At 57.2% G+C, this 56,873-nt stretch carries 50 protein-coding genes, 4 tRNA genes and 1 pseudogene; 39 read left to right on the top strand and 16 right to left on the bottom strand.

What is annotated here, in order from left to right; all coding sequences use genetic code 11:
* Window positions 1–9: 9 nt before the first annotated feature.
* The 10 genes from hutH to AUC61_RS23240 form a co-directional block, all read right to left on the bottom strand.
* Complete coding sequence (gene hutH / locus AUC61_RS23285; protein ID WP_243248524.1) at window positions 10–1,539, bottom strand: histidine ammonia-lyase; 1,530 nt, start codon at window positions 1,537–1,539, stop codon at window positions 10–12.
* A gap of 389 nt (window positions 1,540–1,928) precedes the next feature.
* Complete coding sequence (locus tag AUC61_RS23280; RefSeq protein ID WP_243248523.1) at window positions 1,929–2,840, bottom strand: metal ABC transporter substrate-binding protein; 912 nt, start codon at window positions 2,838–2,840, stop codon at window positions 1,929–1,931.
* Window positions 2,840–3,739, bottom strand: a complete 900-nt coding sequence (locus AUC61_RS23275; protein ID WP_243248522.1) for a metal ABC transporter permease — start codon at window positions 3,737–3,739, stop codon at window positions 2,840–2,842. Before AUC61_RS23275 ends, AUC61_RS23280 begins: the two co-directional genes overlap by 1 nt.
* Window positions 3,739–4,518 (bottom strand): metal ABC transporter ATP-binding protein, encoded by a 780-nt coding sequence (locus AUC61_RS23270; protein WP_243248521.1) that lies wholly within the window; start codon window positions 4,516–4,518, stop codon window positions 3,739–3,741. Before AUC61_RS23270 ends, AUC61_RS23275 begins: the two co-directional genes overlap by 1 nt.
* Window positions 4,515–5,441 carry a metal ABC transporter substrate-binding protein gene (locus AUC61_RS23265; protein WP_243248520.1) on the bottom strand — a complete coding sequence of 309 codons (927 nt, stop codon included), beginning with the start codon at window positions 5,439–5,441 and terminating at the stop codon, window positions 4,515–4,517. The genes AUC61_RS23270 and AUC61_RS23265 overlap by 4 nt, the downstream gene beginning before the upstream one ends.
* Before the next feature lie 35 nt (window positions 5,442–5,476).
* Window positions 5,477–6,064: a DUF6162 family protein gene (locus tag AUC61_RS23260; protein ID WP_243248519.1), complete on the bottom strand. Its 588-nt coding sequence runs from the start codon at window positions 6,062–6,064 to the stop codon at window positions 5,477–5,479.
* Window positions 6,061–6,408 (bottom strand): hypothetical protein, encoded by a 348-nt coding sequence (locus AUC61_RS23255; RefSeq protein ID WP_243248518.1) that lies wholly within the window; start codon window positions 6,406–6,408, stop codon window positions 6,061–6,063. Before AUC61_RS23255 ends, AUC61_RS23260 begins: the two co-directional genes overlap by 4 nt.
* A complete protein-coding gene (locus AUC61_RS23250; RefSeq protein ID WP_243248517.1) occupies window positions 6,405–6,947 on the bottom strand; it encodes a thiamine pyrophosphate-binding protein in 543 nt (180 codons plus the stop codon). The genes AUC61_RS23255 and AUC61_RS23250 overlap by 4 nt, the downstream gene beginning before the upstream one ends.
* Window positions 6,944–8,158 carry a PepSY-associated TM helix domain-containing protein gene (locus tag AUC61_RS23245; RefSeq protein WP_243248516.1) on the bottom strand — a complete coding sequence of 405 codons (1,215 nt, stop codon included), beginning with the start codon at window positions 8,156–8,158 and terminating at the stop codon, window positions 6,944–6,946. Before AUC61_RS23245 ends, AUC61_RS23250 begins: the two co-directional genes overlap by 4 nt.
* Window positions 8,159–8,490: 332 nt before the next feature.
* The gene (locus AUC61_RS23240) at window positions 8,491–9,687 is read right to left on the bottom strand and encodes an amino acid aminotransferase (protein ID WP_243248515.1); all 1,197 of its coding nucleotides are present in this window, start codon (window positions 9,685–9,687) and stop codon (window positions 8,491–8,493) included.
* 406 nt (window positions 9,688–10,093) lie between these two features.
* On the opposite strand from AUC61_RS23240, the gene uvrB reads away from it, so the two are divergent.
* The 10 genes from uvrB to AUC61_RS23190 all read left to right on the top strand — a co-directional run bounded on the left by uvrB (window position 10,094) and on the right by AUC61_RS23190 (window position 17,351).
* Complete coding sequence (uvrB, locus tag AUC61_RS23235; protein ID WP_243248514.1) at window positions 10,094–12,109, top strand: excinuclease ABC subunit UvrB; 2,016 nt, start codon at window positions 10,094–10,096, stop codon at window positions 12,107–12,109.
* Window positions 12,110–12,291: 182 nt separating this feature from the next.
* Window positions 12,292–13,773: a glutamate--tRNA ligase gene (gene gltX, locus AUC61_RS23230; protein WP_243248513.1), complete on the top strand. Its 1,482-nt coding sequence runs from the start codon at window positions 12,292–12,294 to the stop codon at window positions 13,771–13,773.
* Between the two features lie 146 nt (window positions 13,774–13,919).
* A tRNA-Ala gene (locus AUC61_RS23225) sits at window positions 13,920–13,995 on the top strand.
* 89 nt (window positions 13,996–14,084) lie between these two features.
* A tRNA-Glu gene (locus tag AUC61_RS23220) sits at window positions 14,085–14,160 on the top strand.
* 50 nt (window positions 14,161–14,210) lie between these two features.
* Window positions 14,211–14,286, top strand: a tRNA-Ala gene (locus AUC61_RS23215).
* Between the two features lie 46 nt (window positions 14,287–14,332).
* Window positions 14,333–14,408, top strand: a tRNA-Glu gene (locus AUC61_RS23210).
* A gap of 201 nt (window positions 14,409–14,609) precedes the next feature.
* Complete coding sequence (locus AUC61_RS23205; protein ID WP_243248512.1) at window positions 14,610–15,149, top strand: TetR/AcrR family transcriptional regulator; 540 nt, start codon at window positions 14,610–14,612, stop codon at window positions 15,147–15,149.
* A gap of 195 nt (window positions 15,150–15,344) precedes the next feature.
* On the top strand, window positions 15,345–15,806 hold the full coding sequence (locus AUC61_RS23200; protein WP_243248511.1) for an acyl-CoA thioesterase: 462 nt from the start codon (window positions 15,345–15,347) through the stop codon (window positions 15,804–15,806).
* Between the two features lie 29 nt (window positions 15,807–15,835).
* Complete coding sequence (locus AUC61_RS23195) at window positions 15,836–16,795, top strand: tRNA dihydrouridine synthase (RefSeq protein WP_243248510.1); 960 nt, start codon at window positions 15,836–15,838, stop codon at window positions 16,793–16,795.
* Between the two features lie 112 nt (window positions 16,796–16,907).
* Entirely contained in the window at window positions 16,908–17,351 is a 444-nt protein-coding gene (locus AUC61_RS23190) for an Hsp20 family protein (protein WP_243248509.1), read from the top strand.
* 44 nt (window positions 17,352–17,395) lie between these two features.
* Here the strand turns inward: AUC61_RS23190 and AUC61_RS23185 are convergent.
* Both AUC61_RS23185 and AUC61_RS23180 read right to left on the bottom strand, forming a co-directional pair.
* Window positions 17,396–19,498 (bottom strand): annotated as a pseudogene (locus AUC61_RS23185) (putative bifunctional diguanylate cyclase/phosphodiesterase); the annotation flags it as partial.
* Window positions 19,499–19,614: 116 nt separating this feature from the next.
* Entirely contained in the window at window positions 19,615–20,493 is an 879-nt protein-coding gene (locus AUC61_RS23180) for a LysR family transcriptional regulator (protein ID WP_243248508.1), read from the bottom strand.
* Between the two features lie 149 nt (window positions 20,494–20,642).
* On the opposite strand from AUC61_RS23180, the gene leuC reads away from it, so the two are divergent.
* The 10 genes from leuC (at window position 20,643) to AUC61_RS23130 (ending at window position 31,447) form a co-directional block, all read left to right on the top strand.
* Window positions 20,643–22,067 (top strand): 3-isopropylmalate dehydratase large subunit, encoded by a 1,425-nt coding sequence (leuC, locus tag AUC61_RS23175; RefSeq protein WP_243248507.1) that lies wholly within the window; start codon window positions 20,643–20,645, stop codon window positions 22,065–22,067.
* Between the two features lie 10 nt (window positions 22,068–22,077).
* Complete coding sequence (leuD, locus tag AUC61_RS23170; protein WP_243248506.1) at window positions 22,078–22,719, top strand: 3-isopropylmalate dehydratase small subunit; 642 nt, start codon at window positions 22,078–22,080, stop codon at window positions 22,717–22,719.
* A gap of 171 nt (window positions 22,720–22,890) precedes the next feature.
* Window positions 22,891–23,655 carry a class I SAM-dependent methyltransferase gene (locus AUC61_RS23165; protein ID WP_243248505.1) on the top strand — a complete coding sequence of 255 codons (765 nt, stop codon included), beginning with the start codon at window positions 22,891–22,893 and terminating at the stop codon, window positions 23,653–23,655.
* A 65-nt stretch (window positions 23,656–23,720) separates the two neighbouring features.
* A complete protein-coding gene (gene leuB, locus AUC61_RS23160) occupies window positions 23,721–24,803 on the top strand; it encodes a 3-isopropylmalate dehydrogenase (RefSeq protein ID WP_122666519.1) in 1,083 nt (360 codons plus the stop codon).
* A 68-nt stretch (window positions 24,804–24,871) separates the two neighbouring features.
* A complete protein-coding gene (gene asd, locus AUC61_RS23155) occupies window positions 24,872–25,984 on the top strand; it encodes an aspartate-semialdehyde dehydrogenase (RefSeq protein ID WP_027900872.1) in 1,113 nt (370 codons plus the stop codon).
* 293 nt (window positions 25,985–26,277) lie between these two features.
* Complete coding sequence (locus AUC61_RS23150) at window positions 26,278–27,270, top strand: 2-dehydro-3-deoxygalactonokinase (RefSeq protein ID WP_243248504.1); 993 nt, start codon at window positions 26,278–26,280, stop codon at window positions 27,268–27,270.
* A 1-nt stretch (window position 27,271) separates the two neighbouring features.
* On the top strand, window positions 27,272–27,901 hold the full coding sequence (locus AUC61_RS23145; protein ID WP_243248503.1) for a 2-dehydro-3-deoxy-6-phosphogalactonate aldolase: 630 nt from the start codon (window positions 27,272–27,274) through the stop codon (window positions 27,899–27,901).
* A 48-nt stretch (window positions 27,902–27,949) separates the two neighbouring features.
* Window positions 27,950–29,098, top strand: a complete 1,149-nt coding sequence (gene dgoD, locus AUC61_RS23140) for a galactonate dehydratase (RefSeq protein ID WP_027900875.1) — start codon at window positions 27,950–27,952, stop codon at window positions 29,096–29,098.
* A gap of 151 nt (window positions 29,099–29,249) precedes the next feature.
* Complete coding sequence (locus AUC61_RS23135; protein ID WP_243248502.1) at window positions 29,250–30,560, top strand: MFS transporter; 1,311 nt, start codon at window positions 29,250–29,252, stop codon at window positions 30,558–30,560.
* A 77-nt stretch (window positions 30,561–30,637) separates the two neighbouring features.
* On the top strand, window positions 30,638–31,447 hold the full coding sequence (locus AUC61_RS23130; RefSeq protein ID WP_243248501.1) for an IclR family transcriptional regulator: 810 nt from the start codon (window positions 30,638–30,640) through the stop codon (window positions 31,445–31,447).
* A gap of 114 nt (window positions 31,448–31,561) precedes the next feature.
* On the opposite strand, the gene AUC61_RS23125 is transcribed toward AUC61_RS23130, so the two are convergent.
* Complete coding sequence (locus AUC61_RS23125) at window positions 31,562–32,614, bottom strand: NAD(P)-dependent alcohol dehydrogenase (RefSeq protein ID WP_243248500.1); 1,053 nt, start codon at window positions 32,612–32,614, stop codon at window positions 31,562–31,564.
* Window positions 32,615–32,791: 177 nt separating this feature from the next.
* On the opposite strand from AUC61_RS23125, the gene AUC61_RS23120 reads away from it, so the two are divergent.
* Window positions 32,792–33,697: an AraC family transcriptional regulator gene (locus AUC61_RS23120; RefSeq protein ID WP_243248499.1), complete on the top strand. Its 906-nt coding sequence runs from the start codon at window positions 32,792–32,794 to the stop codon at window positions 33,695–33,697.
* 72 nt (window positions 33,698–33,769) lie between these two features.
* On the opposite strand, the gene AUC61_RS23115 is transcribed toward AUC61_RS23120, so the two are convergent.
* Window positions 33,770–35,425: an electron transfer flavoprotein-ubiquinone oxidoreductase gene (locus tag AUC61_RS23115; protein WP_243248498.1), complete on the bottom strand. Its 1,656-nt coding sequence runs from the start codon at window positions 35,423–35,425 to the stop codon at window positions 33,770–33,772.
* Window positions 35,426–35,964: 539 nt separating this feature from the next.
* On the opposite strand from AUC61_RS23115, the gene AUC61_RS23110 reads away from it, so the two are divergent.
* The 9 genes from AUC61_RS23110 to AUC61_RS23070 all read left to right on the top strand — a co-directional run bounded on the left by AUC61_RS23110 (window position 35,965) and on the right by AUC61_RS23070 (window position 43,259).
* Window positions 35,965–36,714 carry an electron transfer flavoprotein subunit beta/FixA family protein gene (locus AUC61_RS23110; RefSeq protein ID WP_243248497.1) on the top strand — a complete coding sequence of 250 codons (750 nt, stop codon included), beginning with the start codon at window positions 35,965–35,967 and terminating at the stop codon, window positions 36,712–36,714.
* Between the two features lie 2 nt (window positions 36,715–36,716).
* A complete protein-coding gene (locus AUC61_RS23105; RefSeq protein WP_243248496.1) occupies window positions 36,717–37,646 on the top strand; it encodes an electron transfer flavoprotein subunit alpha/FixB family protein in 930 nt (309 codons plus the stop codon).
* 184 nt (window positions 37,647–37,830) lie between these two features.
* Window positions 37,831–38,655: a substrate-binding periplasmic protein gene (locus AUC61_RS23100; protein ID WP_243248495.1), complete on the top strand. Its 825-nt coding sequence runs from the start codon at window positions 37,831–37,833 to the stop codon at window positions 38,653–38,655.
* Between the two features lie 74 nt (window positions 38,656–38,729).
* A complete protein-coding gene (locus AUC61_RS23095) occupies window positions 38,730–39,056 on the top strand; it encodes a DUF4398 domain-containing protein (protein ID WP_243248535.1) in 327 nt (108 codons plus the stop codon).
* Entirely contained in the window at window positions 39,053–39,868 is an 816-nt protein-coding gene (locus AUC61_RS23090; RefSeq protein ID WP_243248494.1) for an OmpA family protein, read from the top strand. Before AUC61_RS23095 ends, AUC61_RS23090 begins: the two co-directional genes overlap by 4 nt.
* A 214-nt stretch (window positions 39,869–40,082) precedes the next feature.
* Window positions 40,083–41,522, top strand: a complete 1,440-nt coding sequence (locus tag AUC61_RS23085) for an aminotransferase-like domain-containing protein (RefSeq protein WP_122666531.1) — start codon at window positions 40,083–40,085, stop codon at window positions 41,520–41,522.
* Between the two features lie 114 nt (window positions 41,523–41,636).
* A complete protein-coding gene (locus AUC61_RS23080) occupies window positions 41,637–42,266 on the top strand; it encodes a translation initiation factor 2 (protein WP_243248493.1) in 630 nt (209 codons plus the stop codon).
* A gap of 72 nt (window positions 42,267–42,338) precedes the next feature.
* The gene (locus tag AUC61_RS23075; RefSeq protein ID WP_243248492.1) at window positions 42,339–42,596 is read left to right on the top strand and encodes a YkgJ family cysteine cluster protein; all 258 of its coding nucleotides are present in this window, start codon (window positions 42,339–42,341) and stop codon (window positions 42,594–42,596) included.
* A gap of 57 nt (window positions 42,597–42,653) precedes the next feature.
* Window positions 42,654–43,259, top strand: coding sequence for an START domain-containing protein (locus tag AUC61_RS23070; protein WP_243248491.1), 606 nt, complete (start codon window positions 42,654–42,656; stop codon window positions 43,257–43,259).
* 276 nt (window positions 43,260–43,535) lie between these two features.
* Here AUC61_RS23070 and gltA read toward each other — a convergent pair whose 3' ends face one another.
* Complete coding sequence (gene gltA, locus AUC61_RS23065; RefSeq protein ID WP_032629178.1) at window positions 43,536–44,825, bottom strand: citrate synthase; 1,290 nt, start codon at window positions 44,823–44,825, stop codon at window positions 43,536–43,538.
* Between the two features lie 361 nt (window positions 44,826–45,186).
* Between gltA and sdhC the strand changes: the two genes are divergently transcribed.
* The 9 genes from sdhC (at window position 45,187) to sucD (ending at window position 56,633) form a co-directional block, all read left to right on the top strand.
* The gene (sdhC, locus tag AUC61_RS23060; protein ID WP_122666536.1) at window positions 45,187–45,561 is read left to right on the top strand and encodes a succinate dehydrogenase, cytochrome b556 subunit; all 375 of its coding nucleotides are present in this window, start codon (window positions 45,187–45,189) and stop codon (window positions 45,559–45,561) included.
* Window positions 45,555–45,923, top strand: coding sequence for a succinate dehydrogenase, hydrophobic membrane anchor protein (gene sdhD / locus AUC61_RS23055; RefSeq protein ID WP_027900893.1), 369 nt, complete (start codon window positions 45,555–45,557; stop codon window positions 45,921–45,923). The genes sdhC and sdhD overlap by 7 nt, the downstream gene beginning before the upstream one ends.
* 3 nt (window positions 45,924–45,926) lie before the next feature.
* Window positions 45,927–47,699, top strand: coding sequence for a succinate dehydrogenase flavoprotein subunit (sdhA, locus tag AUC61_RS23050; RefSeq protein ID WP_122666537.1), 1,773 nt, complete (start codon window positions 45,927–45,929; stop codon window positions 47,697–47,699).
* 11 nt (window positions 47,700–47,710) lie between these two features.
* The gene (locus AUC61_RS23045; protein WP_122666538.1) at window positions 47,711–48,415 is read left to right on the top strand and encodes a succinate dehydrogenase iron-sulfur subunit; all 705 of its coding nucleotides are present in this window, start codon (window positions 47,711–47,713) and stop codon (window positions 48,413–48,415) included.
* 260 nt (window positions 48,416–48,675) lie between these two features.
* Window positions 48,676–51,507, top strand: coding sequence for a 2-oxoglutarate dehydrogenase E1 component (locus AUC61_RS23040; protein ID WP_122666539.1), 2,832 nt, complete (start codon window positions 48,676–48,678; stop codon window positions 51,505–51,507).
* A 41-nt stretch (window positions 51,508–51,548) separates the two neighbouring features.
* Window positions 51,549–52,784: a 2-oxoglutarate dehydrogenase complex dihydrolipoyllysine-residue succinyltransferase gene (odhB, locus tag AUC61_RS23035; RefSeq protein WP_122666540.1), complete on the top strand. Its 1,236-nt coding sequence runs from the start codon at window positions 51,549–51,551 to the stop codon at window positions 52,782–52,784.
* A 173-nt stretch (window positions 52,785–52,957) separates the two neighbouring features.
* Entirely contained in the window at window positions 52,958–54,394 is a 1,437-nt protein-coding gene (lpdA, locus tag AUC61_RS23030) for a dihydrolipoyl dehydrogenase (protein WP_087274181.1), read from the top strand.
* Between the two features lie 188 nt (window positions 54,395–54,582).
* Window positions 54,583–55,749, top strand: coding sequence for an ADP-forming succinate--CoA ligase subunit beta (sucC, locus tag AUC61_RS23025; protein ID WP_032629164.1), 1,167 nt, complete (start codon window positions 54,583–54,585; stop codon window positions 55,747–55,749).
* Window positions 55,749–56,633: a succinate--CoA ligase subunit alpha gene (gene sucD / locus AUC61_RS23020; RefSeq protein ID WP_027900900.1), complete on the top strand. Its 885-nt coding sequence runs from the start codon at window positions 55,749–55,751 to the stop codon at window positions 56,631–56,633. Before sucC ends, sucD begins: the two co-directional genes overlap by 1 nt.
* On the opposite strand, the gene AUC61_RS23015 is transcribed toward sucD, so the two are convergent.
* The coding region (locus tag AUC61_RS23015; protein ID WP_243248490.1) for a hypothetical protein at window positions 56,623–56,873 on the bottom strand (251 nt) is incomplete at its 5' end. The genes sucD and AUC61_RS23015 overlap by 11 nt on opposite strands.

Genomic DNA, 56,873 nt, shown 5'->3' with positions numbered 1-56,873 from the left:
GGGTCTGGATCAGCCGTAGAGCCGCTCAAACGGCAGCCAGCGGGCGAATGCTCCCCCTTCAACCCAGGCGCGTGCCGCAGCAATATCCGGAGCGAAGTAGCGGTCTTCGTCGTAATGGGCGACTTCACTGCGAATCATCGCCAACACTTCGCTGAGTTTCTCGGAGGTGTGCAGCGGCGCGTGCAGGTCGACACCTTGCGCGGCGCCAAGCAACTCGATAGCCACCACTGCGCTGCTGTTGCCCGCCATATCGAGTAGCCGACGCGCAGCGAAGGTCGCCATGGAGACGTGGTCTTCCTGATTGGCAGAGGTCGGCAGGCTGTCGATCGACGCAGGGTGGGCCAGGGTCTTGTTCTCCGACGCGAGTGCTGCTGCCGTAACCTGAGCAATCATGAAGCCCGAATTCAAACCGCCTTCCTTGACCAGAAATGCTGGCAGGCCTGACAGCGCCGGGTCTACCAGCTGTGCAATACGGCGCTCTGAGAGTGCACCGATTTCCGAGATCGCCAAGGCCAGCACATCCGATGCCATGGCGACCGGTTCTGCGTGGAAATTACCACCGGACAACACGTCGCCATCGGCACTGAACACCAGCGGGTTGTCGGATACTGCGTTGGCTTCACGCAGGAAAACACCCGCAGCGAAACGCATATGGTCCAGGCATGCGCCCATGACTTGTGGCTGGCAACGCAGGGAATACGGATCCTGTACACGACCGCAATCAACATGCGATTCACGGATCTCGCTTTCGGCCAACAGCTCGCGGTACAGCGCCGCAACGTCAATCTGTCCTGGCTGGCCGCGAACCGCCTGAATACGTGGATCGAACGGCACATCGGAGCCCTTGAGTGCTTCAACGCTGAGGCTGCCGGCAACCACCGCGGCAGTGAACAGCTTCTCTGTGGCAAACAACCCGCGCAGGGCCAGGGCGGTGGAGACCTGCGTGCCATTGATCAATGCCAAGCCTTCTTTCGGCCCCAGTATCATCGGTTCCAGCCCCGCCAGTGCCAGTCCTTCGACGGCATCCATTTCTCGCCCCTGATGGCGCACACGGCCAACACCGATCAGGACTGCCGACATGTGTGCCAAAGGTGCCAGGTCGCCTGACGCCCCAACCGAACCTTGCGATGGGATGCACGGATAAACCCTGGCAGCGTACAACGTGCTCAATGCCTGGATGACTTCCCAGCGGATCCCGGAAAAACCCCGGGCGAGCGAGCCGACTTTGAGGGCCATGATCAGTGCCACGCTGGCGTCGTCCAGCAAGGGACCAGTGCCGGTGCAATGCGACAGCAGCAGGTTGCGCTGCAATTTGGCCAGGGACTCGGTGGGGATCGACGTGCGAGCGAGCAGACCGAAACCGGTGTTGATGCCATAGATGGTGCGCTGGTTTGCAATGATTTCGTTAACGGTTTGAGTGCTGGCATCGACCACTTCACGGGCTGCTGGATCAAGCTCGAAGGGGCTTTGCTGCTGATAGATGGCGCGCAATTGGTCGAGGTTGAATTGGCCTGGGGTGAGAAGAAGTGTTGCTGGCATGGTGCGCGTTCCTGCTTGAGTTTTAGTTATGCCGACCGGTTCGGGAATTTTCCGCCGTCGCGTACTGGGTTATATCATCCTGTATATACAAGATAAGGCAAAAGCCGGGCCAAGCAAATATGTTCGCGGTTTTGCTGGGCTGCAACAGACTTTTGTTGGTGGGCGGGGGAAGGGCTGTCACCGAAAGTGGCATCGTCCGGTGAACGATGCGCGGCTTTGGGGCGGCTGGAAACGTTCGCGTAGTTGCTGGAACGTGGATCTGTAGGAGCTGCCGAAGGCTGCGATCGCAGTACGTCAGGATTAATGCTTCGCAGCCTCTGGCAGCTCCTACAGAAAATGCATTTCAACTCCTGAAAATTGCATATTGTCGGGTCGGGAATATCGAGCCGTTATTTTTTCCCGGCCAGTGCCTGTGTCACCTGTCCGATATTGCCCTGCAACTCGGCCAGTGGATCCTCGCCATCAACCGCCAACACCAGCAACTGGCTGCCTGCCGCAGTAATTGCAGCCTTGACCGGTTCTGGCGGTTGGCGATGGTCCAGGACCACCGCGATGTCGTTATTTTTGAGCGTGTCCGTCAGCTTTTGCAGAGCTTCAGGCGTCCATTGGTCGTCTGCCAGTATTTGCGTATCCGCCAGTTCCAGATTCAGCCCGCTGATCAAGTAGCTCAGGTGATCGGAAAGGCTGACCACGCTGAGGTTATCGGCGCTGGCCAGGCTCGCTTCGCTGTCGGCAGTCAGTTTGAGCAGTTGTTGTTTCAGCGTCGCTAGGTTGGCTTCGATGCGGGGTTTAGCGGCAGGGGCGAGGCGCACCAGATCGGCGGCCATGACATCCGCCATGCGCCCCATATTGTTGCTGGAAAGCCATGGCTGGCTGTTAAGCCCGTCGACACCCGGACGCGGTTGCACGGCAATGCCGGGCAAGGCGCCATCCACCGGCCGTGCTGCATCAATCTCGACAATTCGGATGTTACTGCGCCGTGCGTTGGGATACAGCGGATCATCAGGCCAGATCGAGCGCAGGCCGATCACGGCGTCGGCGTCGGTGGATAATTTACGCAGCGCCTCTACACCCCGACCTGTGAAATATGCCGTCTGGCGAGAACCCGGCAGATTGGCCGCAGCGGCGCGCTCCAGTACTACGCCGCTGTCTTTGAGCAGGATTTGCCCAAGACCATAGGTGATCGGCAGGCTGGCCAGTACTTTGACGGGGGCCGGGTTATTGGCCGCAGCAGGAGCAGCATGAGAGGTGGCACAGAGCAGGCCGCTGATGGCCAGTGCCAGGGTCAATTTACGCAACATTATCCAATATTCCCTTTGAGGCTCGGTACGGTGCCGCGAGCGATGGCGGCCAGAGCGAATGCCATGCCAGCGACGAGAATGATCGCCGCGCCGGACGGTACAGGCAGGTCAAAAACGATCGGCAACAGGATGCCGCACAAGGTGCTGACGGTAGCGATGCCTACTGATATCCAGAAAAAGCCTTTCAGCGACTGGCTGAGCAGGCGTGCTGCAGCCGCCGGGATAACCAGCAGGGCGCCGACCAGAATCGCGCCGATGACTTTTACTGCGGCCACGGTAATCAGGGTCACCAGAATCACGAACAGGTAATCCAGCGCCTTGACTGCAACGCCGCGCACGGCGGCAAGCTGCGGGTTGAAACTGGCCAGCATGATGCGGTTGTAGAGCGGCAAACTCAGACCCATGACCAGCGAACCGACCACCGCGAGCACCAACAGATCATTGCCGTTGACGGTCAACACTGAACCGAACAGCACGTTCTCAAGGATGTGGATGTTGATCTTGCCTGCCAGTATCAGCAGCAGGCTTGCACCAAAGGCCAGGGATACCGAAAGGAAGACGCCGATCAGTGTGTCCGGCGCCAGGCCAGTACGATTGCGCAGGTAGTTGAGGACAATACCGAACAGCAGGCAGTAGCCAAACAGCGAACCGTACGGGCTGGTGTAGGGTTCACCGAGCAGGATGCCAACGGCTACCCCTGTCAGCGCCGCATGACCCACGGCTTCGGAGAAAAATGCGAAGCGCTTGACCACCACCAGTGTTCCCAGCCCGCCCAGGACCGGACCGATCAGCAGCCCGGCCAGCAACGCGTTGACCACGAAGCCGTAGGCCAATGCTTCAGGCAGGTAGCCGGATGACGCCAGCCCTTGAATGAAAAGACGAAACTGCTCGTAATCCATCAGGCAGCGCTCCCTTTTGTTGCGTTCACAGCTTTATCGTCTACAGCCCGAGGGTGGGCCGAGAACAGCGTCAATAGACGTTCAGGCGTCAGCGCCGTGGCTGCCGCTTCATCGAACAACACCCTGCGATTCAGGCCGGTGACGTTATCAGCGAGGCGTTTTACGGCTTCAAGGTCGTGCTCGATCCACAGCACGGTGATACCTGCTTTGCGCCAGTCCGCCAGCAGCCGCTCAAAGACTTGAATACCTGCTTCGTCCAGCGCCGACATGGGTTCATCAAGCACCAACAGCTGTGGTGTCGGGATCAAGCCCTGAGCCAGCAGCACGCGCTGGCGTTCGCCACCGGACAGCGCACCCATGCGACGTTTGCGTTTGTCCTGCATGCCGACGCGCTCAAGCGCCTCGCCGATTGCTGCGGCGTAATGCTTTGACAGACCGAGAAACGCCGGACGACGCTGACACATCGCGGCCATGAAGTCGTCCACGGTGATCGGCAGGCCGCGATCGAATTCCAGCGCTTGCGGCACGTAGCCAATCAGCCCAGGCGAGCCGGGCCATTGCAGGCTCAGTTGGCCTTGATGGGGCATTTGGCCAAGCATGGTCTTGATCAGCGAACTCTTGCCGCCGCCGTTGGGACCGACCAGTGCATGAATGCTGCCTGCTCGAACCTTGAAACTGACGCGATCAAGGATTGCGGTGCGACCGAGGGTCAGGCTGACATTCGCGAATTCAATGCCCGGTCCGTTGCCGGGAATTGCGATTTTCTCAGCAGCGGTCATGCGCCCGACTCCTGAATGGCGCGGACTACGGTGTCCAGGTTGCCTGCCATTTCTTTCTCATATTTGTCGGCGGTGTATTCGCCGTAGGAAATATGCGAGAGCGGATAGAGCTTGACCCCGGATTCGCGCTGAATGGTTTCGACGTAGGTGGAGGGGAAATCCATCTCCGAGAAAATCACTTTCACGTCCAGTTCGCGCAGTTGGTCGATGGTTTTCTTCAGCTGACTGGGGCTTGGCTCGATACCGTGTGCGGGCTCGACTACTGCCGTTACTTCCAGGCCAAATTCGCGCAGCAGGTAATCATAGGCTGCGTGTACGGTTGCAACCCGCAAGTCCGGGTTGGGCGCTTTGGTCAGTTTGGCCAGGGCATCGGCACGCATCTGACGCAGACGTTTGCCATAGGCCCGCGCGTTGGCGGTGTAGGTTTTCGCGTTGTCCGGATCAAGCTTGCCCAGCTCGCGGGCAATGTTGTTGACCTGGGCAATGGAGGCACTGATCGACAAGAAAGTATGAGGGTTGACCACTTTGCCTGCGCCCCTGGCTGCCACGCCGGTGGCGGCGAGCAGTGGTACGTCGGCGTTGGCTTCGATCACCGGGATGTCCGGCTTTTCGCTGGCAGCAATCATGCGGTCGGCGAAGTCATCGTGACCTACGCCGTTAAGAACCACGACGTCCAGCGACCCAATGCGTTTGATGTCATCGGCACGCGGTTCATAAGCGTGTGGGTTGAAGCCGGCTGGAATCAGCGGCACGACTTCGGCCTTGTCGCCGACGATGTTGGCGACATAGCTGTAATACGGGTGCAACGTGATGCCAATGCGCAGGCGCTTGGCGTCGGCATGAGCCAGAGGGGCGAGCAGGGTGGCCAGCAGGCCGACCAGTACTGCGCGCAGCAACGGTCGGCGTTTCAGAGAAATAGGCATGGGCTAGCAGTCTTCTTTCAAATGAGTGCGTGGGATCAGTGCTTGTGCTGGCGAGTCACACCGGCATCGAACTGTGCGACAACCTGTTGCCAGCCCGAAGCGATCAGGGCTTTGTCACTGACGTCGGTGATGGCGAGCTTGCTGCCGGAGGTCAGCGAGGGGCTGCGGTTGATCCATATATCGGCCTGCGTGTCATCGGTTGCGCCAACCCGCAGCAGAAATGATCCGGCTACGGTCGGGGCCTGACTCAGCCCAAGGTACGATTTGTCGACCATCTGCCAGGCATGACCGCCACGGCTGACCGAACTTGCGTCTTCGACAAATGGCGCAAGGCCTTCATCACTCAGCTGTTGCGGTGTCACCGGAGTGGCTTGCTCGGGTGCAAGCAAACGAATTTCGTCCAGGGTGACGCGCAGGTCGGCGTAGATACCTTGCTCTGAAGCCGTCAGGTCGCGACGAGCATCCAGTTCATGGGCGGCGACTTTCTGCACCTCCTGGCTTTCGCCGTGCCAGCCAATGACGGTTCCGGCAACCAACAGGATCAGCAGACACAACGCCAGTACATAAGCCGTTTCGTGACCGGCACCCGCCGGACGGACTACTTGATGGGTTGGCGTACTCATGGGGCCTCAATATCTGCTTGGTCGATCTCGACCACGTGACCTGGGCCTGCATCGAACAGGACATAGAACTCGGAAGCCGGTTTCTTGAAGGTCACTGTCGAGTCTTCGCCCAGCTTGCCGGGCACCAGAATGGTTTCGTCATAGCCAATGACATCAAGGGTCACGCCTGGCGCGCCGCTGCCATCGGAAAACCCGCCTGTGCAGCGGATCTGTTCATTGTCGATCTGTTTGCACTCGCACATCGGGTTGTGCGCCATGGCCTGAGTGCTCAGGCCAAGCAGGCCAGCGGTAAGCAAGGGCAACGCACTGGCACGCAGCCAGCGCAGATAAGGTCTGCCGATCATGGTTTGACTCCTTGTTTTTTCAGCCAGGCAACGGTTGCAGGTGATGCCTTGGAGAGCGGAATGGAAGCCTGATGCATTGAGCCATCCCAGCCTTCCATGGTGATCCACAGTTCGGCATCGGGGTCGGTGCGTTCAGGAATCTGCATGAAGGCGCTCATGCGATAAGGAGAGCCGAAGAAGATAACCCCGGCTGCGCGCAGGCTGCGTGGCTTGCCGATGCGCAGGTAAGTGGCCTTGACGCGGTCGGCACATTCGGCGCACAGCGCAGCATTGAAGGTCTTGGTGTAGCCGGATGCGCCCTCAAGGCGGGGGGCTTCAGCAAAAAACTCCGCCATGCGGATGCTCCACGGCCCGACCTGAACCTCGCCGATCTCGCGCTGGCCAAGGCCGCTGTCACCGCGGAAAAGAGCCACTTCAGTGAAGTATTTGGGCATGAAGCCTAACGGGATCAGCACCAGCAGAATGTTGATATGAAAGCGCCATTTATGCCAGAAACGGCTCAGGGACGATGGCGGCGTTGCGGTGGCTGCCTTGCTCACAGGGTGTTCTCCGGGATCTCGGTGGCCATGGGCGATAGCGTTTTTTGTCTGGCGCTGGCGCGTTCGGTTTTTTCATTGCGCTTGAGCGCGTTGAGGGTTGCCTGAGCGGTGCGCTTGGTCCAGATCAGCAAGCCGCTGAGTACCATCATGCTCAGGATCAGGGCGAAGAAGGTCCAGATCAGCTTGATCCATATCCCCCCAAAGTCCCCGGTGTGCAGGGGGCGCATCGATTCGGTTACAAACTCCAGCGCGGAGCGGTCCGACAACAGGTGCGATGTGGCGATTTCCCCGCTGTACGGATTGATTTCAGCGGTCTGGAACATCAACGGATACCAGCTGCGGCCCGCGACGCTGATATTGCTGTATGCATTGAGCGGCATGCTGACGGAGCTGGGCTCCAGGCCGGGAATCTTCTCGCGGGTGATTTCAACGGCTTTGTCGAGGCTGATCATCGGTGCCGGGGTGCCATCTGCCGTCAACGGAACACTGGCATGGGGGATCACCGAGGCAATCGGCGACTGGCTGGAAATACTGATCTGGTTATCAAACAGGATGGCCTGGATCAAAAACCACATGCCGGTGATTGAAATCACGGCGATGAACCAGATCGACCAGATCCCGCTCAAGCGATGGAAGTCACCCCAGAAAATCCGCGCGCCATGGCGGATGCGCAAGGTGGGCTTGAGGAAGCCTTTCCAGAACTTCTTGTAGACCACCAGTCCTGTCACCAGCGAGGCGAGCAGGGGAATGCTCAACAGCGACACCATGTACCAGCCCCATGAGAAGCCGTTGGTGAATGGCACCAGCCACCAGCCATGCAGTGCGCGGGTGAAGGCAGGGAAGTCGAATGATGGCGCGAAACCCTGAACGACCCCGGTGTAGGGGTTGGCGTAAGCGACGACGGAGCGTCCGCCAGGGTAGGTAGCACGTACATTCAAGGCAAAATAGTCGCCGTCAGGCTCGGAAATTCTGCCGACCTTCAATTGCGGGTCATTACGCTGGATGGTCGCCTTTACCTCTTCAAAGCTCAGGCGTGGGGCGTCAGCGGAAGGCTGGTTGGCGCGCATTTCCGGATTGACCAGCCACATGATCTCTTTGCTCACCACCGCCAGCGTCCCGGTGAAGCATACGATCAGGACGAAGAACCAGATGGGCAGGGCCAGCCAGCTGTGGACGAGAAACCAGATTTTTGAACGGGACTTCTTAGACATGGAGTAACGGTCTCGATTCACGGTGTGGAGCAGCCCGATGGTCGCCCGGGCTTACAGTGTCCATAAAAAGCGGTCGTGGCTTTTGCCGACGCGACTGCTGCATATTACTAGGACGGATGAGAATCAAATACCCGCAGTGTTAATTCTCATTACATATTTAAAAGATGTTTCTGGATGTGTTTTTCTGGGCGGTTCTTGGCTGCGCTGGCGCTCGGCAAACGAGTGACCCGTAGGAGCCAACTTGTTGGCGAAGCGTCAGACCCTCATAGCCAGATGCAAAAAAGGGAAGCCAGACTCGCGTCTGCTTCCCCTTTTTTTATTACCGTGACCGCTTAGATCACCTGGATAATCGCTTTGCAGACGGTATCAATGTTGCTCTGGTTCAGCGCGGCCACGCAGATGCGGCCGGTATCGAGGGCATAAATGCCGAACTCGTTACGCAGACGGTGCACCTGCTCAGTGGTCAGGCCCGAGTAGGAGAACATGCCGCTTTGGCGACCCACAAAGCTAAAGTCCTGACCTGCGGGGTTGTTGGCGAGACGCTCGACCATGGCTTGGCGCATGCCTTTGATGCGAACACGCATTTCTGCCAGCTCTTCTTCCCACTGCGCGCGCAGCTCAGGGCTGTTCAGTACGGCAGCCACAATCGTCGCGCCGTGAGTCGGCGGGTTGGAATAGTTGGTGCGAATTACACGTTTGACCTGAGACAGGACACGGGTGGTCTCTTCCTTTGACTCAGTAATGATCGACAGTGCGCCGACACGCTCACCGTAGAGCGAGAAGGATTTGGAGAACGAGCTGGAGGCGAAGAACGTCAGGCCTGACTCGGCAAACAGACGAACGGCAACAGCGTCTTCATCAATGCCTGCACCAAAACCCTGATACGCCATGTCCAGGAATGGCACGTGGCCTTTGCTCTTGACCACTTCCAGGACTTTTTTCCAGTCCTCCAGAGTCAGGTCAACGCCGGTGGGGTTGTGGCAGCACGCGTGCAGCACGACGATCGAACCAGATGGCAGGTTCTGCAGGTCTTCCAGCATGCCGGAACGGTTCACGTCGTGGCTGGTCGCATCATAGTAACGATAGTTCTGCACCGGGAAACCGGCTGTTTCAAACAGGGCGCGATGGTTTTCCCAGCTTGGGTCACTGATGGCCACAACGGCATCAGGACGCAATTGCTTGAGGAAGTCAGCACCGATTTTCAGCGCGCCTGTGCCACCGACGGCCTGAGTGGTCAGCACGCGGCCGGCGGCGATGAGGGGCGAATCGGCGCCAAACAGCAGCTTTTGTACTGCCAGATCGTAGGCAACGATGCCGTCGATCGGCAGATAGCCACGAGGAGCGTGTTGAGCCACGCGAATGGTCTCTGCTTCGGCAACGGCGCGCAGAAGGGGAATGCGACCTTCTTCGTTGCAGTAGACGCCCACGCCAAGATTGACCTTGGTGGTGCGGGTATCGGCGTTGAATGCTTCGTTGAGGCCCAGGATAGGATCGCGTGGTGCCATTTCGACAGCGGAGAACAGGCTCATTTTTGTGGCGGCTCTGTGTGAGAAGTGAGGGGAAACCCGCTCTGACCCGAATGCGCCAGAGCGGTGCACAAACGGGGAGTCAGTATAGAGGCCATCTCTGGCCGGGGCGACAGCCGGGGGCAGATTTTTTCCGGGTTTTTGCGGTTATTTGTCTGCCTTTAGTCATATTGCGGCCTGCCTCCTTTAATAGCCGCCTGTTTGAAGGGTTGAAAGCTGGTGATAGCGGCTCCATCTGTAGTTCCATCACTTCATATTCTGTACGACTGGTCCGCTAGCCGGGTCAGACGCGTGCATTTCTCTGGTTTTAGCCCTGCGCCTTGCCTGAGTGCAAGCCCGCAAGCCAATATCCCGCAGGCCTGCGCACGTCATTAATCAGAACCTGCGCACGCTATTAAAGAGGTACGTTATGTCCGAGTTTCAGCTCGTAACCCGTTTCGAGCCTGCCGGTGATCAGCCGGAGGCCATTCGCCAGTTGGTCGAGGGCATCGATGCCGGGCTGGCGCATCAGACCCTGCTTGGCGTAACCGGCTCGGGCAAGACGTTCAGCATCGCCAACGTGATCTCTCAGGTGCAGCGCCCTACGTTGGTGCTCGCGCCCAACAAGACCCTGGCGGCGCAATTGTATGGGGAGTTCAAGGCGTTTTTCCCGAATAACGCCGTGGAGTATTTCGTTTCCTACTACGACTACTACCAGCCTGAAGCCTATGTGCCGTCATCGGACACCTTCATCGAGAAGGATGCTTCGATCAACGACCACATCGAACAGATGCGGCTCTCCGCGACCAAAGCGTTGCTGGAGCGCAAGGACGCCATCATCGTTACTACGGTTTCGTGTATCTACGGCCTGGGTAGCCCTGAAACCTATTTGCGGATGGTGCTGCACGTCGACCGGGGCGACAAACTCGACCAGCGTGCCTTGCTGAGGCGTCTGGCTGATTTGCAATACACCCGTAACGACATGGACTTTGCTCGTGCGACGTTCCGCGTGCGCGGCGATGTGATCGACATCTATCCTGCTGAATCTGACCTGGAAGCGATTCGCATCGAGCTGTTCGATGATGAAGTGGAGAGCATTTCAGCGTTCGATCCGCTCACTGGCGAGGTCATCCGCAAGCTGCCACGCTTCACGTTTTATCCCAAGAGCCACTACGTGACACCGCGGGAAACCCTGGTTGAAGCGATGGAAGGCATCAAAGTCGAATTGCAGGAACGCCTGGAATATCTGCGCACTAACAACAAACTGGTCGAGGCTCAACGCCTTGAGCAGCGGACCCGGTTCGATCTGGAAATGATCCTGGAGCTGGGCTATTGCAACGGTATCGAAAACTACTCGCGCTATCTGTCGGGTCGTCCGTCCGGCGCGCCGCCGCCAACGCTCTACGATTACCTGCCGCCCGACGCACTGTTGGTCATCGACGAATCCCACGTCAGCGTGCCGCAGGTGGGTGCCATGTATAAAGGCGACCGCTCTCGCAAAGAGACGCTGGTGGAATACGGCTTCCGGTTGCCATCGGCCCTGGATAACCGGCCGATGCGCTTTGATGAGTGGGAGGCAGTCAGCCCTCAGACGATCTTTGTCTCCGCGACACCGGGTAATTACGAGGCGGAGCACGCAGGTCGTATCGTCGAGCAGGTGGTGCGGCCAACAGGGCTGGTGGATCCTCAGATCGAGATTCGTCCGGCACTGACCCAGGTCGACGATTTGCTCTCGGAAATCACCAAGCGTGTGGCGCTCGAAGAGCGGGTGCTGGTCACCACGTTGACCAAACGCATGTCCGAAGACCTCACGGATTACCTCGCCGACCACGGCGTGCGGGTGCGTTATTTGCACTCGGACATCGACACGGTGGAGCGGGTGGAGATTATTCGCGACCTGCGGCTCGGGACCTTCGACGTGCTGGTGGGGATCAACCTGTTGCGCGAAGGTCTGGATATGCCGGAAGTCTCCCTGGTGGCGATTCTCGACGCTGACAAAGAAGGTTTCCTGCGTTCCGAGCGCTCGCTGATCCAGACCATTGGTCGTGCGGCCCGTAACCTCAATGGACGGGCCATCCTCTATGCGGATCGCATTACCGGTTCCATGGAGCGCGCGATTGGCGAAACCGAGCGCCGTCGCGACAAGCAGATTGCCTTCAACCTTGCTAACGGGATTACCCCCAAAGGCGTATTCAAGGATGTCGCGGACATCATGGAAGGCGCGACGGTGCCTGGCTCGCGCAGCAAGAAACGTAAAGGCATGGCCAAAGCCGCAGAAGAAAGTGCCAAGTACGAAAACGAATTGCGTTCACCCAGCGAGATCACCAAGCGCATTCGCCAGTTGGAAGAGAAGATGTACCAGTTGGCCCGCGACCTGGAGTTCGAGGCTGCGGCACAGATGCGCGACGAGATCGGCAAACTGCGTGAGCGGTTGTTGACCGTATAGCGGTTTGAGAGTTTGAACCAATCCTGCGGGAGCCGGGTTTGGTCTGGGCGGCATTCCGACGATAAGCTGGACGCGTTTCACTTTAGAATCGCTGTGCCCTCATCGCGAGCAAGCTCAGCTCCCACAGTATCCTCGGCGCCTGTTAAGATTCACGGCTTGTTTGACCTATTTCGGGATTTTTCATGACCACCGTTCGTACCCGCATCGCGCCTTCGCCTACTGGCGACCCTCACGTTGGCACGGCTTATATCGCGCTCTTCAACTACTGCTTTGCCAAGCAGCATGGCGGTGAGTTCATCCTGCGCATCGAGGATACCGATCAACTGCGTTCGACCCGCGAGTCGGAGCAGCAGATTTTCGATGCGCTGCGCTGGCTGGGTATCGAGTGGAGTGAAGGTCCGGACGTGGGTGGCCCGCACGGTCCTTACCGGCAGAGCGAGCGCGGCGACATTTATCAGAAGTACGCTCAGCAACTGGTTGAACTGGGCCATGCTTTCCCGTGTTTCTGCACCGCTGAAGAGCTGGATCAGATGCGCGCCGAGCAGATGGCCAAGGGCGAAACTCCGCGCTATGACGGCCGTGCCTTGCTGCTTTCCAAAGAAGAAGTTGCACGTCGCCTGGCGGCCGGTGAACCTCACGTTATCCGCATGAAAGTGCCGAGCGAGGGTGTTTGCGTGGTGCCAGACATGTTGCGTGGTGAAGTGGAGATCCCATGGGATCGCATGGACATGCAAGTGTTGATGAAGACCGACGGTCTGCCGACTTACTTCCTGGCCAACGTTGTCGATGACCATTTGATGGGCATCACTCACGTACTGCGTGGCGAGGAGTGGCTGCCATCGGCTCCCAAGCTGATTCTGCTCTACGAATACTTCGGCTGGGACAAGCCTCAGCTGTGCTACATGCCGCTGCTGCGTAACCCGGACAAGAGCAAGCTGTCCAAGCGCAAGAACCCGACCTCGGTCACGTTCTACGAGCGCATGGGTTTCATGCCTGAAGCCATGCTCAACTACCTGGGGCGCATGGGCTGGTCGATGCCGGACGAGCGCGAGAAGTTCTCTCTGGAAGAAATGGTCGAGCATTTTGATCTTTCGCGGGTTTCCCTGGGCGGGCCGATCTTCGATATCGAGAAACTCTCCTGGCTCAACGGCCAGTGGTTACGTGAGTTGCCAGTCGAAGAGTTCGCTGCCCGACTGCAGCACTGGGCGCTGAACCCTGAATACATGATGAAGATCGCGCCGCATGTGCAGGGCAGGGTGGAGACATTCAGCCAGGTCGCGCCATTGGCCGGTTTCTTCTTCGCCGGTGGCGTGACGCCGGATGTGAAGCTGTTCGAGCACAAGAAACTGTCCCCTGAGCAGGTGCGTCAGGTCATGCAGTTGATCCTGTGGAAGCTGGAGTCGCTGCGTCAGTGGGAAAAGGAACGGATCATGGGCTGCATTCAGGCTGTTGTTGAGCATCTGGAGCTCAAGCTACGTGATGCCATGCCGCTGATGTTTGCTGCCATCACCGGGCAGGCCAACTCAGTGTCGGTGACTGATGCGATGGAAATCCTCGGCCCTGATCTGACTCGCTTCCGCTTGCGACAGGCGCTTGATCTGCTGGGCGGTGTCTCCAAGAAAGAAAACAAGGAATGGGAAAAGCTTCTGGGTGCCATCGCCTGAGGCAATGCTTGTGCCTGTCAGCCCCCCGGTTTTCCGGGGGCTGAATGGTAAGTGGTTGTATTACCGACAAAAAACTTTAGAAATTGTTAAAAATAAATTTGACAGCCCAGCGACTCACGCTTAACATGCGCCCCGTCCACTGATGTGGGGCTTTAGCTCAGCTGGGAGAGCGCCTGCATGGCATGCAGGAGGTCAGCGGTTCGATCCCGCTAAGCTCCACCAAATTTAGAGTTTCAAAGCTCGGCTACAATGCTTTGAAACGGTGCAAGATGATCGGATCCAGCGTCGATCATCAGCATCAAGAAGGTTTAGTCCCCTTCGTCTAGTGGCCTAGGACACCGCCCTTTCACGGCGGTAACAGGGGTTCGAGTCCCCTAGGGGACGCCATTTTAAAGTGCATCATTTGAAAGTGATGTGAGCCGCGAGGCGATAAATCCGGGGCTTTAGCTCAGCTGGGAGAGCGCCTGCATGGCATGCAGGAGGTCAGCGGTTCGATCCCGCTAAGCTCCACCAATTTTGCCAGGGTTTGCTATCAAGCGAATCTGCTCGAAGGTTTTGCGTCCCCTTCGTCTAGTGGCCTAGGACACCGCCCTTTCACGGCGGTAACAGGGGTTCGAGTCCCCTAGGGGACGCCACGATTTCTCGCTCTGCGAGACCAAGGGTCATTCGATTATTGAATGGCCCTTTTGTTTTTCTGGCGGTTTAATTTCTGCCATTTCTGCATGACTCCCTCAAATATCATCCTTGCGCCATTCTGTCTGCGACAGGCGGGGTGCCTTGTGCTTGTCATTTCAGATTATGCGAATAATATTATCTGCGTAATCTGGAGGTTCCGAATGACAGATAAAAAAGCACAAACCCGTGAACGTATCCTGAGCGCAGCCAGCACCGCGTTGATCACGCGTGGCCCCGAACAACCCAGCGTCAGCGAAATCATGGCAGCAGCAGGGCTGACAGTGGGTGGGTTTTACGCGCATTTCGATAGCAAAGAAGCGCTGATGCTCGAAGCGTTCGATCATTTGCTGAGTCAGCGCCGTGCCTCGGTGGCGCAAATCGACGATCAGCTTCCCGGCCAGGAGCGGCGTGCGCTGCTGGCGGCGTTCTATTTGTCGCGTAAACATCGGGATGCCACTGAGCTGGCTTGCCCGCTGCCATCAACGGTTGGCGAAATGTCACGATTGCCGAAGCTTTTTCAGGCGATGCTCGCCGAGCATCTGGAACTGATGGTCGCGCAACTGGCGGCGGCGCCTGAAGAGGCTGACAAGGTGTTGGCCGATGTTGCGTTGATGGTGGGCGGCTTGGCTCTGGCCAGAGCGCTGGGTAGTGGTGACCTGTCGGATAGAGTCCTGCGCGCGGCCAAATCGGCAGTGGTTTGAGGGGCGTATAGCTAACTGTTTTTTCTGTAGGAGTGAGCAAGCTCACTCCTACAGGCCGGAAGAGGCCTTTCCGAACGACGCATCTTTGGTGTTAGTAATAAAGTCTTCCCGGATAAATCCGGTCCCACAGGTCAACGTTGCTGTGTGTTTGGTTACACTCACCTGCCAACACAAAACACCAACGCAGGAGCAACTATGGTCTGGGATCTGACAACGCCTTTTGTGATCGACCTTAATGTATCCGCCGATGACATTGACGGGCTGGGGCATGCCAATAACGCGGTATACGTGACATGGCTGGAGCGTTGTGCCTGGCGGCATTCACAGCAGTTGGGGCTGGACCTGAGCGAGTATCGTCGACTGGACCGTGCCATGGCGGTCGTCAGGCATGAGATTGATTATCTCGCCAGTGCTTATCAAGACGATGAACTGCAGTTGGCAACCTGGATTGTTGATTGGGACAAGCGCTTGAAAATGACTCGACGTTTTCAGCTTCGGCGCCCCGGCGATGGCGTGACGCTGTTACGTGCGCAGACCACCTTTGTCTGCATCGAACTGTCCAGCGGCAAGCCCAAGCGCATGCCGGCAGAGTTCATCGACGGCTATGGTGTCGCCATGTCAAATCCTCTGGTTTCCAATCACGCCAGCGCGCCGTAAACTGCCGGACTTTTTTTCGAGTATGACCCATGCAAATTGCTCTGGCGCCCATGGAGGGACTGGTTGACGACATCCTGCGCGATGCCCTGACAAAAGTCGGTGGTATCGATTGGTGCGTGACCGAATTCATCCGGGTGTCCGAGCGTCTCATGCCGGCCCATTACTTCTACAAATACGCCTCCGAGTTTCACAACGGCGCGAAGACCGAGGCCGGCACTCCGCTGCGTCTCCAGCTATTGGGTTCCGATCCGGTTTGTCTGGCGGAAAACGCTGCATTCGCCTGTGAGTTGGGTGCGCCGGTGCTGGATCTGAATTTTGGCTGTCCGGCCAAAACCGTCAATCGCTCTCGCGGCGGTGCGATTTTGCTCAAAGAGCCCGAGCTGCTGCATTCCATTCTGAGTCAGGTACGTAGCGCGGTGCCAAAGCACATCCCGGTCACGGCCAAGATGCGCCTGGGCTATGAGAATACCGACGGCGCGCTGGATTGCGCCCGGGCTCTGGCTGACGGTGGAGCGGAGCAGATCGTTGTTCACGCCCGGACCAAGGTAGACGGCTACAAACCGCCTGCACATTGGGAGTGGATCGCGCGTATTCAGGAAGTGGTCAAGGTGCCGGTCGTCGCCAATGGCGAAATCTGGACCGTGGATGACTGGCGTCGCTGCCGGGAAATCTGTGGTGCTCGCGACATCATGATCGGTCGCGGGCTGGTGGCTCGCCCTGATCTGGCGCGGCAGATTGCTGCAGCGCAAAAAGGCGAGGAGGTCATGCCGATGACCTGGGCCGAGCTGCAGCCCATGCTACGAACCTTCTGGTTGCAATGTCTGGACAAGATGACCCTGATTCAAGCGCCTGGCCGCCTCAAGCAATGGCTGGTGCTGTTGACCAAAAGCTATCCGGAGGCAACGCAGATGTTCGATGCATTGCGTCGGGAAACCGACTGCCAGCGAATCAGTGTTTTGCTAGGCGTCAGTGCCGACGAACGGTCATAAAAAAAATGAAAATAAACTCTTGAAAAGCTTTTGGTCGACCCTAGCTTAGGGATTACGCGATGCCGAATTCGGGTCGCGGATTAAACAACTCGCTGTTTACAGGAGATTTATCATGACTACTGCATTTTCCCTGGCTCCACTGTTCCGTAGCTCTGTTGGCTTTGATCGTTTCAATGACCTTTTTGAGGCTGCCGCACGCAATGAAACCGCTGGCGGCTACCCTCCTTACAACGTCGAGAAACATGCGGATGATCAATACCGCATCGTGATCGCAGCTGCAGGCTTTGTTGAAGAAGATCTGGAGCTTCAGGTAGAGAAGGGCGTGTTGACCGTTTCCGGTGGCAAGCGCGAAAACACTACCGAAAACGTGACTTACCTGCATCAGGGCATCGCTCAGCGAGCCTTCAAGTTGTCGTTCCGGCTGGCCGACCACATTGAAGTGCAAAACGCGGGTCTGTCGAATGGCTTGCTGAATATTGATCTGTTGCGTCTGGTGCCTGAAGAAGCCAAGGCCAAGCGTATCCCGATCAATGCACAGAAAGTCCTGAATAGCTGATTGTTTATTTATCAGCAAAAGAAGGCGCCTTAGGGCGCCTTCTTTCATCCCAGCAGATTTAGCTGACTGCCCTCAAACAGACTTTCAGGCTGCCTCAAGCGATTTTCGAATGCACTCAAGGTCAGTGGCTCGCTGAATAAATAGCCCTGATACAAGCTGCACCCCAACTGCTCAAGAAATTCCAGTTGCAGCTTTTGTTCCACGCCCTCTGCTATCACCGTCAGGTTAAGGCTTTGCGCCATGGCTACGATGGCCCGGATGATTTCTGCGTCATTGGGATCAGTCGTCGCGTCACGGATGAACGACTGGTCAATTTTCAACGCGTCGACCGGCAGCCGTTTGAGGTAGGTCAGCGATGAATAGCCCGTGCCGAAGTCATCCATGGCGAAACTGACGCCGAGCTTTTTCAGTTCGTGCATCTTGGCGATGGTGTCATCCAGATTCTGAATAACGATGCCTTCGGTGATTTCCAGCTTGAGCAGATTGCTGGGCAAGCCATTGACGTGCAGACAGCGTTTGACCCGTTCAACGAAGTCGTTCTGGCGGAATTGGCGAGGGCTGATGTTTACGCACAGGCTGAAATGTTGCACATCGATCAAGTCGTCATGCAGCAATTTACTTGCAGTCCTGCAGGCTTCTTCGAGGATCCAGGCCCCAACCTCCATGATCATCCCGCTTTCTTCAAGGATCTGAATAAACTGGTTGGGCGGCAGATTGCCGCTTTCCGGATGTTCCCAGCGCAGCAACGCTTCTGCGCCGATGATGCGATTGATCCGGGTATCCACCTGGGGTTGGTAGCACAGGCTGAACTCACCGCGGGGCAGAGCCATGCGCAGGTCATTTTCCATGCGCAAGCGTTCGCTCGCCGCTTTTTGCATGGACTCCTGAAACAGCTGTGTGGCGTTACGGCCAGAGTCTTTGGCGCGATACAAGGCAATATCCGCACGCTTGAGCAAGTCGGCGCTGGTCAGGCCGTGGTCGGGGATCAGTGCGATACCAATGCTCGGCGTGATTTGCAGTCGCTGATTGTCGAGAAACATCGGCTGGGCGAGCAGGGCGCGAAGCATATCGGCCAGCTCCAGCACCTGATCGGTGACATCGTCACGGCTACCTTCCAGGCCGCTGATCAACACCACGAACTCGTCTCCGCCCAGGCGTGCGACGGTGTCCTCCAGGCGCACGCTCGCTTCGAGTCGGGCGGTGACGATCTTCAGCACGCTGTCGCCCACCGGATGGCCCAGTGAGTCATTGATGTGTTTGAAGTGATCCAGATCCATGAAAAGCAAGGCGCCGCGTAGATTGTGGCGCTGTAACAGGATTATCTGCTGGCTGAGACGATCCATGAGCAACGCCCGGTTGGGCAGATTGGTCAGGGAGTCGTGATAGGCCAGGTGCTGAACCTGCTCCTGTGCACTCTTCAGCTCGCTGATGTCCCGGGCGTTCATCAGCAAGCATTCGACATCATTGAGGGTAATGGCTTCAACCGACACTTCAGCGGTAACGTGGGAGCCGTTCTTGTGACAGCCGGTCATCTCCCGGTGATGCACCCGGCCATTCTCTTCAAGGTCCAGGATTAACTGTTCGCGTTGGTTAATGTCCGACCAGATCCCCAGTTCAGTGACGGTGCGACCGATCACCTCTTCCGGGATAAACCCCAGTAAACGGCAAAATCCGCCGTTTACTTCCAGATAACGGCCGCTTGCACGTTCCGTGATGGTGATAGCGTCAGGACTGGCATGGAACGCTTTGGCAAACTTCTCTTCGCTGGCTTTCAGGGCACGCTCGGCGCGCAGGTGGGCGCTGTTGTCCATAAACGTACTGAGTAAGAACAGTTGCTGGTCCAGTTCGATTTTCAGTGCGCTGAAGGTGCCTTCGACCAGCCCGCCATCCCGTGCCCGTAATTGCACATCCAGCCGGACGGGGTCATCTTGCATGATGACCTTCTTGACCAGATTTTTGCGCTGCTCGCTGTCGTCCCATAACCCCAGGTCGATTCCCGTCTTGCCAATGGCTTCGGCAGCGGGCCAGCCCAGCAGGGTTTCGAACTGGCGATTGACCTCGCAGATAATCCCGCTGTCGATGCGGGACAGGATCACGACATTGGGACTGAGGTTATATAGCGTCGCAAAACGCTTTTCCGATTCACTCGGCGTCGCTGCGGCGTCGGGTGGTTGAAAGGTAATGCTGTCTGCAGGTATTGGCATATGATCACGCGCCTGTAAGTAATAAAGGCAGTAATACGATCTTCAGCGGTAACAACCTTTCAGGATTGGATAGCCTGTGCATCGAGTAACGCCATGAATGCCCGTGCCGCATTCGACAACGTGCGCTCCGTATGAAGAATGTAGCCTAGCTGACGACTGAGCTGTATGCCCGGTAAAGGGATGCGCGCTACTTGTTCATCCAGCATAGTTCGCGGCAGAACACTCCACGCGAGCCCGATGGAGACCATCATTTTGATGGTTTCCAGATAATTGGTACTCATCGCGATGTCGGGCTTGAGTCCCTGGGCCTCACACAAACCGCTGACGATGTGGTGAGTGAACGTATTGTTGCCCGGGAAAACTGCCGGGTAGCGAACCACGTCCTGCAGGCTCACTGGACCGCTATTAGCCAGTGGGTGTTCGGGGGCGGCGACAAAGTCCAGCGGGTCGTCCCAGACCGGCATGGCTTTGACCAGCGTGTGTGGGGTTGGCGCAAGGGTGATGACCGCCAGTTCTGCCCGGCCATGAAGAATCTCTTCGTAGGCCACTTCCGAGTCCAGAAACTGGATGTCCAGCGCCACGTCCGGAAAGCGTCGGGTGAACTCCCGGAGCAGGGGCGGCAGACGGTGCAGGCCGATGTGATGGCTGGTCGCCAAGGTCAAACGGCCGGTGACTTCCCCGGTCAGGTTAGTCAGCGCCCGGCGCGTATCGTCCAGCACGTTCAGAATCTGATAAGCCCTGGGCAGCAAAGCCCTGCCAGCCTCGGTCAGGCTGACTTCACGGCCCAGCCGGTCAAACAGCCGAACGTTCAGCTGTTGCTCGAGCCCGGCGATGCGTTTGCTGATGGCAGGTTGGGTCAGGTGCAGGCGTTCACCTGCTCCGGAAAAGCTGCCGGTCTCGGCGATGGCTATAAAGGCGTTAAGGTTAGCCAGATCCATTTCAGATTCCAGTTGGTTATCCAAAGCATAAAAATTATGAATTTGAGTTATTTAAGCATATTCCATAGCATTGCCTCACAAGCCAAAGGGTCATCAGTTGATTGCCCAGGGCATAGAAAGATAGAAATACGCTGATGAGGAACCATCCGATGGCCGGCAAAACGTTGTACGACAAGCTCTGGGATTCGCACGAAGTAAAAAAGCGCGATGATGGCTCGTCGCTGATTTACATCGACCGCCACATCATCCACGAAGTGACCTCGCCGCAAGCCTTTGAAGGGCTGCGTCTGGCGGGTCGAAAGCCATGGCGCATTGACGCCAACATCGCTACTCCAGACCACAACGTGCCGACTACACCGGAACGTAAGGGTGGCATTGAAGCCATTGCCGATCAGGTGTCGCGTCTTCAGGTGCAAACCCTTGATGACAACTGCGACGAATACGGCATCACCGAATTCAAGATGAATGACGTGCGTCAGGGCATCGTCCATGTGATCAGCCCGGAGCAGGGCGCTACCTTGCCGGGAATGACGGTTGTCTGTGGCGACTCGCACACCTCTACTCATGGCGCATTTGGCGCGTTGGCCCACGGCATTGGTACCTCTGAGGTTGAGCATGTGCTCGCCACTCAATGCCTGGTCGCCAAGAAAATGAAGAACATGCTGGTTTCCGTTGAAGGCCAGCTGCCTGTCGGCGTGACGGCCAAGGACATCGTTCTGGCGGTCATCGGCAAGATCGGCACGGCCGGTGGCAATGGTCACGCCATGGAGTTCGCGGGCAGTGCGATTCGTGATCTGTCGGTCGAAGGCCGTATGACCATCTGCAACATGTCCATCGAGGCGGGTGCTCGTGTCGGTCTGGTAGCGACTGACGAAAAGACCGTTGCCTACGTGAAGGGCCGTCCTTTCGCACCGAAAGGCGAGCAGTGGGACTTGGCAGTTGAAGCCTGGAAGGATCTGGTCTCCGATCCTGATGCGCACTTCGACACCGTGGTCAAACTCGACGCTGCGCAGATCAAACCGCAGGTCAGTTGGGGTACTTCTCCGGAAATGGTGTTGGCCGTCGACCAGAACGTACCCGATCCGGCTCAGGAAGCTGATCTGGTCAAGCGTGGTTCGATCGAGCGTGCCTTGAAATACATGGGCCTCAAAGCCAATCAAGCCATCACCGACATTCAGCTGGATCGCGTATTTATTGGTTCCTGTACCAACTCGCGTATCGAAGATTTGCGTGCCGCGGCTGAAATCGCCAAAGGCCGCAAGGTTGCCTCCACGATCAAGCAGGCGATTGTTGTGCCGGGCTCTGGCTTGGTCAAAGCTCAAGCCGAAAGCGAAGGTCTGGACAAGATCTTCCTGGAAGCCGGTTTCGAATGGCGCGAGCCAGGTTGCTCGATGTGTCTGGCGATGAACCCGGACCGCCTGGAAAGTGGCGAGCATTGCGCGTCCACCTCCAACCGTAACTTTGAGGGGCGTCAGGGGGCCGGTGGTCGTACTCACCTGGTCAGTCCTGCGATGGCCGCAGCGGCGGCAGTCAACGGTCGTTTCATCGATGTTCGCGAACTGATTCAGCACTAAGGAGCCCAGCATGAAAGCCTTTACTCAGCACACCGGCCTTGTCGCTCCTCTGGATCGTGCCAACGTCGATACCGATCAGATCATTCCCAAGCAGTTTCTGAAGTCGATCAAGCGCACCGGCTTTGGCCCGAACCTGTTCGACGAGTGGCGTTACCTTGATGTCGGGCAACCATATCAAGACAACTCCAAGCGGCCTTTGAACCCTGATTTCGTGCTAAACGATGCTCGCTATCAAGGTGCTAGCGTATTGCTGGCCCGGGAAAACTTCGGCTGCGGCTCAAGCCGTGAGCACGCGCCGTGGGCACTGGACGAGTACGGTTTCTGCGCGATCATCGCCCCCAGCTATGCCGACATTTTCTTCAACAACAGCTTCAAGAACGGCTTGCTGCCGATCATCCTCAACGAGGCTGAAGTTGATGAACTGTTCAAGCAGGTTGAAGCCAACGAAGGTTACCAGTTGACCATTGACCTGGCGGCCCAGACGGTGACTCGTCCAGACGGCAAGGTATACAGCTTTGAAGTCGATGCGTTCCGCAAGCATTGCCTGCTGGAAGGTCTGGATGACATCGGCCTGACGCTGGTTGACGGCGAGGCCATTGCCAGTTTTGAAGCGAAGCATCGCGCCAGCCAGCCGTGGTTGTTCCGCGGTTGAGATAGAAGTCTTGGAATGCATTCCCATGTGGGAGCTGGGCTTGCCCGCGATAGGGTCCATGCGATCTAAAGTGAACCGCGTCCAGCCTTATCGTCGGAATGCCGCCCAGACCAAGCCCAGCTCCCACAGGGGACCGCATTTTTCAGTTAGATTTTCATCAGGAAGAATCCCATGACCAACTCCGCCCACACTCAAGTCGTACAACGTCAATTTGGTGAGCAGGCTGCGGCCTATCTGAGCAGTGCCGTGCACGCCCAAGGCACCGAGTTTGCGCTGCTACAGGCCGAAGTGGCGGGGCGTAGCGATGCGCGGGTGCTGGATCTAGGATGTGGCGCGGGGCATGTGAGCTTTAATGTCGCGTCGGCGGTCGGCGAAGTGGTCGCGTACGACCTTTCTCAGCAGATGCTCGATGTGGTGAGTGCCGCAGCGCAAGAGCGCGGGTTGAGCAACGTCAGTACGGTTTGTGGCGCGGCTGAACGCCTGCCGTTTGAGGATGGCGAGTTCGACTTTGTGTTCAGTCGTTATTCGGCTCACCACTGGAGCGATCTGGCGGTGGCATTGCGGGAAGTGCGCCGGGTATTGAAGCCGGGCGGTGTCGCCGCGTTCATTGACGTTATGTCGCCGGGCAGTCCGTTGCTGGATACCTACCTGCAAAGCGTGGAAGTGCTGCGTGACACCAGTCATGTGCGTGATTATTCGGCCGCCGAGTGGCTGCGGCAGGTCAGCGAGGCCGGTCTGTTTACCCGCAGCCACAGCCGTCAGCGCCTGCATCTGGAATACGGCTCATGGGTTGAGCGGATGCGCACCCCGCAAGCCATGCGGGTGGCGATTCGTGAGTTGCAGCAAGCAATGGGCGCTGAAGTGCGCGAGTATTTCGAGATTACCGCTGATGGCTCGTTCAGCACCGATGTGCTGGTGTTATGGGCCGAACGCTAGTTTTTTCCGTTCAGTAGACGAAGAGGCGCTGACCGACAGTGCCGATACAAAAAATTGAGGATGTTATGAGCAAGCAGATTCTGATTCTCCCAGGTGATGGTATCGGTCCGGAAATCATGACCGAGGCGGTCAAGGTTCTTGAGCTGGCCAACGAGAAGTATCAACTGGGCTTCGAACTCAGCCACGACGTGATCGGCGGCGCAGCCATCGACAAACATGGCGTGCCACTGGCCGACGAAACGCTGGACCGTGCCCGCGCTGCCGACGCGGTATTGCTCGGCGCTGTGGGTGGCCCTAAATGGGACACCATCGCGCGCGATATCCGTCCAGAGCGTGGTCTGCTGAAAATCCGTGCGCAACTGGGCCTGTTCGGCAACCTGCGTCCGGCCATCCTGTATCCGCAACTGGCTGATGCCTCAAGCCTCAAGCCTGAAATCGTTGCCGGTCTGGACATCCTCATCGTTCGCGAACTGACCGGCGGGATCTACTTCGGTGCGCCGCGTGGCACTCAGACCCTGGAAAACGGTGAGCGTCAGGCCTACGACACGCTGCCGTACAGCGAAAGCGAAATTCGTCGTATCGCCCGAGTCGGTTTCGACATGGCGCGTGTGCGTGGCAAGAAGCTGTGCTCGGTGGACAAGGCCAACGTTCTGGCCTCCAGCCAGCTGTGGCGTGAAGTGGTCGAAGAAGTGGCCAAGGATTACCCGGACGTCGAACTGAGTCACATGTACGTCGACAATGCTGCCATGCAACTGGTGCGTGCCCCGAAGCAATTCGACGTGATCGTCACCGACAACCTGTTCGGCGACATCCTGTCCGACGAAGCGTCGATGCTCACCGGTTCCATCGGCATGCTGCCGTCGGCCTCGCTGGATGCCAATAACAAGGGCATGTATGAGCCTTGCCATGGCTCGGCACCTGACATCGCGGGCAAAGGCATTGCCAACCCGCTGGCGACGATCCTTTCGGTCTCGATGATGCTGCGTTACAGCTTCAATCTGACCGACGCAGCCGACGCCATTGAAAAGGCAGTCAGCCTGGTTCTGGATCAAGGCTTGCGCACCGGTGACATCTGGTCGGCGGGCAATGCGAAAGTCGGTACGCAGGAAATGGGCGACGCTGTAGTCGCCGCGCTGCGCAATCTGTAATATCTCGGGCCCGTCGCGAATTCGAACCCGGATACGACGGCCCACTTTTTAAACAAGGTGTAGTTGCGATGAAACGTGTAGGTCTGATCGGTTGGCGTGGAATGGTCGGTTCCGTGCTCATGCAGCGGATGCTGGAAGAGCAGGATTTTGATCTGATCGAGCCGGTGTTTTTCACTACCTCCAACGTAGGCGGCCAAGGCCCCTCCGTGGGCAAGGACGTGGCTCCGCTCAAAGATGCTTACAGCATTGACGAGCTGAAAACCCTCGACGTGATTCTGACCTGCCAGGGCGGCGACTACACCAATGAGGTGTTCCCGAAGCTGCGTGAAGCCGGTTGGCAAGGTTACTGGATCGATGCCGCTTCCAGCCTGCGTATGCAGGATGATGCGGTCATCGTTCTGGACCCGGTTAACCGCAAGGTCATCGACCAGCAGCTCGACGCGGGTACCAAAAACTACATCGGCGGTAACTGCACGGTCAGCTTGATGCTGATGGGCCTGGGCGGTCTGTTTGAAGCCGGTCTGGTGGAGTGGATGAATGCCATGACCTACCAGGCAGCCTCTGGAGCAGGCGCGCAGAACATGCGTGAGCTGATCAAGCAGATGGGCGCGACTCACGCGGCTGTTGCTGATGATCTGGCCAACCCTGCCAGTGCGATTCTGGACATCGACCGCAAGGTCGCTGAAGCCATGCGCAGCGATGCCTACCCAACGGAAAACTTCGGTGTGCCATTGGCTGGCAGCCTGATCCCGTGGATCGACAAGGAACTGCCGAACGGCCAGAGCCGTGAAGAGTGGAAAGGCCAGGCCGAGACCAACAAGATTCTCGGTCGCTTCAAGAGCCCGATTCCGGTCGATGGCATCTGCGTACGAATCGGCTCGATGCGTTGCCACAGCCAGGCATTGACCATCAAGCTCAATAAGGATGTGCCAATCGCCGACATCGAAGGTTTGATCAGCCAGCACAACCCTTGGGTGAAGCTGGTGCCAAACCATCGTGAAGCGAGCATTCAGGAGCTGAGCCCGACCTCCGTGACCGGCACCATGAGCATCCCGGTGGGACGTTTGCGCAAACTGAATATGGGTTCCCAGTACCTGGGTGCTTTCACCGTAGGCGACCAATTGCTGTGGGGCGCGGCCGAACCGCTGCGTCGCATGCTGCGGATCCTGCTGGAGCGTTGATCGTCTGGTTGTAGCTGACATAAAAAACCGCCTTTCGGGGCGGTTTTTTTATGGATGAAGATTTTGGTTGGAATGCATTCCCTTGTGGGAGCTGAGCTTGCTCGCGATAAGGACACCGCGCATTGCAGTTCGAGCTCGTCCAGGCTTATCGCGAGCAAGCTCAGCTCCCACAGAATTCTGCAGGAGCTAAAAAATCCCAAAATATGGGATTCAAATTTACATATTGAGATATTCGCCGTTTCAGGTTTATAGTCCTCCTCGCACTCACTGCTCAAAAAATAATAGGTGAAGCGATGCAAGCGCATTTGATCGCGCTCGATTGGGGGACAACCTCACTTCGTGCTTATCGACTCGGCGACCATGGCCGGGTTCTGGAACAGCGCTCGCTGAGCGCAGGCATCATGCAACTACCGGGTACGCCGCGCATGATCGCCGGCGAACTTTGCAGCGACGGTTTTGAACTGGCGTTCGACGAAGCGTGCGGCGACTGGCTAGACGCCGAGCCTGATCTGCCGGTCATTGCCTGTGGCATGGTCGGTAGCGCCCAAGGCTGGCGGGAAGCGGTCTACCGGGAAACCCCGGCCAGCGTTTCCGGCCTCAGTTCCGCTCTGCAAACCGTACGCAGCCTGCGTGGCGTCGATGTCCACATCATCCCGGGTGTACTTCAGCGTTCGGTGCTGCCCAACGTCATGCGGGGCGAAGAAACCCAGGTGCTGGGTGTACTCGCCGGTTTATCCGCGACCGAAACCCTCAAACCTCTGTTGATCGGTTTGCCCGGCAGCCACTCCAAATGGGTGCAGGCTGTCGACGGTTGCATCCTGCACTTCGATACCTTCATGACCGGCGAAGTGTTTGCCGCGCTAAGCAACCACACGATTCTCGGGCGCACCATGCAACGCAGCGATGCTTTCGATCAGGCGGCGTTCGATCTTGGCGTGGCGGTGGCGTTGTCGCCTGATGGTGCCGTAGGACCGCTGTCGACCATCTTCAGTTGCCGCACCCTTGGGCTAACCGGCCAGCTCAGCGCTGATGCCCAGCCGGACTACTTGTCCGGTCTGCTGATCGGTCATGAGCTGGCAACCCTCGCCACTCTGCAGCGTGCCGATCATTGCGAATTGCCTCCCGTCATTCTTCTGGGTGGCGAGCAGCTGTGTCTGCGTTATGGGCGAGCGTTGCAAGCCTGCGGTTTTCTTCACGTGACGGTGGCAGAACAGGCCACTGAGCGCGGTCTCTGGCAAGTGGCGCTCAAAGCCGGCTTGCTCGCTTCTCATCCATTAGAGGTCTGACATGCTCAAGCAAGCACTGCTCGAAAACGGCTTGATCGCCATTCTGCGCGGCCTGCGCCCGGCCGAAGCTCCCGCCATCGGTGATGTCTTGTACCAGGCAGGTTTCCGGGTCATCGAAGTGCCACTCAACTCGCCGCAGCCCTACGACAGTATCCGTCTGTTACGTCAGAGCCTGCCTGCCGATTGCCTGATCGGAGCGGGCACCGTGATGACCCCTGAACAGGTCAATCTGGTCAAGGAAGCGGGCGGGCAGGTCATTGTTATGCCGCACAGTGATGCGAAGGTGCTGCGCGCAGCCAAAGAAGCAGGATTGTTCCTGTCGCCTGGCGTGGCCACGCCCAACGAAGCCTTCGCTGCGCTGGCTGAAGGTGCTGATGTGCTGAAGCTGTTTCCAGCCGAGCAAATGAGCCCGGCCGTCGTGAAAGCCTGGCTGGCGGTTTTACCTATGGGGACTGCGCTGGTTCCGGTGGGTGGCATTACGCCGGACAACATGAAGGTGTTTCTGGATGCAGGCGTCAAAGGTTTCGGCCTCGGGTCGGGCTTGTTCAAGCCCGGCATGAGCGTGGCTGATGTGGGCGAGCGTGCTCATGCCTATGTCGCAGCCTGGAAACAGCTTACCGAACGTTTCTGAGTTAACCAGAGCGCTAAAGGCGCCACTTCAAATAAGAGAATCGCACACATGAAAATCACCAAACTCACGACTTTTATTGTCCCGCCGCGCTGGTGTTTCCTCAAGGTTGAAACCGACCAGGGTATTACTGGCTGGGGCGAACCGGTGGTTGAGGGCCGCGCCCACACGGTTGCAGCGGCTGTTGAGGAGCTGTCTGATTACCTGATCGGTAAAGACCCGCGCAACATCGAAGACATATGGACGGTGCTTTACCGTGGTGGCTTCTATCGCGGCGGTGCGGTGCACATGAGTGCTTTGGCCGGTATTGATCAGGCGTTGTGGGATATCAAGGGCAAGCACTTGGGTGTGTCGGTCAGCGATTTGCTCGGCGGCCAGGTGCGCGACAAGATCCGTGTTTATTCATGGATCGGCGGCGACCGCCCGGCGGACACCGCCCGTGCCGCCAAAGAAGCGGTGGAGCGGGGCTTCACCGCAGTGAAGATGAACGGTACCGAAGAGCTGCAATTTCTCGATACCTTCGATAAGGTCGACCTCGCGCTGGCCAATGTCGCAGCGGTGCGTGATGCGGTCGGGCCTAATGTCGGGATTGGCGTCGATTTCCATGGCCGGGTGCACAAGCCCATGGCCAAGGTTTTGATGAAAGAGCTGGATCCGTACAAGCTGATGTTCATCGAAGAGCCGGTACTCAGCGAGAACTACGAAGCGCTGAAAGAACTGGCGCCGCTGACCAGCACGCCGATCGCGCTGGGTGAGCGACTGTTCTCGCGCTGGGATTTCAAGCGCGTGCTGAGCGAAGGCTACGTCGACATTATTCAGCCTGATGCTTCCCACGCCGGTGGTATTACCGAAACCCGCAAAATCGCCAACATGGCAGAAGCCTACGACGTTGCCCTCGCACTGCATTGCCCGCTGGGACCGATTGCCCTGGCTGCGTGCCTGCAACTGGATGCGGTCTGCTACAACGCATTCATTCAGGAGCAGAGCCTGGGTATTCACTACAACGAGAGCAATGACCTGCTCGATTACATCAAGAACCCTGAAGTATTCGACTACGACAAAGGCATGGTCAAAATCCCCAACGGGCCGGGCCTGGGCATCGAGATCAACGAGGAGTACGTCAAAGAACGCGCGGCCATCGGCCATCGCTGGCGCAACCCGATCTGGCGTCATGCCGACGGCAGTTTTGCGGAGTGGTGATTTCTCAGGCTGACGCCTGACCCTTGTAGGAGCTGCCGAAGGCCGCGAAAGCGATCTGCCTGAATCACCGCGATTCGCAGCCTTCGGCAGCTCCTACAGGCGTTCACCCAGTTCATAGCGACCTCAATAAAGACAAAAAGAGGCACCTCACATGCAAACCCGCACACTCGAAGGGGCGGCGTCATTAGTCACGCCTACCCGCAAACGTTATTTCATCATGGTCCTGTTGTTCATCACGGTCGTGATCAACTATCTGGACCGCAGTAACCTGTCCATCGCTGCGCCAGCCTTGACCAGCGAGCTGGGTATCGACCCGGTGCATGTCGGGTTGATTTTCTCTGCATTCGGCTGGACTTACGCCGCCATGCAATTGCCCGGTGGCTGGCTGGTTGACCGTGTACCGCCGCGGATTCTGTACACCGCCGCGCTGGCGCTATGGTCCATCGCGACCATCATGCTCGGATTTGCTGCCAGCTTCATCGCGCTGTTCGTATTGCGTATGGCAGTGGGTGCGCTGGAAGCCCCGGCGTATCCCATCAACAGCCGCGTTGTCACAACCTGGTTCCCCGAGCGTGAGCGGGCTACGGCCATTGGTTTTTACACCTCAGGACAGTTCGTCGGTCTGGCATTTCTGACACCAGTGCTGGCCTGGCTGCAAGCGCACTACGGCTGGCACATGGTGTTCGTCAGCACGGGTGCAGTGGGCGTGCTCTGGGCGGTGATCTGGTACATGGTGTACCGCGAGCCTCGTGATTTCAAAGGCGTGAACGACGCGGAGATTCAACTGATCCGTGAAGGTGGCGGACTGGTGGATATCCAGGCTGACACGGCCAAAGAAAAACGTCCGTTCAGTTGGGCGGATCTGGGCATCGTGCTCACCAAGCGCAAGCTTTGGGGGATCTATCTGGGCCAGTTCTGCCTGAACTCGACGCTGTGGTTCTTTCTGACCTGGTTCCCGACCTACCTGGTGAAATATCGCGGCATGGATTTCATCAAGTCTGGCCTGCTGGCGTCGCTGCCATTCCTCGCAGCATTCGTCGGTGTGCTGTGTTCGGGGTTCTTCTCCGACTGGTTGATCCGTCGTGGTTACACCGTTGGCTTTGCGCGCAAATTACCGATCATTGCCGGTCTGCTGATTTCTACCTCGATCATTGGCGCCAACTTCGTTGACTCGACGCCACTGGTCATCGCGTTCCTGGCGCTGGCGTTCTTCGGTAACGGTCTGGCTTCAATCACCTGGTCGCTGGTCTCGACCCTGGCTCCGGCGCGTCTGCTGGGCTTGACCGGCGGGACCTTCAACTTCATCGGCAATCTCTCGGCCATTGCCACACCGATCGTGATTGGCTTCCTGGTCTCCGGTGATTCTTTTGCGCCTGCCATCACCTACATTGCAGTGCTGGCGCTGATTGGCGCGCTGTCCTACATCCTGTTGGTGGGCAAGGTCGAGCGTATCGAGCTTTAACCGTCGGCATCGCGGTTGGCACAGATACAGGCTGGCGGCGATAATGCCGCCAGCTTTTTGATGGGATCAGGTCTGATATGTCGCAAGCGTTCGACGACACAGCAAGCAGCACCTCCAGGGATTCTGCACCGACCGGCACACAAACGCTGCTGCGTGGGCTGGGCGTGGTCCAGGCCGTCGCTAGCGGTGCTCGGGATCTCAAGGAAATCGCCCGGCGCATTGGAACCACGCGCAGCACGACCCACCGGCTGGTGAGCTGTCTGGTAGAGGAGCGCTATCTGCGAGTTTTACCGCAGGTCGGTTATCTATTGGGGCCGAAGTTGATCGAGCTGGGTTTCCAGGCGCGTGAAGAGGTGCCTTTGGCCATGCTCGCCCGGCCGTACCTGGATGAGCTTTCGCAGTTGACTGGCGACACCGTCCACCTCGCTATTCGCGATGGCGACGAAGTGCTTTACCTGCACAAGAACCCAGGCCGTAACGGTCCGGAGATGCGTTCGCGGGTCGGGCATCGCATGCCCTTGGCGCGCACCGGGATTGGCAAGGCATTGTTGCTGGACAGTCCTGAAAGTGAATGGCAGCGTCTGTATCAGGTCAGTCTGCCGCAGATGGCGCCGAATCCTTTATGGCCGGCCCATCAGGAGCAATCCTGGGAGCAGGTTCGGCAACGTATGCATGAGTATGTCGAGGGCGGTTACGCTTTTGATCTGGAGGACAACGAACCTTCGATTCGCTGCGTGGCAGCGCCGATTCGTGATGCGGGCAAGCACATTGTTGCCGGTATCAGCATCGCCAGTACCGTGCCTTACATGCCGCTGGAAAAAATGGCCGAGCTGGTGCCGTTGATCAAGCAGGTGGCGGCCAGGTTGTCGGCTGAGTTAGGAGGCTGAACACCAGTATCTGTAGGAGTGAGCTTGCTCGCGATGCGATATGACAGTCGATAATTAACTGACTGGTCTGACGCTATCGCGAGCAAGCTCACTCCTACCGTATTTCTGCGGTTGTTACGCCTTCAACGTCGCCATATCAATCACAAAGCGATATTTCACATCGCCTTTTACGACGCGCTCAAACGCTTCATTGATATTGCGGATGTCGAGCATTTCGATATCACAGGTGATGTCGTGTTCGGCGCAGAAATCCAGGACTTCCTGAGTTTCTGCCATACCACCGATCATCGAGCCCGCCAATACTTTGCGGGACATGACCAGATTGACCGCGTTAACCGGCGGATCTACAGGCTCGATCAGCCCGACCAGAATGTGCACACCGTCGAAGCGCAGGGTTTGCAGGTACGGGTTGAGGTCGTGCTGCACGGGGATGGTGTCCAGCAGGAAGTTAAAGGTCCCGGCAACGGCTTGCATCTGTGCTTCGTCGGTGGAAATGACCACGTGATCAGCGCCCTGACGACGACCTTCCTCTGCCTTGCTGGCGGAGCGGGTGAACAGGGTGACTTCAGCACCCATCGCCTTGGCGAACTTGATGCCCATGTGGCCCAGGCCGCCCATGCCCAATACGCCAACCTTGTCGCCCGCTTTGACGCCGTAGTGCTTGAGCGGCGAGTAGGTGGTGATACCGGCACACAGAATCGGTGCGGCGCTTGCCAGGTTCAGTTTCTCCGGGATGCTCACGACAAAGCGCTCGCTGACCACGATGCTGTCCGAATAGCCGCCCATCGTCAGGCTGCCGTCAATGCGGTCTTTGCCGGCGTAAGTCGGTGTCATGCCGTTCTGGCAGTAGTTTTCCAGGTCCGCTTTGCAGGCATCGCAGCTGCGGCACGAGTCAACCATGCAGCCAACGCCGACCAGATCGCCGACTTTGTATTTGGCGACATCAGCACCGACGGCGGTCACTTTGCCGACGATTTCGTGGCCGGGCATCAGTGGGTAAGCAGCGAAGCCCCACTCGTCGCGGGCCTGGTGGATATCGGAGTGGCAAACGCCGCAGAACATGATGTCAATGGCCACGTCGTCCGGGCGCGGGCTACGGCGTTCGAAGGACATGGGGGCGAGGGGCGCGGTCGATGATTGAGCGGCATAACCGATAGCTGTGTACATGATGAACCTCGCAAGGTGATGACAAATTGAACTGGTAATTGTCCGGGAACGGCTTTTTCAGGGCCATGAACATTCCTCCGTGAGTCATGCCTATTCCTACGGATATTGGTGGCTCAAGATTGCTCTACGGCGCATATCTGCGATGATGCAAGTGTCTAATCCTCTGCTCGGTGCCTCATGTCGTTGCCTCATCATTCCGATGCCAATGCCACTCTCGTTTCGCTGATCAAGCCTTTGGCGACACGCCCGGGTTTTGTGCCGACGCTGCTGCCTGAAGTCAACGTGGTGTCGCTCTCTACCTATGTGGCAAGCAGCCCGCAGATTTACGAGCCGAGCCTGATGATCATTGCTCAGGGCGGTAAGCTGGCCAGTCTGGGGTCGCGTACTCTGGATTACGGTGCCGGGCATTATCTGGTTCAGGCGCTTTCGGTGCCGTTCATGTGTGAAACGTTCGCCACGCCTCAGGCGCCCTTGTTTGGGGTGTCAGTAGCGATTGATCGTGTGATGTTGGGCGAGTTGGTGCAGGCCATGGGGCCTATGCCTGATCAGGTCGTCGAAGCGCAGACACCTGAATCAATGACGTCTGCTGTGCTGGATGCGCCGATGCGTGAAAGTGTCGAGCGCTTGTTGCGCTGCCTGCATGATCCACTGGATTGTCAGGTCATGGGCCCGTCACGCTTGCGCGAGGTGCTTTACGCTGCGTTACGTGGCCCACAGGCCGGTGTCTTGCGCGCGCTGGTCGCGCAGCAGAGTCACTTTTCCCGAATCGCCGCTTCACTGGCTTATCTGCACAGTCATTACGCCGAGCCGCTGAATGTCGAAACCCTGGCACGGCAGGCGAACATGAGTGCTTCGACGTTTCACGAGCATTTCAAACGCAGCACATTGTTATCGCCGGTCCAGTATCTGAAACGGCTGCGCCTGCTCAAGGCCCAGCAAATGTTGATTGCCGAAGGAATGGGAGTGGCACAGGTTGCGCATTGCGTTGGCTATCAGAGCACCTCGCAATTCAGTCGCGAGTACAAACGCTACTTTGATCGAAACCCGGGCGAAGAGGGCGTTCACCTGCGAATCCCTGCCTGATTTGTGAATAAAAAAAGCCCCGTAAGGGGCTTTTCTCTTGCAGCTTGCAGCTAAGAACTTGCCGCTGTTCTTTTACATATTCGGATACGTTGGGCCGCCGCTGCCTTCTGGTGTCACCCAGGTGATGTTTTGCGAAGGATCCTTGATGTCGCAGGTCTTGCAGTGCACGCAGTTCTGGGCGTTGATCTGGAAGCGCTTCTCGCCGTCTTCCTGCGTGACCACTTCATAAACGCCTGCCGGGCAGTAACGCTGGGCCGGTTCGTCGTACAAGGGCAGGTTGGTGCTGATCGGGATGCTCGGGTCAGTCAGCTTCAGGTGGCAAGGCTGTTCTTCTTCGTGGTTGGTACCGGAGATGAACACCGAGCTGAGCTTGTCGAAACTGAGCTTGCCGTCGGGTTTCGGGTAGTCAATCTTCGCCGAGTCCGCGGCCAGCTTCAGGCAGGCATAATCCGGCTTGGTGTCGTGCAGGGTAAACGGCAGCTTGCCGCCAAAGATGTTCTGATCAACAAAGTTAAACGCGCCGCCGATGATCGCACCGAACTTATGCAGTGCCGGACCGAAGTTACGGCTGGCGAACAGCTCTTCATGCAACCAGCTGTTTTTGAATGCGGTGACGTAAGCGTTCAGTTCATCGCCGCCTTCCTTGCCTGCCAGCAACGCTTCTGCCACCGATTCAGCCGCCAGCATGCCGGACTTCATGGCGGTATGGCTGCCTTTGATCTTGGCGAAGTTAAGCGTGCCCAGATCGCAGCCGATCAGTGCGCCACCCGGGAAGACCATTTTTGGCAGCGAATTCAGGCCGCCCTTGCAGATCGCCCGCGCGCCATAGCTGATGCGTTTGCCGCCTTCCAGGTACTGGGCGATGACCGGGTGATGTTTATAGCGCTGGAATTCGTCGAACGGCGACAGATAAGGGTTGCTGTAAGACAGGTCGACGATGAGGCCAACGACCACCTGGTTGTTTTCCAGGTGATAAAGGAAGGAGCCGCCCATGTTGTCGTCGTCCAGCGGCCAGCCGGCGGTATGTACCACCAGACCTTGTTCGTGTTTAGCCGGGTCGACTTCCCACATTTCCTTCAGGCCGATGCCGTAGTGCTGTGCGTCAGCTTCGGTATCAAGGTTGAAACGTTTGATCAGTTGCTTGCCAATGTGTCCGCGGCAGCCTTCGGCGAACAGCGTGTACTTGCCACGCAACTCCATACCGGGCGTATACAGCCCGTCTTTTGGCTGGCCCTCACGGTCGACACCCAGGTCGCCGGTAATAATGCCGCGTACTACGCCGTTTTCGTCGATCAGGGCTTCCTGAGCGGCGAAGCCCGGGTAGATTTCGACGCCGAGGTTCTCGGCCTGCTGAGCAAGCCAGCGGCACAGGTTGCCCAGCGAGATAATGTAGTTGCCCTCGTTGTGCATGGTCTTGGGCACGAACAGGTCAGGGACTTTTACTGATTTTTCAGCGCTGCGCAGAACATAGATGTCATCGCGCTTGACCGGAGTGTTCAGCGGTGCGCCGAGGTCTTTCCAGTCCGGGAACAGCTCGTTCAGGGCGCGAGGTTCGAACACTGCGCCCGAGAGGATGTGTGCGCCAACTTCGGAGCCTTTTTCCACCACGCAGACGCTGATTTCCTGACCGGCTTCAGCAGCCTTTTGCTTCAGACGGCACGCGGCAGAAAGCCCGGCGGGGCCGGCACCGACGATGACGACGTCGAATTCCATAAATTCGCGTTCCACAGGCTATCTCCTACTCAAGGCTCACAGTATTTTTTTATATGAAGCGTACAGGCTACGTGTCGGGCATCAGCAACCCGCGCACGTTCAAATGCGGCGCATTATATCTACACCACCTGACAGGGCCAATACAAACGTTTGTTTGAAATGGCCGCAGGCCATATAAAACATAGATGCGCGGCTCATGACTGGCGGTTTTGTCGTATTGACCGCATAACGGGTTGCGGTCAAGATACGGACGGTTTTGCGCTCGCCGTAGGCTGGACATCGCCTAAACTGCACCTCTGAGGCGTCACGAGCGCGCTACAGGCAAATCCAGGTCGCAAATATGCGGGTGCGAAGTTTACACGCCCGTTTGCGTCAGATGTACGGCATCTGGCGTTTATCCCTGTTTTTGGTGGCTTGTTTATTGAGTTCACCGTTCGTTCTGTACGAATACGGCTGTTTCCAGAGGTGGTATTGCTGCACTGATGACGTATATCAATCGCTTGGCTAGCTGCTAGCCGGGCGACTTCTTTTCACCGGAGAGAAACGAGGAATCCATGAAGGTTCTTGTAGCTGTCAAACGAGTGGTCGACTATAACGTCAAGGTTCGCGTCAAGGCGGACAACTCCGGCGTCGATCTCGCTAACGTCAAAATGTCGATGAACCCCTTCTGCGAAATCGCTGTGGAAGAAGCCGTACGCCTGAAAGAGAAGGGCGTTGCGACCGAAATCGTGGTGGTTTCCATTGGCCCGACCAACGCTCAGGAGCAGCTGCGTACCGCGTTGGCTCTGGGGGCCGATCGTGCCATCCTCGTTGAGTCCGCTGATGAGTTGAACTCCCTGGCTGTTGCCAAGTTGCTCAATGCCGTCGTTGCCAAGGAGCAGCCACAGCTGGTTATCCTCGGCAAGCAGGCGATCGACAGCGACAACAACCAGACTGGCCAGATGCTCGCAGCTCTGAGCGGTTTTGCTCAGGGTACCTTTGCTTCGAAAGTCGAAGTGAGCGGTGACAAGGTTGCTGTGACCCGTGAGATCGACGGTGGTCTGCAAACCGTTTCGTTGAGCCTGCCAGCGGTGGTCACCACTGACCTGCGTCTGAACGAGCCACGCTACGCCTCGCTGCCAAACATCATGAAAGCCAAGAAGAAGCCGTTGGAAGTGCTGACGCCTGACGCTTTGGGTGTTTCCACCGCATCGACTACCAAGACCATCAGGGTTGAAGCACCTGCTGCACGTAGCGCGGGCATCAAGGTCAAGTCGGTCGCTGAATTGGTCGAGAAACTGAAAAACGAAGCGAAGGTGATCTGACCATGACTATCCTGGTAATCGCTGAACACGACAACGCTGCATTGGCTCCGGCCACTCTTAACACTGTCGCTGCAGCTGCCAAAATCGGTGGCGACATTCACGTACTGGTTGCCGGTGCAGGCGCTTCTGCTGTTGCCGACGCTGCTGGCAAAGTAGCGGGTGTGGCTAAAGTGCTGGTAGCCGATAACGCCGCCTACGCCCATCAGTTGCCGGAAAACATCGCTCCACTGGTCGTTGAACTGGCCGGTGGTTACAGCCACATTCTGGCTGCTGCTACTTCCAACGGCAAAAACATCCTGCCACGCGTTGCTGCCCTGCTGGACGTTGACCAGATCTCCGAGATCATCTCGGTGGAATCGGCAGACACTTTCAAGCGTCCGATCTACGCCGGTAACGCTATCGCCACAGTGCAATCGTCGGCGTCGGTCAAAGTGATCACCGTTCGTGCCACCGGTTTCGATCCGGTTGCTGCTGAGGGTGGTTCTGCCGCGGTTGAAGCAGTTTCCGCTGCTCATGATGCAGGCAAGTCCAGCTTCGTTGGCGAAGAACTGGCCAAGTCTGATCGTCCAGAGCTGACAGCTGCCAAGATCGTCGTTTCTGGCGGTCGTGGCATGCAGAATGGCGACAACTTCAAGCACTTGTACGCGCTGGCGGACAAGCTGGGTGCCGCTGTTGGCGCTTCCCGTGCCGCAGTGGACGCAGGCTTCGTGCCGAACGACATGCAGGTCGGTCAGACCGGCAAGATCGTTGCTCCTCAGTTGTACATTGCGGTGGGTATTTCCGGCGCGATCCAGCATCTGGCGGGTATGAAAGATTCCAAAGTGATCGTCGCGATCAACAAGGACGAAGAGGCTCCTATCTTCCAGGTAGCCGATTACGGTTTGGTCGCCGACTTGTTCGAAGCAATCCCTGAGCTGGAGAAGCTGGTTTAATCCAGACGCCTGCCTTATAACTGCTTCTATAGAAGCCCGTTCGTTTCGGCCTGTGAGCATTGCACCGAGTGCAAGTTCACGTGATCCGGGCGAGCGGGTTTTTTATTGGCTGTCTTTCTATAGGCAAATAAAGCGATGGGCAAAAAAACCTTGGCGCAAAAAACTGATGCATAAAGGACTCTCCATGGCTCGGCCAACAAAGCTGCTTTCAGCGCTCGCAATCGGCTTGCTCGTCCTGCCCGTTCAGGCGTTTGCAGCAGGCAAGTGCGAACGTTTGATCGTTACCGGCAGCCCGGATGCGCCGCCTTATCTATGGCGTGACCCTCAGGATCCGAAACACTTGATGGGTGCCAATGCTGACCTGTTCAAGCAGGCGGCGCAGGAGTTGGGCATCAAAGTCGAAGTGTTATATGCCGGTAAACGAAGCCAGGCGCTTGAAGAGGTGCGTAGCGGTCGTATGGACATGCTGGTGGATGCGCCCTTGAATCAGACTGAGCTGGAGGCGCTGGACTACATCCATCCGCCTCTAATCCAGAATGAGATCATGGTCTGGACCGGTCACGATCAGGCATTGCCGCTCAGCACACTGGCTGATCTTCAAGGTCACACTGGCGCTGCTTCCGAAAGAATTCGCCTCACGCAAGCGTTCGAGGCGGCTGCCAAGGCGCACCTTACGCTTGAGCGTCTTCCCAATCTCACAGAGGCCTTCCAGAAGTTGATGCTGGGCCAGGTAGACTACGTGCTTGCCAGTCGTTATCCGGGCATGGCGATGGTGCAGACGCTGGGGCTTGCCAAGGATCTGCTCGCGCGCCCGGAGCCTGTGGACCGGCCGGGCCTGTATCTCGCGCTGTCGTTCAACTCGGCCTGCAATGATCCCTGGCTTCGCGGACAACTGGCCAAAAAGATGACAGAATCGGCCGCCTCTGGTCTGTCGGGCGAAGCAGTTAAACGCAATCTGGAAATCTGGAAGGCTCAACTACTGCAACCGGCCAGCGCCTCAAACAAGTAGGAATGTTTTTTGTGATTTCTTCTGTAATTGGTTATGCGACTGTGTTTGTAAAAAAACGCGCGTTATTTGCCGCTATGGCGCTCGCTGCATTGGCTGGCTGTGCCAATGATCCGGCCCCGATTGAACAAATGAAGCTGACTGAAAAAGCCGTTACTCAGGCCAAGGCTGTAGGTGCGGTTGACGATGAGCCAGCCATGCAGTCGGCAGAATCGAAACTGGCTCAGGCCCGGTCCGATATGACCAACCAGTCGTATAAGGCTGCGCGCATGCAGGCCGAACAGGCTGAACTGGATGCGCGTCTGGCGGAGGCCCGGGTTCTGACTGAAAAGAGTCAGGAGCAAGTGACTCAACTGAATACTCGCCTCAATCGTCTGCGCAAGCAGTTGGGGGAAGGCCAGTGAAGCGTATTCCTCGTGTATTAAGCGTCTGCCTGCTGTTGGGCTCTGCCGGACTTTATGGGTGCGCAGGTCACCAGGGCGGCGAGCAGGCTTTGCAGCAGGCCAGTGCCGACTTCCAGAAAGTTAAAGAAGACGGCGATGTTCTACGCAGCGCTCCCAAGGATGTAGTCCGGGCAGGTGAGTTGCTGGGCAAGGCAGAGCGGTTGTCGAGCTATCTGGGCAGTGGCAGTGACGTGGCGCATTACGCCTACCTCAGCAGTCGCTACAGTGAGATCGCTCGCGAGCACAGCAATTTTTTGCTCAATAGCGAGCGCCTGGAAAAGCTGGAGATGGAGCGTCAGCGTTTGCAGCTGGCATTGCGGGAGGCGAAGCTGGCCAGCGCTCAGCAACACGGTCAGTGGCTGGAAGACCAGATTGTCAGCCTTGCCACTACGCAGACCGAGCGTGGATTGGTCATGACGTTGGGCGATGTGTTGTTCGATACCGGTCATGCTGAACTGAAAAGCTCGGCCAACCGGACTGTGCTCAAAGTCGTGCAATTTCTGCAGCTCAATCCAAAGCGTATCGTTCGTATCGAAGGCTACACCGATAACATCGGCGACAAGCAGGAAAACCTGCGCTTGTCCCAGGAGCGGGCGCAATCGGTGGCTGACGTGCTGACGGACCTGGGTGTTGATGAAAAACGTATCCACGTTCAGGGCTACGGTGATGAATATCCGGTAGAGGCCAACGCGTCGGAGCGTGGGCGCGCGAAAAACCGTCGGGTTGAGATCGTTTTTTCTGATTCAAAAGGGCATCTCGGCCCTAATCGTTAAAAAGTTTAAAAAAATCGACGCCTGTTTTCAGGTGTCGATTTTTTTTGGCCAAAAAAGCCGGTTGGTTGGCGTTTTTGCCTGATTAATTATTTAAACAACTCATCGCAGGGCTAGCCCTTTGGGAAACTGTCCCAGTACACTTCACAACTGTTCTGGTGACAAAACGACTCTTTCCTTACAAAAGCAAGTCGCCAGCGGTTCTAGAGGCTGCGTCATGACCAACCTTCTGCTCTACCAAAAAATCGCTCAGCAACTGGCTGAAGATATTCGCCGTGGTGTTTATCAGCCCGGCGAGCGTGTGCCTTCCGTGCGCAAGATGAGTTCTCAGCTCAATGTCAGTCATGCGACCGTCTTGCAGGCCTATGCGAATCTGGAAGATCAGGGCTTGATCCGGGCGCGTCCCCAGTCCGGTTATTACGTGCACCAGACGCCGGCTTTAACGGCGCCTACGCCCGATATTGCCAGGGTTGAAAGGCCCGGGCTGGTAACGCGCAGCAGTATCATTCAGCAGGTTTTGATGGAGTCGCGCCGAGAGGGGGTATTCCCCTTGGGCGCCGCAGTGCCTCACGTTGACTACCTTCCGGTGCGCGCCCTGCATCAGCAGATCGCCAAAGTGACGCGCTTCCAGAGCCCGCGGGCCTTCAGTTATATGTTCAGCCCAGGATTCGAGCCGCTTCGTCGTCAGGTCGCGATTCGCATGCGTGATGCAGGCGTGGTGGTTGATCCGGCCGACGTGGTCATCACCCACGGATGCGTCGATGCCTTGCAGATGGCGTTGCGCGTGGTTACGCGGCCTGGTGACCTGATTGCGGCAGAATCGCCAAGTTACTACGGGTTGCTCCAGTTGGCTGACCTGTTAGGCCTCAAAGTCATTGAGATTCCCAGTGATCCGCAAACCGGCATCAGTCTTGAGGCATTACAGTTGGCGGCCAACCAATGGTCTATCAAGGCGTTGGTGCTCACCTCGCGGCTGAGCAATCCTTTGGGCAGCACCATGCCCGAAGAGCGTCAGAAGCACTTGCTGCGTCTGGTCTCCGATTTCGACATCCAGGTGGTTGAGGATGATATCTATGGCGAGCTGATGTTTGAGCAGGGGCGCGCCAAGGCATTGAAGGCGTTTGACCGGCTAGGCCGCGTTATTTACTGCTCCAGCTTCTCAAAAACCTTGTCGCCGGGTGTGCGTATCGGCTGGATGATTGCGGGCAAATATCAGGCAGAAATTCAGCGTCTGCAGATATTCAGTACTCACTCGGCGTGTAGCGTCACTCAGATGGGGGTTGCTGCCTATCTGGAAAATGGGGGCTATGATCGGCATCTGCGCTTTATCCGCGTGGAATACCGAAAAAATCTCAGCGCATTTCAGCTGGCTGTACAGCAGTACTTCCCTGAAGGAACGCAAATGAGCCGACCTCTGGGTGGTTTCATTCTGTGGGTCAGCTTGCCTGGGCGAGTCAATACCCAGGAACTGCATATCAGAGCTTTGGAGCAGGGCATCAGCATTGCACCGGGACTTATCTTCAGCAATACAGAACAGTTCAATCACTGTATTCGTCTGAACTGTGGCATTCCATGGAATCGTGAGGCAGAGCGGGCGCTGATGACGCTCGGAATGCTTGCCAAGCAGTTATGCCAGGAAACGGTTGACCTCTACTGAGGTCAGCTATGTAGGTCCTGCAGAAATAGCGTCGATCTGTGGGTTGAATCTCTGTCTTGTTATTGGACGTGCAACAGGCGAGCATGTGTTCTCTGCCTTTGCCATTTCTGCCTTATGAATGTTTTTCGCTGTATCGCACTGTCGATTGTCGTTCTTCTGGGTGCCTGTGATGCTCGGGAGAATGTTGCGCCCAAGCCTAAGGTTTCCGCAGAGGCTCAGTCTCCGGTGAAGCCGGATGCCAGCCATCCCGCTGCCGTGCCGACCAAGCCTGTTGCTGAGTCTGCTCCTGAGCCTGTCAAGGCGCCCGTGCATGAGTTGGCGCCCAATGTTTCAGTGGTTCCGGTGACAGCCAAAGGCGACGCAACGCCCGCCAGCAAAGCGAACAAGGCAGATTCAGCCAAGGCGCCTGTGGCCAAAACAGCGGCCGAGAAAAAGCGCGACGCGGTAACCCGCAAGTCAGTGGCCGAAAGTAAAAAAACGCTCAAAGACACCAGTCTCAACAATGCCAAGCTCGATTTGAGCCTGCCACCTGAGCTGGCTGAAGAGTTGCAGCCCGCTGGAACGACCAAGGCTAAACCTCGCAAACCTTTACTGCCGCCGATGTTTGGTGACAAGCGTGCTTCGGGTAACGACCCATTTGAGCTCAATGGACGTATTCTCAGCAACGAAATGGAGTTGCAGATGCGTAACGAGAGTCGGCGCGATGTGGAGGGTGCTGCCCTGGACTTCAAGTTCAGGCAGTAGTGACGGCCATTTCAAACGTGCGTTTCAGCGGGTACTATCGTCACTTCTAAATTATCTGTCAGGGTGCTGGTCATGGACTGCCGCTCAGGCTGTGGTGCTTGCTGCATCGCGCCTTCTATCACTTCCCCGATCCCCGGCATGCCTGATGGCAAGCCTGCGGGCGAGCGTTGCCTGCATCTCTCGCTGGACATGCTGTGTGCGATCTTTGGCCAGCTCGAACGGCCTGCTGTGTGCAGTCAGTTCATGGCGGCGCAGGATGTTTGTGGGGTGGATCAGGCGGATGCGATTCGTCTTATTACCTGGTGGGAGGAGGCGACGGCGGTAGCGTAACCCTTGCTGAGCGACAGAATTGATTCGCTGGAACTTCAAACAATAAGGAATACAAGAATGAGTTCGCTGCATCGAATGGCTGTTGTCTGTGGTTTGACGGTGTTTATGTCTGCGGGTGTTCACGCTGATGACTGGAAAGTCGCGAAGAATGAGGAAGGGATCAAGGTCTCGCTCAGTGAGGTGCCAGGTTCTCAGTACAAGGCCTATCGCGGCGAAACGGTGATCAATGCCAGTGTCGCGAAGCTGCGCGGCCTGCAGGAGGACGTAGCGGGCGCCTGTGCATGGATTCATGAGTGCAAATCGCAAAAGGTGCTCAAGCACGAGGGTAATCAGGCATGGACCTATACCCAGATCAACACGCCGTGGCCCGTAACCCCGCGTGATTCAGTGCTGCTGGTGACGACGGAGGAGGGCGCCGACGGTAGCCTGACTCGTAAACTCCAGGAAGTGCCCAAGTACATTCCCGAAGAGAAAGGCTTTGTGCGGGTGTCGCAGGTCGACGGCTTCTGGAAATTCGTACCCCAAGGCCCGGACAAGACTCAAGTGACTTATCAGGTGCATACCGAGCCGGGCGGTAGCGTGCCTTCCTGGCTGGCCAACAAGTTTGTGGTGGATGCGCCGTTTAATACGTTGAAGGCGTTGAAGGAAAGGGCTGAGAAGTAGGCTCTCTGATCAAACATAAAATAACCCACTGAAGTTGGATGCTTTTTTGTAGGAGTGAGCTTGCTCGCGATAGCGGTCGAACTGTTGAGAGTTATCGTCTGGCCTGACGCTGTCGCGAGCAAGCTCACTCCTACAGGTCCAATGTCTGCTTCGCGACAGCGCTGTTTCAGGGCGCAGAGCGATCTCCTGCGGGGAATGGATAATCAACAAGTGCCATATTCTTCAGACACAAAAAAGGGCTGCCAATGGCAGCCCTTTTCAGTTGTAGCGTGAAGCTTACTTGCGGTCTTCCAGTGGCACGATATCGCGGGCCACGTAGCCGGTGTACAGCTGGCGTGGACGGCCAATCTTGTACGGGCTGGAGAGCATTTCCTTCCAGTGCGAGATCCAGCCGACGGTCCGCGCCAGGGCGAAGATTACGGTGAACATGCTGGTTGGAATGCCGATCGCCTTGAGGATGATGCCCGAATAGAAGTCAACGTTCGGGTACAGCGAGCGTTCGATGAAGTAAGGATCGGTCAGTGCGATCTCTTCGAGGCGCATGGCCAGCTCAAGTTGCGGGTCATTGGTGATGCCCAGCTCCTTGAGAACCTCGTCGCAGGTCTGTTTCATTACCGTGGCGCGCGGGTCGCGGTTCTTGTAAACCCGGTGACCGAAGCCCATCAGCTTGAACGGATCGTTCTTGTCCTTGGCCTTGGCGATGAACTTGTCGATGTTCGACACGTCGCCAATTTCATCAAGCATGGACAACACGGCTTCGTTCGCACCGCCGTGGGCTGGGCCCCAGAGTGCGGCGATACCGGCAGCGATACAGGCGAACGGGTTGGCACCCGAGGAGCCTGCCATCCGCACGGTAGACGTCGAGGCGTTTTGCTCGTGGTCGGCGTGCAGGATGAAAATCTTGTCCATGGCCTTGGCCAGCACCGGGCTGATCGGTTTGATCTCGCACGGTGTGTTGAACATCATGTGCAGGAAGTTCTCGGCGTAGCTCAGGTCGTTGCGTGGGTACATCATGGGTTGGCCCATGGAGTACTTGTAAACCATTGCTGCCAGAGTCGGCATTTTGGCGACCAGGCGGATTGCCGAGATTTCACGGTGCTGTGGATTATTGATGTCCAGAGAGTCGTGATAAAACGCGGAAAGTGCGCCGACCACGCCGCACATCACCGCCATTGGGTGGGCGTCGCGGCGGAAGCCGTTGAAGAATGTCTTGAGTTGTTCGTGAACCATGGTGTGGTTTTTCACGACAACAACGAACTGGGCTTTCTGCTCGGCGGTTGGCAGTTCGCCGTTCAGCAGCAAGTAGCAGGTTTCCAGGTAGTCCGATTGCTCGGCCAGTTGCTCGATCGGATAGCCGCGATGCAGCAGGATCCCGTTGTCACCATCAATGTAGGTGATCTTCGACTCGCAAGAGGCGGTCGACATGAAGCCTGGGTCGAATGTGAAGCGGCCGGTGGCTGTGAGACCACGTACGTCGATAACGTCGGGGCCTACGGTGCCGGTCAGAATGGGCAGCTCGACGGGGGCTGCGCCCTCGATGATCAACTGCGCTTTATTATCAGCCATGTGGCCTCCTATTTATGCTTCAAATCATCAGACGGCCCCCCACGCAGGGCCCGCACCACTATAGTTAGATAAAATCTAAAGTCAATTTGCCTAAAGTCGTGTTCCAGAAGGCTTTCAGGCTTGATTTGCCCTGCGACATTCTGTCACTTACGCTTTTTATCCGGCCAGCGCAATCACCTATTTGAAGGGCTTCTCTGCGTTGTCATTAGTGACCTAACTGTCTATACTCGGCGTCCGACCGCCAGGGGCTTTAGGGCCTGTATACCGGAGGTCGTCACTCCCTGGGTGGTGGGTACCTGACCAGTGCACTTCCCAATAATTTGCCCTGATTGTTAGGGGCTCTTCAGTGTGAAATAAAGCCGTGAAAAGCCAACGACCTGTAAACCTAGACCTAAGGACCATCAAACTCCCAGTCACTGCTTACACGTCCATTCTTCACCGTGTCTCCGGAGTCATTCTCTTTGTCGGCCTCGTCATCATGCTTTACGCATTGGACAAGTCGCTGAGTTCCGAGGAAGGCTTCGGTGAGGTGAAAGCGTGTCTGACCAGCCCGCTGGCCAAGCTTGTGATTTGGGCTCTCCTGTCCGCCTTGCTTTATCACCTGGTAGCGGGTATCCGCCACCTGATCATGGATGCGGGCATCGGCGAGACGCTGGAAGGCGGCAAGCTGGGCTCCAAAATCGTTATCGCCGTATCCGTGGTGGTAATCGTTCTGGCGGGAGTATGGATATGGTAACCAACGTCACTAACCTGTCGCGTTCGGGCCTCTATGACTGGATGGCGCAGCGCGTATCTGCGGTCGTGCTCGCGGCTTATTTCATTTTCCTGATCGGATATCTGGTCGCGCATCCGGGCATCGACTATGCCCAGTGGCACGGCCTGTTCTCCCACACTGCAATGCGCATCTTCAGCCTGTTGGCCCTCGTTGCTCTGGGCGCTCACGCCTGGGTCGGCATGTGGACCATCGCAACTGACTACCTGACGCCGATGGCGCTGGGCAAGTCGGCGACGGTTGTGCGTTTCCTGTTCCAGGCTGTTTGCGGCGTTGCGATGTTCGCTTACTTCGTCTGGGGTGTGCAGATTCTTTGGGGTATCTGATTCATGGCTAACATAAATACACTTTCATTCGACGCCATCATTATTGGTGGCGGCGGTGCAGGCATGCGCGCTGCCTTGCAGCTGGCTCAGGGCGGCCACAAGACCGCCGTAGTCACCAAGGTTTTCCCGACTCGCTCGCACACTGTTTCGGCTCAGGGTGGCATCACCTGCGCAATCGCTTCTGCCGATCCAAACGATGACTGGCGCTGGCACATGTACGATACCGTCAAGGGTTCCGACTACATCGGTGACCAGGACGCTATTGAATACATGTGTCAGGAAGGCCCGGCTGCGGTTTATGAACTGGACCACATGGGTATGCCGTTCTCGCGTACCGAGCAGGGCCGTATCTACCAGCGCCCGTTTGGTGGTCAGTCCAAGGATTTCGGCAAGGGCGGTCAGGCTGCACGTACGTGCGCTGCATCCGACCGTACCGGTCACGCACTGTTGCACACCCTGTATCAGGGCAACCTGAAAGCAGGTACCACCTTTCTGAACGAGTACTACGCCGTTGATCTGGTGAAGAACCAGGATGGCGCGTTCGTAGGTGTGATCGCGATCTGCATCGAAACCGGCGAAACCATGTACATCCGCGCCAAGGCGACTGTATTGGCGACCGGCGGTGCTGGCCGTATCTATTCCTCTACCACCAACGCCCTGATCAACACTGGCGACGGCGTAGGCATGGCATTGCGTGCCGGTGTTCCGGTTCAGGACATCGAAATGTGGCAGTTCCACCCAACCGGCATCGCCGGGGCAGGTGTACTGGTCACTGAAGGTTGCCGCGGTGAAGGCGGATACCTGATCAACAAGCACGGCGAGCGTTTCATGGAGCGCTACGCGCCAAACGCCAAGGACCTTGCTGGTCGTGACGTTGTGGCTCGCTCGATGGTTAAAGAGATCATTGCGGGCAACGGTTGCGGTCCTGATGGCGACCACGTGATGCTCAAGCTCGATCACCTGGGCGAAGAAGTGCTGCACAGCCGTCTGCCAGGTATCTGTGAGCTGTCGAAGACATTTGCACACGTCGATCCGGTTGTTGCTCCGGTACCTGTTGTGCCTACCTGCCACTACATGATGGGTGGTGTTGCTACCAATATTCATGGTCAGGCCATGACTCAGGATGCTGACGGCAACGATCAGATCCTGCCTGGCCTGTTCGCGGTAGGTGAAGTGGCTTGTGTATCTGTGCACGGTGCCAACCGTCTGGGTGGTAACTCGCTGCTCGACCTCGTGGTATTTGGTCGTGCTGCCGGCCTGCACCTGGAGAAAGTGCTGACCGAGGGCATTGAATACGCTGACGCAAGCGATACCGATATCGATGCCGCGCTGAGCCGTCTCAATGGCCTCAACGAGCGTACCGAAGGTGAGGACGTTGCCACTCTGCGTCGCGAGCTGCAAAGCTGCATGCAGAACTATTTCGGCGTGTTCCGTACCGGCGAATACATGCAGAAAGGTATCGCCCAACTGGCGGACCTGCGCGTTCGTATTGCCAACGTGAAGATCAACGACAAGTCCCAGGGCTTCAACACTGCGCGTATCGAAGCGCTTGAGTTGCAAAACCTGCTGGAAGTCGCCGAAGCCACTGCGGTTGCTGCGGAAGTGCGTAAAGAGTCTCGCGGTGCTCACGCTCGCGAAGACTATGAAGATCGTGACGATGAAAACTGGCTGTGCCACACCCTGTACTTCCCGGGCGAGAAGCGGGTTGCCAAACGTGCAGTCAACTTTGCGCCGAAGACAGTACCGGCGTTTGAACCGAAAATTCGGACTTACTAAAGGTGGCCGCTATGTTGAAAGTCGAAGTTTATCGCTACAACCCCGACAGCGACTCTGCGCCTAAAACCCAGGTGTTCGACGTTGATACCGGTGGCAAAGACTTGATGGTGCTGGATGTATTGGCGCTGATCAAGGAACAGGATGAAGGCTTCTCTTACCGTCGTTCGTGCCGCGAAGGTGTTTGTGGCTCAGACGGTATGAATATCAACGGCAAGAACGGCCTGGCGTGCATCACGCCGCTGTCCGCTGTGGTCAAGGGCAACAAGCTGGTGGTGCGTCCGCTGCCTGGTTTGCCTGTAATACGTGACCTGGTTGTTGATATGAGCATCTTCTACAAGCAGTACGAGAAGGTTAAGCCATATCTGTTGAACGATACCCCGGCTCCGGCCATCGAACGTCTTCAGAGTCCTGAAGAGCGTGAGAAGCTGGATGGTCTGTACGAGTGCATTCTGTGTGCTTGCTGCTCGACTTCCTGCCCGTCGTTCTGGTGGAATCCGGATAAATTCCTCGGTCCAGCTGCACTGCTGCAAGCCTACCGTTTCCTGGCTGACAGCCGTGACAACAAGACCGCCGAACGTCTGGCTTCGCTTGATGACCCGTTCAGCGTATTCCGCTGCCGCGGGATCATGAACTGCGTAAACGTCTGTCCGAAGGGCCTTAACCCAACCAAGGCTATCGGTCACGTGCGCAACATGCTCCTGCAAAACGGCGTCTGATTTGACTGTTACACCGTAATGCCGTAATACCCGTAACCGCTGCGGCGCAGGCTTCAACCGGCGCCGTAGTTTTAACCTGAGCAGCAGCAAGTAATGTTGCGGCTCTTATTTTGAAGAAATAAGACCAGCAGGGGCATCCGGGCTGGTACCCGGACTATCTGCGTGATCCTAAGTGACTTGATACAGTCGCTGCACATGACTATCTCAGGTTTACTGTGGTGTCTTCGCCGGTGGTGTCCCCTTACCGAGGGTGACCAAGCATGCAAGAAAGCGTGATGCAGCGCATGTGGAACAGTGCCCACCTTTCCGGTGGTAACGCTGCCTATGTGGAAGAGCTCTATGAGCTCTACCTGCACGACCCTAACGCTGTGCCAGAGGAATGGCGCACCTACTTTCAGAAGTTGCCCGCTGACGGCAACTCTGCCACCGATGTATCGCACTCGACGATTCGCGATCATTTCGTGTTGCTGGCCAAAAACCAGCGCCGCGCCCAACCGGTATCCGCCGGGAGCGTGAGCAGCGAACATGAAAAGAAGCAGGTCGAAGTGTTGCGGCTCATCCAGGCTTACCGTATGCGCGGCCATCAGGCGGCCCAGCTCGACCCGCTGGGGCTGTGGCAACGTACGGCGCCAGCTGACCTGTCGATCAATCACTATGGGTTGACCAACGCTGACCTGGATACCACTTTCCGTGCCGGAGACTTGTTCATCGGCAAAGAGGAAGCGAGCCTACGCGAAATTCAGGACGCGCTACATAAGACATATTGCCGCACCATCGGCGCCGAGTTCACGCACATCGTGGATTCCGAGCAGCGCAACTGGTTCATGCAGCGTCTTGAAAGCGTGCGCGGCCGTCCCGTGTTCTCCGCCGAAATCCAGAGCCACTTGCTCGAGCGCGTTACCGCGGCAGAGGGCCTTGAAAAGTACCTGGGCACTAAATACCCAGGCACCAAGCGCTTCGGTCTGGAAGGTGGCGAAAGCCTGATTCCGATGCTGGACGAGTTGATCCAGCGTTCCGGTTCGTATGGCACCAAGGAAATCGTTATCGGCATGGCTCACCGTGGCCGCCTTAACGTTCTGGTCAACACCTTCGGCAAGAACCCGCGCGAGCTGTTCGACGAGTTTGAAGGCAAGAAAAAAGTCGAGCTGGGTTCCGGTGACGTTAAATATCACCAGGGCTTCTCTTCGAACGTAATGACCGCTGGCGGCGAAGTCCACCTCGCCATGGCGTTCAACCCGTCTCACCTGGAGATCGTTTCTCCGGTGGTTGAAGGTTCGGTTCGTGCTCGTCAGGATCGTCGTAACGATCCAAATGGTGACAAGGTTCTGCCAATTTCCCTCCACGGTGATGCTGCTTTCGCAGGGCAGGGCGTGGTCATGGAAACCTTCCAGATGTCGCAGACTCGCGGCTTCAAGACGGGCGGCACCATCCACATCGTCATCAACAACCAGGTTGGCTTCACCATCAGCAACCCGCTGGACTCGCGCTCCACCGAGTACGCCACCGACGTTGCCAAGATGATTCAGGCGCCGATTCTCCATGTGAATGGTGATGACCCTGAAGCCGTCGTGTTCGTGACCCAGCTGGCTATCGACTACCGCATGCAGTTCAAGCGTGACGTGGTGATCGACCTGGTCTGCTACCGTCGTCGCGGTCACAACGAAGCGGATGAGCCAAGCGGCACCCAGCCTCTGATGTACCAGCAAATCACCAAGCAGCGCACCACGCGTGAGCTGTATGCCGAAAGCCTGATCAAGGCCGGCGTTCTGGATGATGCTCGCGTACAGGCGAAGATCGACGACTACCGCAACGCGCTGGACAACGGTCTGCATGTTGTGAAAAGTCTGGTCAAAGAGCCGAACAAAGAGCTGTTTGTGGACTGGCGTCCGTATCTGGGCCACGCCTGGACTGCGCGTCACGACACCCGCTTTGATCTCAAAACCTTGCAGGAACTGTCAGCCAAGCTGATGGAGCTGCCAGAAGGTTTCGTGGTTCAGCGTCAGGTGCAGAAAATCTACGAAGACCGCCAGAAGATGCAAGCCGGTGGCCTGCCGATCAACTGGGGTTACGCTGAAACCATGGCGTACGCGACGCTGGCGTTCGAAGGTCATCCGATCCGGATGACGGGGCAGGACATCGGCCGCGGTACGTTCTCGCACCGTCACGCTGTGTTGCACAATCAGAAAGACGCCGGGACTTACATCCCGTTGCAGAATCTGTATGCCGGTCAGCCACGTTTCGATCTGTATGACTCCTTCCTTTCGGAAGAAGCCGTGCTGGCGTTCGAATACGGCTACTCGACCACTCAGCCAGATGCGCTGGTTATCTGGGAAGCCCAGTTCGGCGACTTCGCCAACGGTGCGCAAGTGGTTATCGACCAGTTCATCACCAGCGGCGAGCACAAGTGGGGCCGTCTGTGCGGTCTGACCATGTTGCTGCCTCACGGTTATGAAGGGCAGGGCCCAGAGCACTCGTCGGCACGTCTTGAGCGTTACTTGCAGGGTTGTGCCGAGCACAACATTCAGGTGTGCGTACCGACTACGCCAGCGCAGATCTACCACTTGCTGCGCCGTCAGGTTATCCGTCCGCTGCGTAAGCCGCTGATCGTGCTGACACCGAAATCGTTGCTGCGTCACAAGCTGGCTGTTTCGACCCTTGAAGATCTCGCCGAAGGTTCGTTCCAGACTGTCATCCCGGAAATCGACACCCTCGATGCCGCCAAGGTGACCCGTCTGGTGCTGTGCGGCGGCAAGGTTTACTACGACCTGCTGGAAAAACGCCGTGCCGAAGGCCGCGAAGATATCGCCATCGTGCGTATCGAGCAGCTGTATCCGTTCCCGGAAGACGACCTGATGGAGGCGATTGCGCCTTACACCAACCTGCAGAATGTAGTGTGGTGTCAGGAAGAGCCGATGAACCAGGGTGCGTGGTACAGCAGTCAGCATCACCTGCGTCGCAGCGTTGGCAATCACAACCGCAACCTCGTCCTCGAGTATGCCGGTCGTGACGCCTCGGCAGCGCCTGCATGTGGTTACGCTTCGATGCACGCCGAGCAGCAGGAAAAACTGCTGCAAGATGCCTTCACTGTTTAACGCCTTCGCGCATTAGAAACCGAATTAAGGAATTACAGATAATGGCTATCGAGATCAAAGCCCCCTCTTTCCCGGAATCAGTTGCCGACGGCACCATTTCCAAGTGGCACAAACAGCCGGGCGAAGCGGTAAAACGTGACGAGCTGCTGGTTGACATCGAGACTGACAAAGTTGTCCTCGAAGTACTGGCCGAAGCTGACGGCGTACTGGCATCGATCGTGAAAGGCGAGGGCGAAATCGTCCTCTCCAACGAACTGATCGCAACTCTGGACGGTGGCGCTACTGCGTCGGCTGCTCCTGCTGCCGCTGCTGCACCTGCTGCTGCCCCGGCTCAAGCTGCTGCCCCGGCCGCCGCTCCAGCTGCTGGCGACGAAGATTCGGTTGCAGCGCCTGCTGCTCGCAAACTGGCTGAAGAAAACGGCATCAACCTGGCCAGCGTCAAAGGCACTGGTAAAGATGGCCGCGTGACCAAGGAAGACGTGGTTGCTGCTGTTGAAGCCAAGAAATCCGCGCCTGCCGCTGCTCCGGCTGCCAAGCCAGCTGCCGCTGCTGCTCCAGTTGTTGCTACTGGCGACCGCACCGAGAAGCGCGTACCGATGACTCGCGTACGGGCCACCGTTGCCAAGCGTCTGGTTGAAGCTCAGTCGAACATGGCGATGCTGACCACTTTCAACGAAGTCGACATGACTGAAGTCATGGCGCTGCGTTCGAAGTACAAGGACCTGTTCGAGAAGTCCAACAACGGCGTACGCCTGGGCTTCATGTCGTTCTTCGTCAAGGCGACCACCGAAGCGCTGAAACGCTTCCCGGCAGTCAACGCATCGATCGACGGTTCCGACATCGTTTACCACGGCTATGCTGACGTGGGTGTTGCTGTCTCCAGCGACCGTGGTCTGGTAGTTCCGGTTCTGCGTAACGCAGAGCAGATGAGCCTGGCTGAAATCGAAGGCGGCATCGCCACCTTCGGCAAGAAAGCCCGTGACGGCAAACTGTCCATCGACGAAATGACCGGTGGTACCTTCACCATCACTAACGGTGGTACTTTCGGTTCGATGATGTCGACGCCGATCGTCAACCCGCCACAAGCGGCCATTCTGGGCATGCACAACATCATCCAGCGCCCGATGGCGGTCAACGGTCAGGTTGTGATTCGTCCGATGATGTACCTGGCGCTGTCTTACGATCACCGTCTGATCGATGGTAAAGAAGCTGTGACGTTCCTGGTGACCATCAAGAACCTGCTGGAAGATCCAGCTCGTCTGCTGCTGGATATCTGATTCACGACAGCTGCAAGCCGCAAGCGTCAAGCTGCAAGTAAAAGCAGTCTGGCGCTGAAGCTTTGGTCGTCGCTACATCCTAATGAACAGGTTGCAACGCTCGTCTGTAATACATCACAGGCCAGCTTGCAGCTTGTAGCTTAAAGCTCGCAGCTAAAGAGGAACTCTTTGTTATGTCCCAGAAATTCGACGTGGTAGTGATTGGCGCAGGCCCTGGCGGTTATGTTGCCGCCATCAAGGCTGCGCAACTTGGTCTCAAGACTGCCTGCATCGAGAAGTATCAGGACAAGGAGGGCAAGCTGGCCCTCGGCGGTACTTGCCTGAACGTGGGTTGCATTCCGTCCAAGGCGCTGCTGGACAGCTCCTGGAAGTTCTACGAAGCCAAGAACGGCTTCTCGATCCATGGTATTTCGACTTCCGAAGTCAGCATGGACGTCCCGGCCATGGTTGGTCGCAAGGCCAACATCGTCAAAGGCCTGACCGGTGGCGTTGCCAGCCTGTTCAAGGCTAACGGCGTGACTACTCTGCAAGGCCACGGCAAGCTGCTGGCTGGCAAGAAAGTCGAGCTGACCGCTGCTGATGGCACCGTTGAAGTCATCGAAGCTGATCACGTAATCCTGGCTTCCGGCTCGCGCCCGATCGACATTCCACCGGCTCCGGTTGACCAGAAAGTCATCGTTGACTCGACGGGTGCTCTGGAATTCCAACAGGTTCCGAAGCGTCTGGGCGTAATCGGCGCTGGCGTAATTGGTCTGGAGCTGGGTTCGGTATGGGCTCGTCTTGGCGCTCAGGTAACTGTCCTGGAAGCACTGGACAAGTTCATCCCGGCTGCTGACGAAGCGGTTTCCAAAGAAGCCCTGAAAACCTTCACCAAGCAAGGCCTCGACATCAAGCTGGGCGCTCGCGTCACCGGTTCGAAAGTCGAAGGCGAAGAAGTTGTGGTCAGCTACACCGACGCAGCGGGCGAGCAATCGATCACTTTCGACCGTCTGATCGTAGCCGTTGGTCGTCGTCCGGTAACAACTGATCTGCTGGCCGCTGACAGCGGCGTGGACCTGGATGAGCGTGGTTTCATCTACGTTGACGACTACTGCACCACCAGCGTTCCGGGCGTTTACGCGATCGGCGACGTGGTTCGTGGTCTGATGCTGGCCCACAAGGCTTCTGAAGAAGGCATCATGGTTGTCGAGCGCATCAAAGGCCACAAGGCTCAGATGAACTACAATCTGATCCCTTCGGTTATCTACACCCACCCGGAAATCGCATGGGTTGGTAAAACCGAGCAGACCTTGAAGACTGAAGGCGTTGAAGTTAACGTTGGCACCTTCCCGTTCGCAGCCAGTGGCCGTGCCATGGCAGCAAACGACACAGGCGGCTTCGTCAAGATCATTGCCGATGCCAAGACTGACCGTGTACTGGGTGTTCACGTTATTGGTCCTAGCGCTGCCGAGCTGGTACAGCAGGGCGCGATCGCGATGGAATTCGGCAGCAGTGCCGAAGACATCGGCATGATGGTCTTCTCCCATCCGACGCTGTCCGAAGCATTGCATGAAGCTGCTCTGGCCGTGAATGGCGGTGCCATCCACATCCAGAACCGCAAAAAGCGTTAAGACAACAAGAGAAACCACGACGGACTGCCCGTCGTGAGCCTTGCGAGCAAGACTCACCGCGGAATGTCCGCCGGACTCGACCTCCGGACTTTTCCTGAAGGGATTGCCCGGAGTAGCGGTCACAGGTGGTGCGGCACGCCAGACGTGCAGCACCGAATGCGCAGTACCTAACGAAGACGGTAATAAGCATGAATCTTCACGAGTATCAGGGTAAGCAGCTGTTCGCTGAGTACGGCCTGCCAGTATCCAAAGGCTACGCAGTAGACACCCCGGAAGCAGCAGCAGAAGCTTGCGATAAAATTGGCGGGACTGAATGGGTTGTCAAAGCCCAGGTTCACGCTGGTGGTCGCGGTAAAGCGGGCGGCGTAAAGCTGGTTCGCAGCAAAGAAGACGCTGCAGCGTTCGCCCAGCAATGGTTGGGCAAGCGTCTGGTGACTTACCAGACTGACGCCAACGGTCAGCCAGTGACCAAGATCCTGGTTGAGTCCTGCACCGACATCGCTAAAGAGCTCTATCTAGGCGCTGTAGTGGATCGTTCGAGCCGTCGCATCGTGTTCATGGCTTCCACCGAAGGTGGCGTGGACATCGAGAAGATCGCTCACGACACTCCTGAGAAGATCCTCAAAGCCACGATCGATCCACTGGTTGGCGCACAGCCATTCCAGGGTCGCGATCTGGCATTCCAGCTGGGTCTGGAAGGCAAGCAGGTTTCCCAGTTCGCCAAGATCTTCACCGGTCTGGCCAAGCTGTTCCAGGACCACGACCTGGCTCTGCTGGAAGTAAACCCGCTGGTTATCAAGGCTGACGGCGATCTGCACTGCCTGGACGCCAAGATCAACATCGACGCCAACGCCATGTACCGTCAGCCTAAGCTGAAGGCTTTCCACGATCCATCGCAAGATGATCCGCGCGAAGCTCACGCTGCCAAGTTCGAACTGAACTACGTAGCGCTGGAAGGTAACATCGGCTGTATGGTCAACGGTGCTGGCCTGGCCATGGGTACCATGGACATCGTCAACCTGCATGGCGGCAAGCCAGCCAACTTCCTCGACGTAGGTGGTGGTGCAACCAAGGAACGCGTTACCGAAGCGTTCAAGATCATTCTGTCCGACACCAACGTCGCAGCAGTACTGGTCAACATCTTCGGCGGCATCGTTCGTTGCGACATGATTGCCGAAGGCATCATCGGTGCAGTGAAAGAAGTCGGCGTGAAAATCCCGGTTGTTGTTCGCCTTGAAGGTAACAACGCTGAACTGGGCGCTAAAGTACTGGCAGAAAGCGGTTTGAACATCATCGCTGCTACCAGCCTGACCGACGCTGCTCAACAAGTTGTCAAAGCTGCGGAGGGCAAGTAATGAGCGTCCTGATCAATAAAGACACCAAAGTAATCTGCCAGGGCTTCACCGGTTCGCAGGGTACTTTCCACTCCGAACAAGCCATTGCCTACGGCACTAAAATGGTTGGCGGCGTGACTCCTGGTAAAGGTGGTACTACTCACCTGAACCTGCCAGTGTTCAACACTGTGCAAGAAGCTGTAGATAAAACCGGCGCAACTGCTTCGGTCATCTACGTTCCAGCACCGTTCTGCAAGGACTCCATCCTTGAAGCAGCGTTCGGCGGCATCAAGCTGATCGTCTGCATCACTGAAGGCATCCCGACCATCGACATGCTGGAAGCCAAGGTCAAGTGCGACGAGCTGGGCGTGGTCCTGATCGGCCCTAACTGCCCAGGCGTTATCACTCCGGGCGAGTGCAAGATCGGCATCATGCCAGGTCACATTCACTTGCCAGGCAAAGTAGGTATCGTGTCGCGTTCCGGCACCCTGACTTACGAAGCTGTGAAGCAGACTACTGACGCCGGTTTCGGTCAGTCGACCTGTGTTGGTATCGGTGGTGACCCGATCCCTGGCTCCAACTTCATCGACATCCTGAAGCTGTTCCAGGAAGACCCGAAGACTGAAGCGATCGTGATGATCGGTGAGATCGGCGGTTCGGCTGAAGAAGAAGCGGCTGCCTACATCAAGGCACACGTGACCAAGCCGGTTGTTTCCTACATCGCTGGTGTGACTGCTCCTCCGGGCAAGCGCATGGGCCATGCTGGCGCAATCATCTCTGGCGGCAAAGGCACAGCAGACGAGAAATTCGCTGCTCTGCAAGACGCAGGCGTTAAAACCGTGCGTTCGCTGGCAGACATCGGCAAGGCTTTGGCTGAGCTGACGGGTTGGGAAGTCAAAAAATAAGCATCTGCTTATTTGATTGACCGACTACACAAAGGCCACCTTCGGGTGGCCTTTGTGCGTTATGGAGGGGGGCGAACATTTTTGCGTACATATCCGTTGTTTGGAAACGGCTGACATTGGTTCCGCCCTTACGGCGGGTCACTTTTGGCAAACGCCCCAAAAGTAACCAAAAAGTCTGTGCCCACCACTTGGTCCCTCGCCCAGGCTCGGGATGCCCGCCCGCAGATCCTGAACCGTGTG

Origin of the sequence: Pseudomonas maioricensis (genome assembly GCF_022790535.1) — a bacterium.
GTDB classification, from domain to species: domain Bacteria; phylum Pseudomonadota; class Gammaproteobacteria; order Pseudomonadales; family Pseudomonadaceae; genus Aquipseudomonas; species Aquipseudomonas maioricensis.
The sequence above is the reverse complement of the archived record's forward strand: the minus strand, read 5'-3'. Positions and strand labels throughout refer to the sequence as shown.

What these genes read in the sequence shown, in the direction of transcription:
- hutH (WP_243248524.1), bottom strand. Translation starts at nt 1,539, where the DNA reads ATGCCAGCAACACTTCTTCTCACCCCAGGCCAATTCAACCTCGACCAA.
- AUC61_RS23280 (WP_243248523.1), bottom strand. Translation starts at nt 2,840, where the DNA reads ATGTTGCGTAAATTGACCCTGGCACTGGCCATCAGCGGCCTGCTCTGT.
- AUC61_RS23275 (WP_243248522.1), bottom strand. Translation starts at nt 3,739, where the DNA reads ATGGATTACGAGCAGTTTCGTCTTTTCATTCAAGGGCTGGCGTCATCC.
- AUC61_RS23270 (WP_243248521.1), bottom strand. Translation starts at nt 4,518, where the DNA reads ATGACCGCTGCTGAGAAAATCGCAATTCCCGGCAACGGACCGGGCATT.
- AUC61_RS23265 (WP_243248520.1), bottom strand. Translation starts at nt 5,441, where the DNA reads ATGCCTATTTCTCTGAAACGCCGACCGTTGCTGCGCGCAGTACTGGTC.
- AUC61_RS23260 (WP_243248519.1), bottom strand. Translation starts at nt 6,064, where the DNA reads ATGAGTACGCCAACCCATCAAGTAGTCCGTCCGGCGGGTGCCGGTCAC.
- AUC61_RS23255 (WP_243248518.1), bottom strand. Translation starts at nt 6,408, where the DNA reads ATGATCGGCAGACCTTATCTGCGCTGGCTGCGTGCCAGTGCGTTGCCC.
- AUC61_RS23245 (WP_243248516.1), bottom strand. Translation starts at nt 8,158, where the DNA reads ATGTCTAAGAAGTCCCGTTCAAAAATCTGGTTTCTCGTCCACAGCTGG.
- AUC61_RS23240 (WP_243248515.1), bottom strand. Translation starts at nt 9,687, where the DNA reads ATGAGCCTGTTCTCCGCTGTCGAAATGGCACCACGCGATCCTATCCTG.
- uvrB (WP_243248514.1), top strand. Translation starts at nt 10,094, where the DNA reads ATGTCCGAGTTTCAGCTCGTAACCCGTTTCGAGCCTGCCGGTGATCAG.
- gltX (WP_243248513.1), top strand. Translation starts at nt 12,292, where the DNA reads ATGACCACCGTTCGTACCCGCATCGCGCCTTCGCCTACTGGCGACCCT.
- AUC61_RS23205 (WP_243248512.1), top strand. Translation starts at nt 14,610, where the DNA reads ATGACAGATAAAAAAGCACAAACCCGTGAACGTATCCTGAGCGCAGCC.
- AUC61_RS23200 (WP_243248511.1), top strand. Translation starts at nt 15,345, where the DNA reads ATGGTCTGGGATCTGACAACGCCTTTTGTGATCGACCTTAATGTATCC.
- AUC61_RS23195 (WP_243248510.1), top strand. Translation starts at nt 15,836, where the DNA reads ATGCAAATTGCTCTGGCGCCCATGGAGGGACTGGTTGACGACATCCTG.
- AUC61_RS23190 (WP_243248509.1), top strand. Translation starts at nt 16,908, where the DNA reads ATGACTACTGCATTTTCCCTGGCTCCACTGTTCCGTAGCTCTGTTGGC.
- AUC61_RS23180 (WP_243248508.1), bottom strand. Translation starts at nt 20,493, where the DNA reads ATGGATCTGGCTAACCTTAACGCCTTTATAGCCATCGCCGAGACCGGC.
- leuC (WP_243248507.1), top strand. Translation starts at nt 20,643, where the DNA reads ATGGCCGGCAAAACGTTGTACGACAAGCTCTGGGATTCGCACGAAGTA.
- leuD (WP_243248506.1), top strand. Translation starts at nt 22,078, where the DNA reads ATGAAAGCCTTTACTCAGCACACCGGCCTTGTCGCTCCTCTGGATCGT.
- AUC61_RS23165 (WP_243248505.1), top strand. Translation starts at nt 22,891, where the DNA reads ATGACCAACTCCGCCCACACTCAAGTCGTACAACGTCAATTTGGTGAG.
- leuB (WP_122666519.1), top strand. Translation starts at nt 23,721, where the DNA reads ATGAGCAAGCAGATTCTGATTCTCCCAGGTGATGGTATCGGTCCGGAA.
- asd (WP_027900872.1), top strand. Translation starts at nt 24,872, where the DNA reads ATGAAACGTGTAGGTCTGATCGGTTGGCGTGGAATGGTCGGTTCCGTG.
- AUC61_RS23150 (WP_243248504.1), top strand. Translation starts at nt 26,278, where the DNA reads ATGCAAGCGCATTTGATCGCGCTCGATTGGGGGACAACCTCACTTCGT.
- AUC61_RS23145 (WP_243248503.1), top strand. Translation starts at nt 27,272, where the DNA reads ATGCTCAAGCAAGCACTGCTCGAAAACGGCTTGATCGCCATTCTGCGC.
- dgoD (WP_027900875.1), top strand. Translation starts at nt 27,950, where the DNA reads ATGAAAATCACCAAACTCACGACTTTTATTGTCCCGCCGCGCTGGTGT.
- AUC61_RS23135 (WP_243248502.1), top strand. Translation starts at nt 29,250, where the DNA reads ATGCAAACCCGCACACTCGAAGGGGCGGCGTCATTAGTCACGCCTACC.
- AUC61_RS23130 (WP_243248501.1), top strand. Translation starts at nt 30,638, where the DNA reads ATGTCGCAAGCGTTCGACGACACAGCAAGCAGCACCTCCAGGGATTCT.
- AUC61_RS23125 (WP_243248500.1), bottom strand. Translation starts at nt 32,614, where the DNA reads ATGTACACAGCTATCGGTTATGCCGCTCAATCATCGACCGCGCCCCTC.
- AUC61_RS23120 (WP_243248499.1), top strand. Translation starts at nt 32,792, where the DNA reads ATGTCGTTGCCTCATCATTCCGATGCCAATGCCACTCTCGTTTCGCTG.
- AUC61_RS23110 (WP_243248497.1), top strand. Translation starts at nt 35,965, where the DNA reads ATGAAGGTTCTTGTAGCTGTCAAACGAGTGGTCGACTATAACGTCAAG.
- AUC61_RS23105 (WP_243248496.1), top strand. Translation starts at nt 36,717, where the DNA reads ATGACTATCCTGGTAATCGCTGAACACGACAACGCTGCATTGGCTCCG.
- AUC61_RS23100 (WP_243248495.1), top strand. Translation starts at nt 37,831, where the DNA reads ATGGCTCGGCCAACAAAGCTGCTTTCAGCGCTCGCAATCGGCTTGCTC.
- AUC61_RS23095 (WP_243248535.1), top strand. Translation starts at nt 38,730, where the DNA reads ATGGCGCTCGCTGCATTGGCTGGCTGTGCCAATGATCCGGCCCCGATT.
- AUC61_RS23085 (WP_122666531.1), top strand. Translation starts at nt 40,083, where the DNA reads ATGACCAACCTTCTGCTCTACCAAAAAATCGCTCAGCAACTGGCTGAA.
- AUC61_RS23080 (WP_243248493.1), top strand. Translation starts at nt 41,637, where the DNA reads ATGAATGTTTTTCGCTGTATCGCACTGTCGATTGTCGTTCTTCTGGGT.
- AUC61_RS23075 (WP_243248492.1), top strand. Translation starts at nt 42,339, where the DNA reads ATGGACTGCCGCTCAGGCTGTGGTGCTTGCTGCATCGCGCCTTCTATC.
- AUC61_RS23070 (WP_243248491.1), top strand. Translation starts at nt 42,654, where the DNA reads ATGAGTTCGCTGCATCGAATGGCTGTTGTCTGTGGTTTGACGGTGTTT.
- gltA (WP_032629178.1), bottom strand. Translation starts at nt 44,825, where the DNA reads ATGGCTGATAATAAAGCGCAGTTGATCATCGAGGGCGCAGCCCCCGTC.
- sdhD (WP_027900893.1), top strand. Translation starts at nt 45,555, where the DNA reads ATGGTAACCAACGTCACTAACCTGTCGCGTTCGGGCCTCTATGACTGG.
- sdhA (WP_122666537.1), top strand. Translation starts at nt 45,927, where the DNA reads ATGGCTAACATAAATACACTTTCATTCGACGCCATCATTATTGGTGGC.
- AUC61_RS23045 (WP_122666538.1), top strand. Translation starts at nt 47,711, where the DNA reads ATGTTGAAAGTCGAAGTTTATCGCTACAACCCCGACAGCGACTCTGCG.
- AUC61_RS23040 (WP_122666539.1), top strand. Translation starts at nt 48,676, where the DNA reads ATGCAAGAAAGCGTGATGCAGCGCATGTGGAACAGTGCCCACCTTTCC.
- odhB (WP_122666540.1), top strand. Translation starts at nt 51,549, where the DNA reads ATGGCTATCGAGATCAAAGCCCCCTCTTTCCCGGAATCAGTTGCCGAC.
- lpdA (WP_087274181.1), top strand. Translation starts at nt 52,958, where the DNA reads ATGTCCCAGAAATTCGACGTGGTAGTGATTGGCGCAGGCCCTGGCGGT.
- sucC (WP_032629164.1), top strand. Translation starts at nt 54,583, where the DNA reads ATGAATCTTCACGAGTATCAGGGTAAGCAGCTGTTCGCTGAGTACGGC.
- sucD (WP_027900900.1), top strand. Translation starts at nt 55,749, where the DNA reads ATGAGCGTCCTGATCAATAAAGACACCAAAGTAATCTGCCAGGGCTTC.